Genomic DNA, 54,005 nt, shown 5'->3' with positions numbered 1-54,005 from the left:
CGAAATAGAACCACAGCAGATCAATATCCGGGGCGATGGAACCAATCATCGCAGCGGCAAACGCAGCTTTATCCAATCCGGGCGTCGCAGTGCGAAAGACCAGATACGCACCAGGTAGGTGCCCAATGAACATCAGTGCTGCCCTGTCTCATGGTCCAGGCGCTGCTGCGCAATGGCTTCGTTCCGCAGGGCTTTCTGGTGGTCTTCCATGCAGATGCGAACAAAGCCCAGATGCTCCTGGACTGCAACGCGCGCCGCCTCAGGGTCGCGAGCCTGCAGCGCTGAATTGATTTCCCGGTGCTGATCCAGAATGGCGTCTCGCGTCGTACGCTGCCGGAACATCATCTGCCGATTGTAGAAGACACCCTGTCGTAGCAGGTCAAACATCGACCGCATCATATGCAGCATGACCACGTTGTGACTGGCCTCAATGATGGCCATGTGGAACTGCGCATCCAGATGGGCCTCTTCCTCGGCCGCATTGCGGGCATGGGCGGCCTCCATCTTGTCAAAGATCGCCTGTACGACCTTCAGGTCGCTTTCCGACCCCAGTCTTGCCGCGCGTTCTGCTGCAAGCCCTTCCATGTCCCGGCGGAAGGACAGATAGTCGAAAACCGCCTCGTCATGGCTGCTGAACAACCGGATCAGAGCCGGTGAAAAAGCCGAACCTAAGACTTCGGCAACATAGATTCCTGACCCCGCCTTGGCTGTCAGCAAACCCTGATGCTGAAGATCAGAAATCGCTTCGCGCAGTGAGGGGCGTGAAACGCCCAGACGGTCGGCCAGTTCCCGTTCTGCAGGCAAACGTTCTCCCGGGCGCAGAATCCCGCGCAGAATCAGCAACTCGATTTGTTTGACCACCGCAATGGACAGCTTTTCAGTTTGGATCTTTTGGAAGGGCATGGCGGCGCGTTTTCGAAATTGGTCAATTCATATGACCACGTATCCGGGCCTGGTTCAAGCAGGGGGGTGGAGTTGAATTTAGGTCAGCAATATTGACATTATAAAATTTGCACCTAGGGTGGGTCGCAACAGGGCAGGAGGAGGCCAAGGATGACCCAGAATCTGTTTGCAACGCGGGCGTCCCGGATGAAAGCATCGGAAATCCGCGAGTTGTTGAAACTTCTTGATCAGCCGGGAATCATCTCGTTCGCGGGCGGCATCCCAGACCCAAACCTGTTTCCCACCGAGGCCTTTGCCCAAGCTTGTCAGGCCGCTTTGAGTGCTGGGCCGCAGGCGCTGCAATATTCAGTCAGCGAGGGCTATGTTCCATTGCGCGAATGGCTTGTGCAGCATATGCGCGAGATCGGCATCGATTGTAGTGTCGATAACATCCTGATCACCTCGGGATCGCAACAGGCCTTGGATTATCTGGGCAAGCTCTATTTGTCGCCGGGGGATACTGCGTTGATCGGCTGGCCGACCTATCTGGGGGCGATCAACGCCTTTGATGCCTACGAGCCCCGGTTCGACCGTCTTATGCTTAATGGCAATAGAGGTGCCGCCGAATGTTCCGAAGCTGCTGGCGAGGGCGCGGTCAAATTCGCTTATCTGTCGCCTGATTTCGCAAATCCAACCGGTGAGACCGTTGACCTGCGCGATCGGGAATCCCTGCTGGATCTGGCTGATGATCTGGATATCGCAGTGATTGAGGACGGGGCCTATCAGGCTCTGCGCTATGAAGGAGATGCCATCCCTCCGGTTTTGGCGTTAGAACAGGCGCGAAAAGGGTCGATCGAGTCCTGCCGTACGATCTATTGCGGTAGCTTCTCGAAAACGCTGTCTCCCGGTTTGCGCGTTGGCTGGGTGGTGGCCGCCAAGCCCATTATCTCGCAACTGGTATTGGTCAAGCAGGCGGCGGATTTGCATTCGCCCACGTTGAACCAGATGGCGGTTGAGCAGGTTGCCCGCGCGCATTTTGACACGCACATCCCGCTTTTGCGCCAGACCTATGGTGCCAGGCGCGATGCTATGCTGGATGCGTTGCAACAGAACATGCCCGATGGCGTTCAGTGGACGCATCCCCAGGGTGGCATGTTCATCTGGGTGACTCTGCCTACTGGTATGAACGGGGCAGACCTGCTGGCCCGTGCGCTCGACACAGTGAAACTGGCCTTTGTACCGGGTCGGGCCTTTTTCGCAGATGGCTCGGGCGCCAATACGATCCGGTTGAGTTTCTCGAACTCGGATGAGGATACGATCCGCGAAGGTATTCGCCGCTTGGGAATAGTACTTAGGGCCTGAGCGAAGGAAAGGTTCTGTTAACCAGTTTTGGCAATGATGCGGATATGATCCGGATTTTGTCTTTTCTGATGCTGGCAGCATGTTCGGCCGGGACCCCTCACTTTCGCGATGTTCAGGCGACGCGTATCGCTGTGAATGGCAGCGTATTTGATGTTCGCGTGCGCGGAGATCTGGCCGAAGCCGTTCGGGTTAATTCGCAATACGCTCCGCGTCTTGGCCCGATCCGCGAACGAGCGGCCATGGCGATGGCTCAGGTCTCGGGATGCCCGATACTGGATGTCCTGGGCGACGCGGCCGTGACCGTTGGCGTTTTGGGTTGTGACCGCGCCATGGGCAAGCGGTTGCTGCTGACGGCGGTTTCAGTCCCGAATTACGAATGCATTGATACCGGGCTGTTTCAAGACCTTGGTGACGGCGACGGCTATCAGGTCTTTGAGTGTACAGCCTACTGAATCGCGCTTTTTCTTGCGGATTTAGGCAAGATGTTGTGGATAAGTGGGCCATATATCCCATATCCTGCGCGACTCCGTTGACTCACCCCCAATCCGTTGCGCAGACTTCGAAGGTATAGGAATCACGGGACCCATTGCCTTTGCGCTTTAGCAAACTCAAACTCACCGGCTTCAAAAGCTTTGTTGATCCGACCGATCTGATTATCGCGGATGGGTTGACCGGTGTTGTGGGGCCTAATGGTTGTGGCAAATCCAATCTGCTGGAAGCTCTGCGTTGGGTGATGGGGGAAAACCGACCCAAATCCATGCGCGGTGGCGCGATGGAAGATGTGATTTTCGCCGGGGCCGCCACGCGGCCGGCCCGCAATTTTGCCGAAGTTGTGTTGACCATGGACAACTCCGAGCGGCTCGCGCCCTCGGGTTTCAATGACAGCGACCAGCTTGAGATTGTCCGCCGCATCACCCGAGATGTCGGCAGCGCCTATAAGACCAATGGCAAGGATGTGCGGGCGCGTGATGTGCAGATGTTGTTCGCCGACGCGTCAACGGGTGCACATTCTCCGGCGCTGGTCGGACAGAACCGCATTGCCGAACTGATTAACGCCAAACCCCGCTCTCGCCGCCGCATTCTGGAAGAGGCGGCCGGAATTTCGGGCCTCTATCAGCGCCGACACGAGGCCGAGTTGAAGCTGAAAGGTACTGAGGCCAACCTGACCCGTGTCGATGACGTGTTGGAACAGCTGGGCGGACAGCTCGCGCAGTTGGCCCGTCAGGCGCGTCAGGCCGCCCGCTATCGCGAAATCGGAGAGCAGCTGCGCCAAGCCGAAGGCATGTTGCTCTATCGTCGCTGGAAAGAGGCCGACATGGCCCGTCAGCAGGCCGAGGAAAAGCTGCGCGAACGCCTGACCGAGGCGTCGCGCGCCGAAGCCGAAGCACGCACTGCCGTCGCCAATCGGGCCGAAATCGAAGAAACCCTGCCGCCCCTGCGCGAGGAAGAGGCCATTGCCGCCGCCGTCCTGCAGCGCCAACAGGTGCAGCGCGATCAGCTGTCGGATCAGGAAACCCGCGCCCGTCAGACGATTGAGACATTGACCAATCGCATTCAGCAGCTTGGTAACGATATCGAGCGCGAGGCCGGGCTGAACCGCGATGCGGGGCAGATGATCGAACGGCTGGAATGGGAAGCTCGTGAATTGGCCAAAGCTGCCGATGGCCACGACGAAAAAGTCGCCGAGGCAGCCGAGGTCGCGCGCGAAGCGGCCTCTGTCCTGCAAGACCGCGAAGACCACTTGTCACAAGAGACTGAGGATATGGCGCGTCTGGTTGCGCGCCACCAGTCCGGCCAGCGATTGGTCGACGACAGCCGCAAAACGCTGGCCAGGTCGGAAGGTGAAGAGGAAAAGGCCCGCGCAGCGGTGGATGAGGCGAAAACAGCCCTGACCCGCGCCGCCGAGGCATTTGAGGCCGCGCAAGAGGGTGAAGAAGAGGCTCGCGAGGCCTCTGAAGCCGCCGAAGAGGCACTGGCCGCCGCTGACGAGTTACGCAATGAAACCCAGGGCCGCGAGGCCGAGGCGCGTGCGAAAAGATCCGAAGCTGAAGGTGAGCTGGGTGCGATCCGCGCCGAGACCACAGCTCTGGCCAAGCTGGTTGAACGGGATACCGCAGAAGGCGGGCAGGTGCTCGACATGCTGCGCGTGGAACCGGGCTATGAAAAGGCGTTGGGTGCTGCGCTTGCCGACGATCTGAGGGCGCCGTTGGTCGAGGGCGACGGGCCATCAGGCTGGGTTCCGGTGGCGGGTTACGATGCCGATCAATCGCTGCCCGATGGGGCCGAACCACTGGCCTTGCATGTATCCGGTCCTGATCGCCTCAGCCGCCGGATCGCGCAGATTGGTTTGGTCGATGCGGATCAGGGCGCGCGGTTGCAGGCATCGTTGAAGCCGGGCCAAAGGTTGGTGTCGCGTTCCGGCGATCTGTGGCGGTGGGACGGGTTCCGTGCCTGGGCCGAGGATGCGCCAAGTGCGGCCGCCCTGCGGCTTGAACAGCTCAACAAACTTGAGGCACTGAAACAGGAACTGGCCCGGACCGAGGCGCAGGCCGACGGGGCCCGCGCCGCGCACGAGACGCTGTCGCAACAACTGGCCGACGTGACCGAGGCTGACCGCCGCGCCCGCGAGGCACGCCGCGCCGCCGATCAGCGCATGGCTGAAACCGCGCGTCTGCTCAGCAGGGCCGAGGCCGATCGCAATCTGGCGCAGGGCAGGCTGGAAACGCTGGCGCTTGCCGTTGATCGCCACAAAGAGGATGCGATGTCCGCCCGCGCCCAACTGCGCGAGGCCGAGGGCGCCTTAACCGGTCTGGGCAATCTCGACAATGCCCGCGCGCAGGTCGAAGACATCAAACAGACGGTCGAGGCGGCGCGGATCACGATGCTGACTCACCGCTCGTCCCATGACGAGCTGCGCCGCGAGGGCGAGGCCCGTACCCGCCGTACACAAGAGGTCACCAAAGACCTCAGCGGTTGGCGGCACCGCCTGGACAGCGCCGAAAAGCGGATCTCGGAACTGGCCGAGCGCAAGGAAAGTTCCGAGGAAGAGCTATCCGAAGCGATGGCTGCTCCGGGCGAAATCGCCGAGGCGCGTGAAGAGTTGAACGAATTGATCGAAACTGCCGAAGCCCGCCGGGCCGAGGCCGCCGACAAGTTGGCTGCCGCCGAGGCCCGCCAGCGAGAGATTGTGCTGGCTGAGCGCGAAGCGGAACGTCTGGCTTCGGAGGCGCGCGAAAGCCGCGCCGCCGCTGAGGCGCGCTGTGATGCAGCCAAAGAGGCCGTATCGGCAGCGGCCGAGCGTATCGCTGAGGATCAACAGCTAACCCCGAACCAGTTGCTGAACCAGCTGGATGTGAATCCCGACCAGATGCCGGCTGCCGATGCTCTTGAGGCCGAGGTCAACCGCCACAAACGCCAGCGCGATGCAATGGGCGCGGTGAACCTGCGTGCCGAAGAGGACAGCAAAGATGTTCAGGAAGAATTCGACACGCTGAACGGCGAAAAGGCCGATCTCGAAGAGGCGATCAAAGCGCTGCGCAGCGGCATCTCCAGCCTCAACCGCGAAGGACGCGAACGGCTACTGACCGCGTTTGAACAGGTGAATTCGAACTTCGCCATGTTGTTCAAGCATCTCTTTGGTGGTGGCGAGGCCAATCTGGTCATGGTCGAAAGCGACGACCCGCTGGATGCCGGCCTTGAAATCATGTGCCAGCCGCCGGGCAAGAAATTGTCGACGCTCAGCCTGCTTTCGGGCGGTGAACAGACCCTGACCGCGACGGCCCTGATCTTTGGCGTCTTTCTGGCGAACCCGGCTCCGATCTGTGTTCTGGACGAGGTCGATGCGCCGCTGGATGATGCCAACGTGACCCGGTTCTGCGACCTTCTGGACGAGATGTGCCGCCAGACCGACACACGGTTCCTGATCATTACCCACCACGCGGTGACCATGGCGCGGATGGATCGTCTGTTCGGCGTCACTATGCAAGAACAGGGTGTCAGCCAACTGGTTTCGGTCGACCTGAAGAAAGCCGAACAGATGGTCGCCTGACCTCACACTGCAACGTTATGACCGGTTTCGTAAGAATTGGGTTAGGCTGCTGCCATGACCCGTTTCCTGATCATCGCGCTACTGACTGCTACCCCTTTAGGGGCCGCGGAATGGACGACCAAGCCCGATGACGTCCCTCTGACCCAACAAGAGTTGACGGCGCTGGCGGGTCGGACGCTGACCTTTTATGATGACGGGCAGTCGCGATACTCGGCTGGCGGGGCCTATTCCTATACCTATGCCAGCGGAGAATCCGCGTTCGGAACCTATTCCATCGCGGAGGATGGCAGTATCTGCGTGCAATACAGAAACGGGTTCGGTCGATGTGATCTTTATGTCCTGAGTGCTGGACGCCTGATCCTGATCACGGAAAAGGGAGAGCGTTTCCCGGTACGGCCCGAGTGACATTCAAGAAACCGCGGCAACTATTGAAATTGATCTGAATATGTGGGTTTTTGGTGGTCATTTAATCGTAATATTTCAAAATTAGATGGGGATCAGGGGCGAAATCTCACCCCGCGTTGTTGTAAGTTCCCGTATCAACAACGGATCAAAAGAGGCGGGTCGATGTGCAGATTTCTGGCTTGGGCGGGTGCGAAACGGTTTCTGGACGAACTTGTTATGGACCAGGAACAGTCGCTGGTGCATCAAAGCAGAAACGCCCTGATTGGCAAAACGCCGATCAACGCGGATGGTTTTGGGTTGGCCTGGTATTCCGGGCGCGAAACGCCGTGTTTTTACAAAGACACCAACCCGGCTTGGTCGGATGCCAACCTGAAACAGTTGACCCATCACACGAAATCGCACCTGTTCCTGGCGCATGTACGTGCCTCAACGGGGACTGCCACGTCGCGGAACAACTGCCATCCCTTTGGCTGTGGTAAGTGGAGCTTTATGCATAACGGGCAGGCCGGCGGCCATGACCGTATCCGCCAACAGCTTGACGGGATGATACCTAGCCACCTGTACGATCATCGCCTTGGCGCAACTGAAAGCGAGGCGATTTTTCTGATTGCCCATGGCGAAGGGTTGGACGCCGAACCCATCGCCGCGATGGAGCGTGCGGTGCACCGTGTCGAGGTGCTTGCCCGCGCCAAAGGAAGCCTACCCCATATGCGCTTTGCCGCCTGCTGGTCCGATGGAGATCGCCTGTTTGCTGCGCGCTATGCCTCGGACCGTTTCGCACCCAGCCTGCATTACAGGCCCTGCGATGATGGGATCATTATCGCGTCTGAGCCGCTGGATGCGAAGAATGGCGATTGGGCCGAGATCCCGGCAAATACCGCCATCGAAACACGCGGCGATAGGCTGCAGATGCATGTGTTTGAGCCGAACGGGCGATCTTTGGACGCCGAAGTCGCCTAGATCGCCGTATCGAAGAGCGACTAGAGCCGGTTCAACAACTCAGCCGTTGGCCAGGCATCCGCAGGCAGGCCTAGTCGTGCTTGCTCTGACTGGACAGCCGCGCGGGTCCCTGCGCCCAGAATCCCGTCGATCTTGCCCACATTATGGCCGCGCGCCTGCAGCTTGCTTTGCAGCTGCTTCATCTGTGCACCCGATAAGCCTTGGGCCGCGTTGCCCGCGTCATAGACCTGCGCCCCTTCAAGCCGGGTGCCGAAATAGGCTGCGGTCAGCACATAGACAAAGCTCTGATTCCATTCGAAATACACATCAAAATTTGGATAGGCCAGAAAGGCAGGCCCGTTATGCCCTTGCGGTAGGATCAGCGAGGCGGGCAGGTTGGTGAGGGACCCGTTGCGTGCCTGAACGCCCATCGCCTGCCAGTCAGAAACCGAACGCGGTTTGCCCGGGCCCGATAGCGACCAATCCATCCGTGCGGGTACGGTGACCTCTTGCAGCCAAGGCTGCCCCGGTTGCCAGCCCAGATGCGACAGCATCTTGGCGCCCGACATAAGCGCATCGGGCGCAGAGGTCTTTAGCGAAACCTTGCCGTCACCATCGCCATCGACCCCGTTTTCCAGAATGTCTCGGGGCAGCATCTGCACCATTCCAATCTCGCCAGCCCAGGCACCTGACGTGCGGGCCGGGTCGAAATTTCCCCGGCTGTACAGCTCAATCGCAGCGAACACCTGAGGCCGGAACAATTCTGGACGACGGCAATCATGCGCCAGTGTCACCAGCGCATTGCGGGTGTTGAAATCCCCCTGAAACGACCCGTAATCCGTTTCGAACGCCCAAAATGCCAACAGCACCCCGCGCGAGACACCATATTGTTGCTCGATCCGGTCAAACACCGCGTCGTATTTGCGTGACATGGCCTGACCCCGGTCGATCCGGTTTTGTGAAATCAGGTGTCGCGAAAAATCAATGAACGGTTTCTGGAACACGCCCTGTGCCCGGTCGGCTTTCAATACCGCGTTGTCTTGTTGCACACCTTTGAAGAAGGCATTGACGGTGGATTTGTCAAAGCCTTGCTGAACGGCTTCGGCCTTCAACCCCTTCACGAAGGAATTGAAACCCCCGCCACATTGGGCAAACGCAGGTGAAGCAAACAAGGCGGCGGCAACAAGGCCGGAAAGAAAACGCATGGACAGGTCCGTCAGATTATGAAGCTGACCCCAACCCACACTGACACGAGGCCAAGCGCAAGCCCCCATATCCTCCAAAGCATGTCACATGCGCGGAAAACCTCTGGCGCGCCGATGTCGCGCGGGGCCTCGCCGTTGACCCAGGCCAGATCACGGAGCTTTCCGTCATAACTGCGCGGCCCGGCAAGGGCCACGCTCAGTGCGCGTGCCATTGCCGCCTCGGGCCAGCCAGCATTGGGAGAGATATGGCGGCGCGCATCGCCGACCATCTCGCCCCATCTGGCCCATTGGTTTGACAAGATGACGATTAACAGAAAGGTCAGTCGCGCGGGGATCAGGTTGAGGAGATCGTCCAACCGCGCAGCTGCCCATCCGAAATCACGGTATTTATCCGTGCGATAGCCGACCATGCTGTCGGCGGTATTGATCGCCTTGTAGACCAGAAGCCCTGGCAGGCCACCCACCAGAAACCAGAAGGTCGGCGCGATGACTCCGTCGCTGAGGTTTTCAGCCGCGCTCTCGATCGCGGATCGGGCGACCTGTGCTTCGGTCATGTCCTTGGTGTCGCGTGACACGATCATGGCGACCTTCGCGCGCCCATCGACCAGCGAGGTCTGCAAACCCTCGCCAACAGCGCGGACATGTTCCACCAGCGATTTTTGTGCCAACAGCACAGCGCAGATAATGGTGCCGATGATCGGGCCAAGCAAAGACAGAAGCCCCCCAAGCCCAGCGGCACCTGCGACCAGCAGCGCGGCAACAGCTATGCCCTTGAGGCGACGGTACGAGCCATGGTTCAGGCGGTCGTCAAGCCACCCGATGAGTTTACCGATCATGACGGCGGGGTGCCCGACGCGCGACCACAGCCAATCCGGCTCGCCCAGGGCCGCATCCAGACACATGGCGCAGACCAGGATAAAGGCGGTGCTCACAAGGCCGCCTCAAGCCGCGCCCAGCCATCTGCCGGTGGCAGGCCAAGGCGTAGATAGGTTTGCGAATAGGGGAATACACGACTCCAGATATGAGCGCGGGCCAGACGGTCTTGCCAGGCGCTGGCGTCGTCGACCTGATAGAGCCGGAACAGGCTGGTGCCGCCAATCAGCTGCGCGCCTTTCTGCGTTACCATCCGATCCATCCGGGCGGCATCGGCCGCCAAAAGCAGGCGGGTCTCGTCAGCCCAGGCCGTGTCGTGCAGCGCTTGCTCTCCGATCCGCAAGGCGGGACCTGAGACCGCCCAAGGCCCGGTCAGATCGTTCAAACGTGCGATCAGACCGGAGCGTGCGATGGCAAATCCCAGCCGAACCCCCGCCAGCCCCCAGAACTTGCCAAAGCTTTTTAGCACGATAACACCGGGCCGGTCGGCAAGATGGATCAGCGAGGCATCGGGCGTGACGTCGCAAAAGCTCTCGTCGATAATCGTCAGGGGGGCATCCACATCGTTCACGCTCCAGATGCGCCCATCTGGGTTGTTGGGGTGCACGATCACGCGCGCCTCGACTGTGCCGGAGTTCTGTAGCGTCCAGCCCTGCGCGGCAAAGGCGGCGGCATGTTCGTTATAGGTCGGAGTGGTAATCTGAACCCGGCCGGTTGCAGCCAGCGCAGGAATGCGGGCGATCAGAGCAGATGCGCCGGGTGCAGGCAGGATCTCTGCTCCCTCGGGAACTGACCAGAAACTGCGGGCCGCATCGGCCAGCCGTTCAAATGCGCCATGGTCGGGCAATTCCATCCAATCCGATGGGGTGAGCCCGGCAACCTCGTATGGAACCGGATTGATTCCGGTGGATAGGTCGATCCAATCGGTTCGCTTACCGCCATAGACAGACATGGCCCCATCCAGCCCACCGCCATGGTCCCGGGCGGCCCGCGGATTCAAATCTCTGTTTTCGCGCGCCATCGGGCCCCTCGCCGGAATCACCAAAATTTGCTTGTTTCAAGCGGATTTCTGCCGGTTTTACAAGCAAATCCGCGTGATCAGAGGTGTGCTCAGGCCTGGTTAACACTTTGTTAATGAATTCGCGTGAACACAAACCTTAGGGGTCGGCACCACTCACCAATATAAGTGCCGAGGTTGTTGATGATGAATGTACTGATTGTTGAGAGTAACCCTGATTTAGGTCGGGTCTGGAAAAGGCATCTTGAGCGACAGGGTGCCGAGGTCACGCTTGTGACCGGGCAAGAGGATGCGATCCTTGCCCTTTATGGTGCCGAATTTGAGATCATCGTGATGGATCTGGTGCTGGAAACCGGTAGCGCCTTGGCCGTGGCTGACTTTGCCAGCTATCGCAGGCCCGAGGCCCGGGTGATCTTCGTGACCAACACCACTTTCTTTTCGGATGGCTCGATCTTTGCCCATAGCCCGAATGCCTGCGCCTATGTGCAAAGCGGTACGCCGCCAGAGGATCTGGCGGCGATGGTCGAGCATTACGCGGCGGGACGCTGACCGCGCCCGTGCGGCTCATGATAGTTCAGGATCGGGTTGGTCGGGATGATCCGATGCGGATTAATGCTCTCATGGCTGTAGTGATAGTGGCGCACGATATGGGTTAGGTTCACTGTCTGCGCGACACCCGGCCATTGGTACAGCTCGCGGGTATAGGCCCACAGGTTGGGATAGTCGATCAGACGCCGCCGGTTGCATTTGAAATGCAGATGATAAACCGGGTCGAACCGGATCAGCGTGGTGAACAGCCGCCAGTCGGCCTCGGTCAGGCGATCACCCATCAGATAGCGGTTGGTGGACAGCCGATCCTCGAGCCAGTCCAGCGTGTCAAAGAGCGGGCCAACGGCTGCGTCATATGCCGCCTGGCTGGTGGCAAAGCCGGATTTGTAGACCCCGTTATTAATGTCGGAATAGATGCGGGCATTAACCTGTTCGATTTCGTCACGCATCGCCTCGGGCCAGTAATCATCGGTATTCCCAGTGATCCCGTCAAAGGCCGAGTTAAACATCCGGATGATTTCCGAGCTTTCGTTCGAGACGATGGTTTCCTGTTCCTTGTCCCACAGGATCGGAACGGTTACGCGCCCCGAATAGGTCGGGTCAGCCTTGGTATAGATTTGGTGGGCATAGTCCATTCCGTACAGTACGTCGCCCGCCGCCCCGTGTTCGTCGGTTGCAAATGTCCATCCCTTGTTCAGCATGTCGGGGTGTACGACCGAAACCGGGATCAGATCGGACAGCTCTTTCAGTTCGCGGAATATCAGTGTCCTGTGGGCCCAGGGGCAGGCATGGCTGACATAAAGATGGTACCGGTCAGGTTCAGCTTTGAAGCCGTCCGTGCCCGAGGGTCCGGCGCTGCCATCAGCGGTCAACCAGTTGCGAAATTGCGCCGCGCTTCGCTTGAAGGCGCCGCCTGTGGATTTGGTATCATACCATGTGTCGTGCCATTTGCCGTCGACCAATAGGCCCATGCTTTGATCCTCCGTAATGCGGTTTCCCGGAACATACGCTTTGAAGGGAACCGATCCTATGCGAGCCGCCGCGCATTGTGCCTGCGTTTTCGCACAGGTTGGAATGGGATTTCCGTGCAACAGGTTTGGATTCGACCGCGTTGAGTGATCGGCTTCACTGGATTTTTACAGTCTACGTTCCAAAATAGAGTCCGCTGCGGGGGAGTTTTGATATGAGTACCTATGTTTCCAAAGAAATCAGCGCCGAATTGGATGCTGCGCGAATCGCGAGTCTGAAGAAAACCAGCCGACTTCGTGTCGAATTGGGTGACAATACCTACAAAATTCTCCGATTGTGGAAGGATGGCTTCACCGTAGAGGCCGCGACCACGCCTCGATTGCGCGGTTTGGTCGATATCTACGATGGCGCGAGTCACTTATATCAATGCCTGATCATTGCCGATGAATGTGAGGCAGGCGAAATGCGTTATGAATTCAAGCGCAGCACGGCAGCCTCCGACAAGGCCCCATTGGATTTCTATCGATCTCCGGACGCGCCCATCGCGCTGCTTGGAAACAAGGACTAGGCTTTTGCCCATCGGGTCTGCCGATGGGCATTCCGCTATTGCAGATCGGAAAACGCGTGTTTCAGCCGTTTGCTGGCCTCTTCAACACGCCCGCGTTGCGTCGCTAGATTGAACCGCTCGAATGTCTCTCCGCCCGCACCAAAGCCGGGGCCAGGCGAGGTGGCGATTTTTGCATCCTCGCGCAGACGCCGGGTAAATTCTGCGTGGTCCATTCCGGTGCCCGAGAAATCAATCCAAGCCAGATAGGTTGCCTGTAAGGGCATTGACCACAGGCCAGGGATTTCTGCGATTGCAGCGTCAAAGATTTTTCGGTTGCTATCAAGATGGGCGATCTGTTCATCCACCCAAGCGGCCCCTTCAGGCGAATAGGCAGCGGTGATCATTGCGACTCCCAATGCGCTGGGATCATAATCCAGTGTCTGGATTCGGTGACGCATCGCAGCGCGCAGGTCCGGGTCGGGGATGATCATATTCCCCGTCCGTTGACCGGCGATGTTGAAAGTCTTGGACGCTGCCGTCAGTGTCACGGTCCAGGGCCGCGCATCCGGCGCGGCGACATCCATCGGAACAAAGGTCGTGCCGGGATAGACCAGATCGTGGTGAATCTCGTCCGAAACCAGAATAAGGTCGTTCCGTTCCGCAAATGCCGCGACTGCGCGCAATTCCTCTGGCGTCCAGACCCGGCCCGAGGGGTTCTGAGGCGAGCACCACAAAAGCATCTTCTCGGTTCCATCCAGCCGCGACTGCGCGTCTTCCAGATCAAGGCCATAGCCGTCGCCGTCGCGCATCAAGGGGCATTCCACCACGCGCCGACCCGACTTGTTCACCTTATGTGCAAACTCATGGTAGACGGGTGTAAAGATGACCACTCCGTCGCCCGGACTGGTCCAGACATCGAGGCAGAGCGCAATCGCATTTCCCAGACCCTGCGACGTCAGAATCCAATCAGAATCGATCTCCCACCCGTGGCGGTTCTTCATCCACCATTGGATGGAATTCAGGTAGTCCGGGTGCATCCAGGAATATCCGAAAACACCGTGATCCGCCGCGTTACGCACAGCGTCGATCACACAAGGCGCCGTAGAATAGTCGGAATCGGCCGTCCACATTGCCAGACCGTCATCCGGCGAAAGGCCATACAGCTTTTCAAGCTTGTCCCATTTCGAACTGTTGGTGCCGCGGCGGTCGATCAGGTCGTTGAATGTCATATCTGCTCCATCTGTCCGGATGAAAGCTAGCCGCAAATTCGGCAGGTGCAAGGGGGGCGTTGCGGCTTAGGGCGTGATGGCCTAAATCAACCTCATGAAACGCAATATACTGATCCATCCCGACCCCCGCCTGAAAAAGATCTGCTCTCCCGTAGTGGATCTGACGGACGAATTGCGCCAGCTGGCTGATGACATGCTTGAGACGATGTATGATGCGCCTGGTATCGGGCTGGCAGCGCCTCAGATTGGGATGCTGGACCGGCTGATCGTTATGGACTGTGTCAAGGAAGAGGGCGAGGCTCAACGCCCGCTGATTATGTTCAACCCCGAAGTGGTCGCGTCGTCGGACGAGACGAATGTCTATGAAGAAGGTTGTCTTTCGATCCCTGAACAATTCGCCGAAGTCACACGCCCAAAGGTCGTGGACGTGGCTTGGATCGATCGTGATGGTAACGCGCAGCGGGAAACATTCGATGGCCTTTGGGCAACCTGTGTCCAGCATGAGATTGACCACCTGAACGGGAAGCTGTTCATCGACTATCTCAAGCCTATGAAACGCCAGATGATCACCCGAAAAATGCAAAAGCTGAAACGCGAGCAGGCGCGCGAATGACTATTCGTACCTGCCTGCCATGGCCTGATAAGCGTCTGCGGACCAAAGCCGAAGATATCACCGAAATTACTGACGAGGTTCGTGCCATCTGGGATGACATGATCGACACGATGGAGGCGATGCCCGGCGTCGGCCTTGCCGCACCGCAGTTCGGCGTGATGCTGCGGCTGGCGGTGGTCGATGGCTCGACCGAGAGGGGGCGGGCCGTGCGGCTGGCAAACCCTGAGATCCTGCACAGATCGGTCGAATTGCGCGAGCATGAAGAAGCCAGCCCAAACCTGCCCGGCGTGTCGGCCAAGGTGAAACGTCCCCGGGCTGTGACGGTAAAGTTTCTCAACGAAAAAGGCATCATCGACCGCCGTGACTTTGTCGGGATCGAAGCCACCAGTGTGCAGCACCAGATCGACCATCTAAACGGGCAGATGTATTTCGACAGGCTCAGCAAGGTCAAACGAGACATTCTGCTGCGCAAAGCTAAAAAGCTGGGGTAGGCATGCGGCTGATCTTTATGGGGACACCCGATTTCTCGGTTCCGGTGCTGGACGCGCTGATTGATGCGGGGCATGAGGTTGCCGCCGTCTACTGCCAGCCTCCGCGCCCAGCGGGCAGAGGCAAAAAGGATCGTCCAACCCCAGTTCATGATCGGGCCGAGGCATTGGGACTGACCGTTCGGCATCCGGTCTCATTGAAATCGGCGGAAGAACAGGACGCCTTTGCCGCGTTGAATGCGGATGTGGCTGTCGTCGTGGCCTATGGCCTGTTGTTGCCACAACCGATTCTGGATGCGCCATCGCAGGGATGTCTGAACATTCATGCAAGCCTGTTGCCGCGCTGGCGGGGGGCTGCGCCGATCCATCGGGCGATCATGGCGGGTGATGCGCAAACCGGAACCTGCATCATGCAGATGGAGGCTGGTCTGGATACCGGGCCAATCCTGTTGCGGCGGGCCACCGACATTGGTGCGCAGGAGACCACAGGGCAGTTGCATGACCGGCTGTCCGAAATGGGCGCTTCTCTGATCGTCGAGGCACTGTCCAAACTGCCGAACCTGACGCCCGAGCCTCAACCCGACGACGGCGTGACCTATGCCGCCAAGATCGACAAGGCTGAGGCGCGTGTTGACTGGGCCAGACCCGCGGTCGAAATTGACCGTCAGATCCGTGGCCTGTCCCCTTTTCCCGGCGCCTGGACCGAGATTAATGGCGAGCGGATCAAGCTGCTTGGTTCCAAATTGGCCGAGGGGCAGGGTGTTGCAGGAGAGGTTCTTGACAACCAACTGAAGGTTGCCTGTGACGATGACGCGATTAAGCTGCTGCGCTTGCAACGGGCGGGTAAAGGGGCGCAGGATAGGGAAACTTTTCTGCGGGGGTGGCCGATTGCCGTTGGTACCCGCCTGTCATCGGAGTAGGCCGCCATGTTCATGATCCTGATGGGGACTGTCGTTATTGCTGGGATTGTCGGCTATCTGTCCGAGAAATCCGGCTTTACCCATAATGGCATTCTGCAGTCGATCATCATCTGCGTAGGCGGTGCATTCCTGTTCTATTTCGTGCGCATCATGTTTGGGATCAGCTTTGGCCCGCCCGGTCTGGATGCAGTGCTGTCCTCGATCGGGGCGCTGATCATCGTTCCGACCCATTGGAGGAAGTGACATGCCCGTCATCGCCCTGATCGTCATCGGCGCCGCTGCGGGTTTTCTGGCCACCCGCCTGATGCGGATCGAGGCAGATATCCCAACCACCATGCTGATCGGTATCATTGGTGCCTTGGTTGGTGGGTTTCTTCTGCGGGCATTGGTCACGATGATGGGCTGGCTGTCCGGGTTTGTCGGCGCTGTGCTGGGGGCGCTTCTGGTGATCTGGATCTGGCAGACCTATAAGCGCCGCTAAGCCTTGATCAAGGGCGACTGCGTGGCGGGCGGCTTTTGTAGACGGGCAGTTTCCAGCCGAACAGCAGCGATCCTGCCCGCAATGCCCAGCAGATCAGGGCGCATGCGGCAAGCACGGTCAGCTCCTCGAACCCCATCCGGTTGGCAATAACGGCCGCTACCGAGCCTGCAAGGGCGCAAGACACATAAAGTTCACCCTGTTTCAGCACCAGCGGAACCTCGTTGCAGACCACGTCCCGCATCAGGCCGCCAAAGCATCCGGTGGTGACACCCATCAACACCACGATCGTGCCGGATTGGTCCAAGGATAATGCGACGCCCGTGCCGGCAGCTACTGCAATGGACAGGGCGAAACTGTCCAACCAAACCAGCCAGTTATATCGGCTTTCGACCAGATGGGCTGTAAAGAACACAAGCACCGCCGCACTGCAGGCCATCAGGACATAGCTGGGCTGGCCAACCCAGAACACCGGATTCCGATCCAACAGCAGGTCACGCACCGTGCCGCCGCCAACGGCGGTCAGGCAGGCGATAAAGGCAAACCCTACAAGATCAAGCTGCGCGCGACTGGCGACCAATGCGCCGGTCAGCGCAAAAACCAGAACCGAGGCATAATCGAGCAGGTCCAAACCGTTCATGGCTGCGTCTTCTTGGGCTTGAACGGGGCCATGCCTGCACGGGCCAGTTCGTCGGCTTTTTCGTTTTCCGGGTGACCCGCGTGGCCCTTGACCCATTCCCAGGTCACATCATGACGCACCTGCGCCTCATCCAGCCGTTGCCACAGGTCGACATTCTTGACCGGTTTCTTGTTCGAGGTTTTCCAGCCGTTCTTTTTCCAACCGAATATCCAGCCGGTGACGCCGTTTTTCACATAGGCGCTGTCAGTGATTACGGTGATTTTCGAGGCACGTTCGAGCGTTTCAAGCGCGCTGATTGCGGCCAGCAGTTCCATTCGGTTGTTGGTGGTTTCAGCTTCGCCGCCGCTCAGTTCACGCTGTTTCAGGACGGTGTCGCCGTCCATTGCACGCAGCAACACACCCCAGCCGCCCGGGCCTGGATTACCGGAACAAGCACCGTCAGTATAGGCAAACAGTTCAGGCATGGGCCAGCACCAGAATGAAGCCATCGTAAGAACCCGCCAGACCTTTGCCGATCCCGGTCCTAATCCCGTCGATGGTAAAGCCGGCATCTGCCAGGGCCTCCTCGATCTCGTTCTGCGAGAAGTAGCTATAATAGCGATCCAGATGATCGCGATGTTCGCCCGTGCCCAGTTTGAGGCCCAGGAAAAAAACGCCCTGCGGTTTCAGCGCCCGGTGGATGGCCGCCAAATGGCGTGGGAAATCCTTGCGGGGCGCGTGCAGCAGCGAGAAGCTGGCGTAGATGCCGTCATATGCGGCCACTTCGGTCACGTCGTCGAAAGTACCCAGGTGCGCGTCCACGCCATTGGCGCGCGCATAGTCAACAAAAGCGGGCGTCGCATCCAGCGCATGCACGCTCAGGCCCTGGCGTAGAAAGAACGCGCTGTCTGACCCGGGGCCCGAGCCCAGATCCAACACATGCCCCTTACCGACGGCATCGACAAATTCCTGACGCGATGTCAGCTGCTCCGGTGGTAGAGGAACCTTGAGGTATTCGGCCACGTTGTTGGTATAGGCGTTGATGGTTTTGGGATCGCTCACAGATAGACTCCGACGGTAAGGCAGGCCAATACGACTGCGGTCAGCAAAATGCGCAACCGCATCCACCAGACCGGTGTTAGCCGCCAATACGAAAAGATGGCATCTAACACCAGTAGCCCGCCAAACCCCCACATCAGATTTGTGCCAGTGCTGACAGGCCCGCTGCCGGTTTTCAGAAAGGCCCACAGGGCGGGTAATGTGGACAGCGCATAACAGGTCGCGGCCTTGCTGCCAGAGGTTTTACTGGAAAACCCCCACAGCACGCCGGACATAAAGCTGAGGATGATCGCCCCATAATACAACTGGATATACGGACCGACAAAACGTGCGCCCAGTGCCTGTCGGCCCCAGTCGTTCAGATCGCCGTTCAGATAGGTCAGCGCGCCCCAGATGAAGGGGATCAGCCCGGCCAACCCAAGAAACAGCGGCGCCCTTGGTATGCCGCTCATGCGGGTTGGCGCAGGACGCGCGGGACTTTGAATTCGACATTCTCGGTCGCTGTTTCAACCATTTCGACCGTCACATCGTAATGCTGTCTGAACGCATCGATAACTTCGTTGATCAGAACCTCGGGTGCAGAAGCGCCTGCTGTCAGAGCGATCGAAGAGATACCTTCGAGTGCGCGCCAGTCGATGTCGGTCGCGCGCTGCACCAGTTGGGCATAGCTGCATCCCGCGCGTGCCGCGACCTCGACCAAACGGCGAGAGTTAGATGAATTCGGCGCCCCCACAACCAACAGGGCATCGGACTTCCGGGCCACGACCTTGACTGCTTCTTGCCGGTTGGTTGTGGCGTAACAGATGTCTTCTTTGTGAGGGCCGACGATAGATGGAAACCGAGTCTGAAGCGCTGCAATGATATCCTTTGTATCGTCAACCGACAGGGTCGTCTGAGTGACAAAGGCCAGTTTGTCAGGGTCGCGGACCTGGACGTCTGCGACGTCCGTAACCGTTTCGACCAGCAAAACCTCTCCTTCGGGTAACTGTCCCATCGTTCCGATAGTTTCGGGATGGCCCTTATGTCCGATCATGATCATCTGCAGCCCGGCTTCGGCGTGGCGCTGTGCTTCGACATGGACTTTGGAGACCAGCGGGCAGGTGGCGTCGACATAGACCATCTGGCGCTGCGCCGCCGTCGCGGGTACCGATTTGGGAACCCCGTGCGCCGAGAATATCACCGGGCGATCGTCGGGGCAGTCTTCCAGTTCATCGACAAAGACCGCACCTTTGGCGCGCAATCCATCGACCACGAATTTGTTATGGACAATCTCGTGCCGAACATAGACCGGGGCGCCCCATTTCTGCAGCGCCATCTCGACAATCTTTATGGCCCTGTCGACACCAGCACAGAACCCGCGCGGGGCGGCGAGATAGAGGGTCAGGGGGGGCTTGGTCATGTCGCGTTCTCCTTACCGACACAGGTAAGTCTTTTCACGGCCATGGTCCAGTCAGGACAATGTCATTGATCCGACATGGTTCAATGCTAGCCAATAGGTGTTTTCAGCACCTGATCTTTGTTTAAAAAGCGCGGCCAGGGTTTCCCCTGACCGCGCTAATTTTCAACCGAGTTTGCTTTGGGGCCAGTTACTACCCGCCTGCGGCAACGGTGCGCGGTTCCATCGGCATTTCGCGCGGCGGACGACCGATCACGTCGCGGAGATCTTCCAGCTCAATGAAGTTGTCGGCCTGGCGGCGCAATTCGTCCGAGATCATGGGGGGCTGGCTGCGGATGGTCGACACCACAGAAACGCGTACCCCCTGACGTTGCAGGCTTGCGATCAGCGGGCGGAAATCTCCGTCGCCGGAAAACAGCACGATATGGTCTACACGTGGTGCAAGCTCCATGGCATCGACGGTCAGTTCGATATCCATGTTACCTTTGACTTTCCGACGCCCCATGCTGTCGGTGTATTCTTTTGCCGGTTTCGTAACCATGGTGAAGCCATTGTAATGCAGCCAATCAACCAGTGGACGGATGGGCGAATACTCGTCATTTTCAAGTAGCGCTGTGTAATAGAAAGCTCTGAGCATCTTACCGCGGCGCATGAACTCCTGGCGCAGCAGTTTATAGTCAATGTCAAACCCCAGTGCTTTTGCGGCTGCATAAAGATTCGAGCCGTCGATGAACAGCGCTAGCCGTTCGTCTTTATAAAACATAAATAGGTCCTTCCGGTACAAATCAGCGCGCTGCGTGTTACGTGAGTGAGTCTTGGGAAAATACAGCGCATTGATATCTCCATAATTAGGGGTTTTATGGTGTATCGCAAGTATGCAATTCGCCGAATATAGGGAGTAGGATGCGCAAAACCACCTCAAAAGCAGTGCTTGCCCTCGGTGCAAATCTCAAAGTGAGAGGTTTTGAGCCCCATCTGACGCTACGGAATGCCATTGACGCGATTTTGCGCCAGGGGCTGTTGATTCGGGCTGAAAGCCGCTTTTATGCGACCCCTTGTTTTCCTGCGGGCGCGGGCCCGGACTATGTGAATGCGGCCGTGTTGATCGAGACTGAAAGGTCACCCATTGAGTTGCTGCAGATATTGCATGGAATTGAACATGATTACGGGCGCGAGAGGATTCAGCGCTGGGGAATGCGGACGTTGGATCTGGACCTGGTCTGTTACGATGATCTGGTTCTGCCCGACCGCGAGGTTTTTCAAAGCTGGTTATCGCTGCCGCCCGAAGATCAGAAACAGCAGGCGCCGGATCAGTTGATCCTGCCGCACCCAAGGGTACAGGATCGTGCGTTTGTGCTTGTTCCCATGGCGGATGTTGCCCCGAATTGGCGGCATCCGATACTGGACCTGACCGTCAGGGAAATGCTTGCGGGGCTTCCTTCGGACGATATTGCGGCAGTTACCCCGTTATGATTGGTGCATTTGCAGCATTTCCTGCTTGTCAAGGCAGGGATTCGCCCTTAGATAAACCTCTTCCTGACATGGATTCAGTAACGGAGAGCGCCCCATGGCCCGCGTGACGGTTGAAGATTGCGTAGACAAGGTTCCGAACCGGTTTGAATTGGTGATGCTTGCCGCCCATCGTGCGCGCGAGATTTCCGCCGGTGGTCCGATCACCGTTGACCGTGACAACGACAAAAACCCAGTTGTTTCTCTGCGTGAGATCGCTGACGAGACCCAGAGCGCTGATGAGCTGCGCGAGCGGCTGATTGAGGCCAACCAGACCCAAATCGAGGTCGACGAGCCCGAAGAAGACCAGATGGCGCTGCTGATGGGTGCGGAAACAGACAAGCCTGCGGATGACGACATGTCCGAAGAAAAGCTGCTGCGCGCTCTGATGGAGGCTCAAGGCCAGGGGTAATCCCCACAAATGAAGGTGCGGACCGGATGATTTCTGCTGAAGACCTGATTGCGCTGGTCCGCAACTACAATCCCAAGACGAATGCAGACCGCATTGCCAAAGCTTATGAGTTCGGCAAGCAGATGCATGATGGGCAATTCCGCCATTCTGGCGAGCCCTATTTCACCCACCCTGTTGCCGTTGCCGCCATCCTGACCGAACAGCGTCTGGATGATGCGACTATTATCACGGCGCTGCTGCACGATACGATCGAAGACACCAAGGCCAATTACGGCAAAGTGTCTGAGCTGTTTGGCGAAGAAGTCGCCAAGCTGGTTGATGGGGTCACCAAACTGACAAACCTTCAGCTGTCCAGCCGCGAAACCAAACAGGCCGAGAACTTCCGCAAGCTGTTCATGGCGATGTCCAAGGATTTGCGGGTCATTCTGGTCAAGCTGGCAGACCGTCTGCACAATATGCGCACGATCAAGGCGATGCGGCCCGAAAAGCAGATCGTCAAAGCGCGCGAGACGATGGATATCTACGCGCCGCTTGCAGGCCGTATGGGTATGCAATGGATGCGGGAAGAGCTGGAAGACCTCGCCTTCCGCGTTCTCAACTCTGAAGGCCGCCAGTCCATCATCCGCCGCTTCATCACGCTGCAGCGCGAAACGGGTGACGTGATCCACCGGATCACCGGCGACATGCGGCACGAACTTGAAAAGGCCGGGATTGAAGCCGAGGTTTTTGGCCGTGCCAAGAAACCCTATTCGATTTGGCGTAAGATGCAGGAAAAGGACCAGGGGTTCTCGCGTCTGTCCGACATCTACGGGTTCCGCATCATTACGCAAAGCGAAGAAGACTGCTATCGAACCCTTGGCGCGATCCACCAGCGTTGGCGCGCCGTGCCGGGGCGGTTTAAGGATTATATCAGTCAGCCGAAATCGAACGGTTACCGGTCGATCCACACCACCGTTTCAGGCCGTGACGGCAAGCGGGTCGAGGTTCAGATCCGCACCCGTCAGATGCATGATGTCGCCGAAACTGGCGTGGCCGCGCACTGGTCCTATCGGGATGGCGTGCGTTCGGAAAACCCCTTTGCAGTCGACCCGGCTAAGTGGATCGCCAACCTGACCGAACAATTCGACAGCGAAGAGGATCACGAGGATTTCCTCGAGGCGGTCAAGCTCGAGATGTATTCGGACCAGGTCTTTTGTTTCACGCCTAAGGGGGACGTGGTGAAACTGCCGCGTGGTGCGACGCCGATCGACTTTGCCTATGCCATCCACACGCGCATCGGGCACGCCTGTGTGGGGGCCAAGGTTGATGGTATTCGCGTGCCACTTTGGACCCGGATCAAGAACGGGCAGTCGGTGGATATCATAACAGCTGACGGTCAGACTCCCCAAGTCACGTGGTTGGAAATTGCCGTCACCGGCAAAGCCCGTACAGCCATTCGTCGCGCCCTGCGCGAGGTTGACCGAGAGCGGTTCATCAAGCTGGGCAAAGAACTCGCGCGATCGGGATTTGAACATGTCGGGCGCAAAGCGACCGACAAGGCGCTGGACACTGCTGCCAAGCATCTGCGCCTGAAAGACCGGCATGAGCTGCTGGCGCGCCTGGGCAGTGCAGAACTAACTGCCCATGATGTGGTAAGCGCCGTCTACCCAGAACTGACGCAGGATGATGGTGATGCCATTCCGATGCGCCGGGCCGTGATCGGTCTTGAGCCGGGGCAGAAGTTTGACCGCGCCCCTTGCTGCCAGCCATTGCCGGGTGAACGGATCGTCGGGATCACTTATCGCGGCAAAGGTGTTGTCGTGCATGCAATCGACTGTGATCGCCTGAGCGAATACGAGAGTGAGCCCAAACGCTGGGTCGATCTGCACTGGCACTCGGGTACTCACCCTGCTGTCTACGGGGCGACGATTGATGTTACGATTGGCAATGACGCAGGTGTGCTGGGTCGCATTTGTACATTGATCGGCGAGAAAAAGGCCAATATCTCGAACCTAGAATTTGTGGATCGCAAACCGGATTTTTACCGCCTGCTGGTCAACGTTGAACTGCGCGACCTAGAGCAGTTGCATTCGTTGATGTTGATGCTTGAGGCCGAAAGCGATGTTGCAGCGGTTGAACGTTTCAGAGACAGAGCTAAATCCGCAGTTGCGGCTGGCTGAGAAGGGGTGATCAGGAGTGGTATTCAAGCGCCGAGATCGACGCTCGCCTGTCCAGATCGCATCGGAATTCGTCTATCCTCGTGGTGGCTGGACCCGGGCCTTCCACTATGTGAAACACCGCGTCCGGCGATTGCCGGATTCACCTGAACGCATCGCCCGCGGGGTAGGGTTTGGAGTGTTTGCGGCCTTTACACCTTTTTACGGGCTGCATTTTGGCATTGCCGCCCTGGCTGCGCGATTGTTCAACGGCAATATGCTGGCTGCACTCAGCGGTACGTTTTTCGGAAACCCTTTGACCTATGTGCCCATCGGGGTGGTTTGCCTTCAGACCGGGCATTTCCTGTTGGGCACCGAGTTTGAAGAGGGCGACACCCATGGGCTTATGGGGAAGTTCGCCAATGCTATCGGTGATCTCAAAGACAACCTGATTGCAGTATTCACCGACCGGGTGGCTGACTGGCACGGGCTGGGAATTTTCTACGACGAGGTTTTCTTTCCGTACCTGATTGGCGGCATTCTTCCCGGATTGCTGGCTGGGGTGGTTTGCTACTATCTCAGCCTGCCGCTGGTCCACACCTATCAGCAACGGCGTCGCGACAGGATCAAAAAGAAGTTTGAAGAAATCAAACGTCTGGCTGAATCCGAGGCTGCCGTTCCAGAGTCAAACCAACTAGGCTCGAGCCAGGATTTGGGAAAGGAATCAAAGGATGTCTGAGAACCGTTTGCGTCTCGGTGTGAATATCGACCATGTGGCCACAGTGCGGAATGCACGTGGTGGGGTCTATCCCGACCCTTTGCGCGCGGCCACGCTGGCCGAGCAAGCCGGTGCAGATGGCATTACTGCTCACCTGCGCGAAGATCGCAGGCATATTTCGGACGCAGATATTGACGGGTTGATGGAGGTTCTTTCGGTACCTCTGAATTTTGAAATGGCAGCCACGCCCGAGATGCAACAAATCGCTTTGCGCCATAAGCCGCACGCGGTCTGCATCGTCCCCGAAAAGCGCGAGGAACGGACCACCGAAGGCGGGCTGGAAGTCGCGCGCGAAGAAAACAAACTGGCCCATTTCATTGCACCTTTGCGTGATGCGGGCTGTCGCGTGTCGATCTTTATCGCCGCCGACCGTCGCCAGATCGAGGCCGCGCATCGCATCGGCGCCGAAGTGATCGAACTGCACACAGGCGCCTATTGTGACGCCCATGCCGAAGGCAAACTGGATGAGGCAGCGCAAGAGCTGGAAGGCCTGCGCGACATGTCCACCTTTGCCCATTCGCTTGGCCTCGAAGTGCATGCCGGACATGGTCTGACATACGACACGGTCAAACCTGTCGCCGCTTTCCCCGAGGTGCGCGAGTTGAACATTGGTCACTTTCTGATTGGCGAATCGATCTTTTTGGGCATGACCCCCGCCATTCAGGAAATGCGCCGCCTGATGGATGAGGCGCGGGGATGATAACCTCGGGTTTCATAGCAATCTGGATCGCCTGGCTGATGGCCGGAGGCTCACCCGGTCCGGCAACCATGGGCATCGCCGGAACTGCAATGAACGAAGGCCGCCGCGCCGGTCTGGTCTTTGCACTGGGCATCTGTGCGGGGTCCGCTGCCTGGGGCATCGCCGCCGCGCTGGGCCTGTCGGCGATCATGCTGGCCAATGTCTGGGTGTTCGAAGTAATCCGCTATGTTGGTGTAGCCTATCTGGGCTGGCTGGCGCTCAAGGCCCTGAAACGGGCGCTGTCATCGGATGAGATGGCGTTGGGCAACCCGGTCACCGGCTCGCTACGCACCATCTTTGCCAAAGGCGCGGCGATTCACCTGACCAACCCCAAGGCGATCCTCAGCTGGGGCTCGATCTACGCTATCGTTGCCCCGAATGACGCCAGCTTGTCGATGCTGCTTGGCTATTTCGGCCTGCTTTACGCGGGCTCGCTGCTCATTTTCATCAGCTATGCATTCCTTTTCTCTTCCGAACGCACAGTCCGCGCCTACCGCCGCGCCCGCCGCTGGTTCGATTTTGCCTTTGCCGGGTTCTTTGGGGTGGCAAGTTACAAGATTTTGACGGTTCGGTTGTCATGATCCTAGGCATCGGCACAGACCTCGCAAACATAGACCGCATTCAGGGCACGCTCGACCGGTTTGGTGACCGGTTTCGCAACCGTGTTTTTACCGACATCGAACAGCGCAAGGCCGAACGCCGCCACGACACCGCGGGCACCTATGCCAAGCGCTGGGCCGCGAAAGAGGCGTGCTCCAAGGCGCTGGGCACCGGGCTTCGTATGGGGATTTCCTGGAAGGACATGGCTGTCACCAACCTTAAAACCGGCCAGCCAGTGATGCATGTGACCGGTTGGGCGGCGGAACGGCTCAACGATATGACCCCCGAGGGTCACGCGGCGATCATCCACGTCACCCTAACCGATGACCACCCCTGGGCGCAGGCCTTCGTGGTGATCGAGGCGCGCCCAATTCGCGAACGCAGCGCTCTGTCTTGACTAACCCCGCCGCGCCGCGCATGTAGCACCCCAACAAACCAAGGACCGGAGAGCAGTATGGCCGAGGACGTCAAAACCGGAAATCCCGTGTGGGAGACGATCAAAACCATCGTCTATGCGCTGTTGATCGCGGGCGTTTTCCGTACCCTGTTCTTTCAACCGTTCTGGATTCCGTCAGGGTCGATGAAACAGACCTTGTTGATCGGGGATTTCCTGTTCGTCAACAAAATGGCCTATGGATATTCCTATGCCTCTTGCCCCAGTCTGATTATTCCAAGCGTCGGCCTCAATATCGACGCCGAGGATGTTTGTGGCTGGATGCAAAGTGATGACAACACCCGTATCTGGGCCGGCGATCCCGAGCGCGGCGATGTGATCGTTTTCCGTCATCCGGTGACGGGTCGCGATTACATCAAACGCCTGATTGGCCTGCCCGGCGATCGTATCCAGATCATTGAGGGCCAGATCATCCTGAACGGTACTCCGGTTCCGCAGGAACCCGATGGAGTGTTTACGGAAACCTATGAACGCCAGGGACCACAAGGCCAGTTCCCCCGCTGTGAAAACGGCGCTGTCGGGCGGGGCGGCGCCTGCGAGAAATCCCGGATGATCGAATCCCTGCCCAACGGGGTGTCCTATGATGTGATAAATATCGGCAATCAGGGGTCGGACAATACCGGCGTCTATACCGTGCCCGTAGGCGAATACTTCTTTATGGGCGATAACCGCGACAATTCCAGCGACAGCCGCCTGCCGCAATCGGCCGGGGGTGTCGGATATGTACCCTATGAAAACCTGATTGGTCGTGCAGATCGTATCATGTTCTCATCCGCTGGCCGGTCGATGCTGTTCTTCTGGACCTGGCGCGGAGACCGCTTCTTTAAGGCTGTGAATTGAAGCTTTCCGCCGAAATAAAGGCGTTTCAAAAACGTCTGGGGTATGAATTTGCCAACCCCGAGCTGTTGGTGCGCGCGTTGACCCATGGATCGGTATCCTCGGCTACGCGCCCGGACAACCAGCGGCTCGAATTTCTGGGTGATCGGGTGCTGGGTCTGGTGATGGCGACGGCCTTGCTGGAGGCGGACAAAAAAGCGAGCGAAGGTCAGCTTGCACCCCGGTTCAATGCGCTTGTGCGCAAAGAGGCCTGTGCAGATGTGGCGCTGCAGATTGATTTGGGTGCTGTACTGAAACTGGGCCGATCTGAAATGCTGTCCGGAGGGCGGCGCAAACAAGCTTTGCTTGGCGACGCGATGGAGGCAGTCATTGCTGCGGTTTATCGCGACGCCGGGTTCGAGGTCGCCAGCGCCGTTATCCTAAAGCTCTGGGGTGATCGCATCCACGATGTCGAGGCCGACGCCCGTGACGCCAAAACGGCGCTTCAGGAATGGGCGCAGGCACGGGGCCAGAAACCGCCCAGCTATGTCGAAGTCAGACGCTCTGGCCCGGACCATGCGCCGGTCTTCACCATCGCTGCGCGTCTTCAGGACGGGGCGGAAGAGCAGGCAACAGCAGGGTCAAAGCGTCAGGCCGAACAGGCGGCCGCCAAGTCGTTGCTGGACCGTTTGCAGAATTAGTCTACCGGGTAAAAACAGTCTGTCTCCTGAGGGCTGGCCGGAAATGCCTATCGGTCGAACACGGATCCTATCCGGTGATGGGTCGCCCACCATACCCCACCCAATGCCATCCTGAACGCATGTGCCAAAGCTGCAAATCGCTCTGGTCCGCTGCCTCTTTCTGCGATAGGGAGGCCCATCTGCAAACAGGATCAAACCCCAGATGACGACACGCGCCGGATTTATCGCACTGATCGGAGAGCCCAACGCAGGCAAATCCACCCTTCTGAATCGCATGGTCGGGGCCAAGGTCTCGATCGTGACACATAAGGTTCAGACGACCCGCGCCCGCATCCGGGGCGTGGCGATGGAAGGTGATGCACAGCTGGTCTTTGTGGACACGCCGGGCCTTTTCAAACCGCGTCGCCGTCTGGATCGGGCAATGGTGGCCGCCGCATGGGGCGGGGCCGCGGATGCCGATGTGGTTGTCCTGATGGTCGAAGCGCATCGTGGCATCACCGAGGGCGTAGAGCGCATCCTTGAAGGTCTGAACGAGATCGGGCAGGGCCGCACCGTCGCGCTGGCCATCAACAAGATCGACAGGGTGCAGTCCGAAGTTCTGCTGGCCCTGACCAGCGATCTCAACTCCCGCTATTCTTTCGCCGAGACATTCATGATCTCGGCCGAGAAGGGCCATGGCGTTGACGATCTGCGAAAATGGTTGGCGGGCGAATTGCCCGAGAGCCCGTGGCTATATCCGGAAGACCAGATCGCTGATCTGCCGTTGCGTATGATCGCGGCTGAAATGACACGCGAAAAGCTGACCCTGCGGCTGCATCAGGAACTGCCCTATCAGCTGACCGTCGAGACCGAGAACTGGGAAGAGCGCAAGGACGGGTCGGCAAAGATCGACCAGATAATCTATGTCATGCGCGACGGACATAAAGGTATCGTTCTGGGCAAAAAGGGCGAGACCATCAAGGCCGTCAGCCAAGCGGCCCGGGCCGAGCTGGAAGAATTCCTTGATCGCAAGATCCACCTGTTCCTGCAGGTCAAAGTCCGGCCAAACTGGCTGGAGGAATCCGAGCGCTATTCGGAAATGGGTCTGGAATTCAAAGACGGAAACGCATGACGCGACTGACGGCAGACTTCTGGGTTCACGCCTATCTGGCACGGTTACGATTTCAGGAAATACCGGCCTTTGTTGTGGCCCATGGTGACGACACAGCCGGCGCGGTTTTGATCAAGCTCAACACGTTGGACGGTCAGGCCACAGCCTTCCAGCGCAGCTTTGATCTGATGAGCGGTGAGCGCAAGTGGGTTGAACTCTCCTCTGGTCCCGAGGTCGATGTGGACGAGGCTATCCAACGCCAGCGCAGCTTTGACCCTGACCTCTGGGTGATTGAGGTCGAAGACCGGCAGGGGCGCCATTTGCTGGGTGAGGACGGTCTGGATTAGCGGTAGTAGCACAGACGCGGTGCAGGCCTCTGCCAAAGTTATGTCATAGGTCTTGGTAAGATGGTCCATTTTCGCTATTCGTATGCGTATTTATCGGATGGTGCTGAAACGGGTTGTTGCGGCCTATGGCAAGGATAGAGGTCTTACGTTGGCTGAAACATTTGGTCAGAAGTTCATAAAGTCAAACCTTGGTCTTGTGATGAAGCACTTCGAGGGTTTCATGGTATTTGTCGGCATTTTAGGCCCGTTTGCCACCCTTCCACAGCTTGTGAAGCTCTTCTTTACCCACTCTCAACATGCGTCGGGCCAATCGCTGTTAACATGGTCGCTCTATGCGGCGTTGTCTTTGCTTTGGTTCATCTACGGTCTGATCGTCAAGAAGTTGCCCATCTATGTTGGCAACGGCATTTCTATGGTGCTGAACCTTCTTATGGTCCTGGGCATCCTGATCCACGCGGGGGTCACGTTCTGACCCAATAGGTCGTCGATTTCCCAGTCTCTCTTGCAGTGGTCCCGGCTTTGCGTTCTTTTGCTCGGGCAGGACTGACCCCACAAGATTGGACACGCTTTGGACTGGCGCGACCACGGCATACTTCTGACCTCACGCCGCCATGGCGAAACGGCGGCAATTATCGAGGTCTTTACCGAAGGCCACGGTCGTCATGCCGGCGTCGTACGTGGTGGAACCAGCCGCAAGATCGCGCCGATCCTGCAGCCCGGGGCGCAATTAGATGTGCTTTGGCGCGCACGGCTCGAGGAGCATATCGGCACTTTTCAGGTCGAGCCCCTGCGGTCGCGGGCGGTGGCGGCGTTTTCGGGTAGGCTTGCGCTGGCTGGATTGAATGCGGTGGTGGCCCTGCTCTCGTTCTGTTTGCCTGAGCGCGAAGCGCATCCGCGCATCTATAAACAAACCGAACAGTTGATGGATCTGCTGGGTCAGGACGAAATTTGGGTGCTTGCCTATCTGCGGTGGGAATTGTCGCTGCTGGAAGAGCTGGGGTTTGGCCTTGACCTGACACGCTGTGCCGTGACGGGTGTAACAGAAGGTTTGGATTATGTTTCTCCGAAAACAGGTCGTGCGGTCAGCGTTGATGGGGCAGGGGACTGGGTGGATAGGTTGCTTCCCTTGCCACCTTGCCTGCGTGGCGTGGGCGACGCTCCGGATACCGAATTGGTGCAAGGATTGTTGACCACCGGACATTTTCTAGAGAACCATGTCGCTCCTTCGTTGGGGAACAACCCTCTGCCCGGCGCACGGGCGCGGTTTATTGATCAGATCAATCGGCAGCTTTGAACACCATTTCCTGCCCGTCCTCATTGCGCAATATCAGCAGGTTCCCTGATACTTCGGATTGGGTCATGGCAAGCAGGGCGGCGAAATAGATCCCTTCTGCCTCAAGCCCGGCACAGGCGGCACGGGTTGCTGTCAGGCCGGTCAGCTCAAACCATGGATAGGGCGCGTTAAGCCTGCCCGTGTAGCTGTTGCAGGGGGCGTTGCCCGCTACTTTTCCTTCTTCCAGAAATCGCAATAAGGCACTGGCATTGTAGGGTTGACCGTTGATCTCTTGCAGGGCCCATTCCCGTTCGGCAGCACCATAGGCCGCAACGGTTTCATCCTTCTGACATTGGAGTAATCCGGAAAGGGAAAGCAGCATTATGTAACGCAACATGGCAGAATTCCTGAAATCAGCGAAGAACAGTTTCCTGGGCTTGGACGCATTGTTTTGAACCGACTAGGTAAAGGATCGGATACAATGGTGACCGTTGACTTGCAAAACATCTTGGACATATTGAAAGCGAATAACGGGCCTTTCCTAAGATTTGGGCAGTTAGGTGGAATTTTTACACCGGTATATACGCCAGGTTTATTTGATTTTGACCTGATAGAATTGGAGCTTCGTAGTGAGCGGAAATGATGATGTTGGCATGGGGCGGATGCGACCTGTAACCAAGTTTTTTATGATTTTGATCTATGCCCTCTTTCTCTTCCTGCTGGTTGAACTGCTTTCGTATTTCACCGTGGTTTATGTGTATGACAACACGCTGGGCAATACGGCAGAGCGACATCTATACTCTTCGATCCGTGGTCACAAACTGAACCCAGACTATCAGCGAGGATTTGATACTGGCGGACAGCGTATCCATTCCGATCAAGGGTTCCGCCACGATACGCTGATTGAACAGCCAAAACCCGACGACACGTTCCGCATTTTTCTGATGGGTGGCTCAACTGCTTATGCCATCGGATCGCAGGGCAGTATTTATCCTGACCACCCAACGCTCACCAATCAGGAAACGGTTGCGTATTTCCTGCAACAGGACCTGCGCGAGCGGTTGGGCGATCAGATGCCCGGTGTGACGATTGAGGTGATCAACGCCGGAGTTGTTGCGTATCACAGTTTTCAACATGTGTTGTACCTGTACGAGACGCTATATGAGTACAGCCCGGACATGATTGTGTTTCTGGATGGCCACAATGATTTTTACAATGTTGGGGTCGATAATCCGGTCCAAAGTTATGCTTACTCGTCCGCACGCATGATTGACGCCTTGAATGATCGCAAACCCTTCTTTTCAGCCTATGCGTTCCTGCGGTACCCGGCGCAGTATTCCTATACCTTCAAACTGGCTTCGAAATTTACGCAAGGCTTGTTCGACCGCTATGAAATCCCCAAAAATATCACGTATGGGGATGTTACCGCCTTGCAAAGAGACTTTTCAGCAGAGCTTGCGCAGACTGCAAAGGTCGGATTTTTGCGCAATTACAAGCTGATCGAAACATTCGGCGACTACCACGGGTTTTGCTATCACGTCTTTTTGCAGCCTGAGGTCGTCTATGAGGACACCAATGTCCTAAGCGAGACCGACCGCGAAATCGCCCAGCTCACGCGGGATTGGTACAAGCCGGGACGCGAAGATCTGATGCATCGCGCGCGGGTCGATTTCCCTGCTTTGTTTGAAGAGGCCAATGTGCCTTTCACCGATATTGCCGAGATCGGCGGCCCCCTCCACAAAGACAAGGTGCTGTATGTCGATTACACGCATCTGACGCCCGAAGGGTCAAAGCTGGTGGCTGCGCGGATGCTGCCCGTGGTGGCGGAACGGATCAGCCAGTGTAAGACCCCGTCCTAAACTCAGTAGGGTTGCTCTCCGTTTAGCAAAGCGGTGCGCACCTCCATGCGGGTACGCCAGTTGTATCGCGTATCTTCGCGCGTTGGCGCCCATGTCAGCGCGCCACTGTTGCGCCATGGGTCAAGGACGATGCCCTCGAACATCGTGTCGCCCTTTGCGCTGATCACTGCGGAATGGTGGATGATCCTCAGCGGCGTTGGCGGTGATGTAGCCCAGTGCATTTCCAGGGTGCGGAAGTTTTCGGCCCTTAAACGGCTGGTCATCGCTTCGGCCCAGTCGTTGCACAGGCCGCGCTCACGAAATCCGTTGATGACCTTGGCGTTGTGGATGATGGCCGGGTCGGTGACCTGCCATTCTCGGGCCAGACGCTGCGAATAGGTATAGGCAATGGTGGCCGCCTTCTGTGCCTCGGCTGGATCAACCTTAGGGCCCATAGAACGGATGGCGAGCGCCAGCTCGTCTATGTCGTTCTGCGTTGCGGTCGGTTGAGGGGTGGCACAGCCGGCAAGGGCCAGTGCCGCAAGCGTGGCCAGAAGGACAAGAATGGATCGGGTCATGTGTTCGCCGCTGGTTCGTGATCAATCGCTGATCTACCGGGATAATCGACGCAGTGATAGGGGGAAGTTTGTGCTGCGGCTGGTCATGGTCGAGCGTGGACATGAGGGCAGGTATCAATAATAATACTGGGAACAGAAGATTGTAGTATTGCGGGCAAAAAAAACCCGGCGCGTGCGCCGGGTCGAGTTGGGGAAACAGGATTGCCGTAACAGGTCAGCCCAGCAGACGCCGCGCGATCACCTGTGCCTGAATTTCGGCAGCCCCTTCAAAAATATTGAGAATACGTGCGTCACACAGCACGCGACTGATCTTGTATTCCAGTGCAAAGCCGTTGCCGCCGTGGATCTGCAGGCCGTTATCGGCAGCAGCCCAGGCCACGCGGGCGCCCAGCAGCTTGGCCATCCCGGCCTCAAGATCGCAGCGATGACCGTTGTCTTTTTCCCAAGCCGAGAAATAGGTCAGCTGTCGTGCGATCATGATCTCGACGGCCATCATCGCCAGCTTGCCGGACACGCGGGGGAAGTTGATCAGCGACTTGCCGAACTGTTTGCGGTCCTGCGCATATTGCATGGCGATGTCCAGCGCGCTTTGGGCCACACCGATGGCGCGGGCTGCGGTCTGGATGCGGGCGGATTCGAAGGTTTCCATGAGCTGTTTAAATCCCTTGCCTTCTTCGCCACCCAAAAGGTTCTCACCCTTGACCTTGAAGCCATCAAAGCCCAGCTCGTATTCCTTCATGCCGCGGTAACCCAGCACTTCAATCTCACCGCCAGTCATGCCGGGGGTGGGGAAGGGGTTGTCGTCCGTGCCGGGCGTCTTTTCCGCCAGGAACATCGACAGGCCGCGATGATCGGAGGTGTCAGAGTTGGTGCGTGCCAGCAAAGTCATCACATGGGTTCGCGCCGCATGGGTGATCCAGGTCTTGTTGCCGGTGATCTCGTAATCACCATCCGCATTCTTGACCGCACGGGTGCGCAGGCTGCCCAGGTCCGAGCCCGTGTTGGGTTCGGTGAAAACAGCCGTCGGCAGAATCTCGGCGCTGGCGATCTTGGGCAACCACTGGGCTTTCTGCTCATCCGTTCCGCCGGCAATGATCAACTCGGCCGCAATCTCGGACCGGGTGCCCAGCGAACCGACGCCGATATAGCCGCGCGACAATTCTTCGGACACCACGCACATCGAGGCTTTGGACAGGCCAAACCCGCCGAATTCCTCGGGGATGGTCAGGCCAAAGACACCCATCTCGGCAAGTTCCTCGATGATCTCCATCGGGATCAGCTCATCCTTGAGGTGCCAATCATGGGCGTTTGGTTCGACTTTTTCCTGGGCATAGCGGCGGAACTGGTCGCGGATCATTTCCAGTTCTTCGTCCAAGCCCGACGTTCCGAACATCGTGGCACCGGCCTGTTCTTCCATCAGTTCAACCAAGCGACCGCGTGCGGCCTGTGAATTGGCCTGTGCCATCAGTGTCTGAACTTCGGCGCATTGGAAACCGGACAGCGCGTCCCAGCCCAGACCCATGTCCTGAAGACGCAAAATCTCACCCTGGTTCATTGGGATGCCGCCCGCGACCTGATGCAAGTATTCACCAAAGGCGATTTGGTGCAGCAGCTGTTCGATCTCGCCGAATTTGCCTTCTGCCTCCAAAGCATCGGCCCAGCGTTGCATTTGCTGCAGCGACTGGTTGTATGTCGCCAGCCATGCCAACCCATGAGCGGCGGTCTGATTGGCCTCGATCAGAGCGCCGGACACGCGACCATCTTCTGTCACCATCGCGCGAACCGACTCGCGGGCGCGTTCGAATACGGTCTCCACGGCGGGCAGAGCCGCACGTGTCAGCGTTAGAAGCTCGGGCAAAATCGCGGATGTAATCATCTGGGTCATATCCTGTCCGTCATGGGCCATGAATCAGCTTTCTCCTAAAGTCGTCTGGTCATATCATGCTGCACATGCAGCGCAACAAAAATACGAATTATGCGACTAAAAAGTTCTAAAGTTGCTTGATCATTTTTGCAGTGCAGCACCCGTCAGGAGTGATATCAGGGGGACATGACGTTGTTTTCTATGCTCTCTGCCCAAGAACTGCTGCTGGCCTGTGGGGTTGCCTTCATTGCCGGTTGGGTCAAAGGCATGGTCGGGTTTGCCATGCCAATGGTTCTGATCTCGGGGCTGAGCATGTTCCTTTCGCCGGATATGGCGATCGCGGGGCTTATTCTGCCAACCCTGGTGACAAATGGGGTGCAGGCATTGCGCGGGGGTGTTCCGGCCGCCGTGTCCTCGATCCGTCAGTTCCGTGTATTTCTGGTTGTCGGGTTGGTGTTTCTGCTGATTGGTGCTCAGTTGGTCAGCGCAGTGCCAGCATCAACTTTTTTGTTGATGATTGGCATCCCGGTTACAGTCTTTGCATTGATCCAAGTATTGGGGCTGCGTCTGAAATTGGCCAGCCCATCTGCCCGAATAGAGGCCATGATCGCCGCGGTTGCAGGCTTTGTCGGGGGGATGTCTGGAATTTGGGGACCACCAACCGTTGCCTATCTGACCGCCTTAAACACCCCGAAAGCGGTGCAGATGCGTGTGCAGGGGGTCATCTATGGTTTGGGGGCGTTGGCGTTGCTGTTCGCGCATATGGGCTCCGGGATTTTCCGCGCCGAAACCGCTCCGTTCTCGGCTGCTCTGGTGCTGCCGGGGCTGGCGGGCATGTGGGTGGGGTTGCAACTGCAGTCGCGCATAGATCAGGCGCTGTTTCGCAAGATCACCCTGTTCGTGCTGCTTATCGCAGGGCTGAACCTGTTGCGACGCGGGCTGATGGGCTAGGCACGCCGATCTATCGTGCGCAGCGTGAAATAAAGCCCCAGCATCAGAAAGAACAGGCCCGAGATATCGCCGATCAGGAAGGCGATATATTCCAGCCCACCGCTGCCAAAAGCCAGATTGGTCAGTACGGACACCAATATTGACGTGACGATCCCGACCCCCATGACGCAGGACCAGCATGGTTTGCGGTCCGGGTGGGGAAACAGATCGAAGCCGACCCATTTGCATAGGTAAAATACAGCAGGAACGGTTGTGACGGCGATTGCTATGGCGGCCAGACGGTTGGGCAGGAAGACGTCGCTTCCGCCGAGAAAGGCAAAGACAAGAAAGACACCGGGCAAGAGCGCAAAAATCGCCCGCCACCCCAACAACCAAGCAGAGAGCACACGCACACCATGCGGGAGAAACAGCAAGCTGGCCTTGCTGGGATATTCGGGGAAGAATACGTTCTGCAGTGGCATCAGAACCTCGAACGTAAGGAACGAGGCAATCACGTAGGCCAGTGAGGCAAAGAACGTTTCAGAGGCCCATCTGCGCACGGCGGTCAGCCAGCAATGCGCAGATCAAACGCTTTATTACTTAGGCGCATGCACAACATACCGTCCACGGTTCGCGCTACCGCTTTGTGACAAATACCCCTTCTGCACCAGCGACTTCAGCGCACGAAAAAAGGTCGGGCGCGAGACGCTTTGCACAAGCGTGTGTTCAATCAACCCAAATGTCCGAACTTCCTGGTCAGCTTTGGACAGTTCTTCGGCGGCGTAATAGATATCGCGCTCTACCGGTGAGAGTTGTTCCAGCCCCAGCGTGCGCTCCATGCTTTGCATCAGTTTGCGCAGTTCGGTCAGTTTCAAGATTTCAGTCATTTCGTTACCTGTCGTTTCCCATGTCACGCGCTGCGACAAAGCAGCGGTATGAGACGAACTGAAATCTGAATGTTCAGAAAGTCTCATATTGACACTCATCCCCATTGGCATACACTTGCTATCTGATTAGGTTTCTCAATTCGCGAATGTGAGTGCGCGGCTGAGTTACCCAAGGTATTTTTAAACAACGCCCGGCGCGATTGCGTCGGGCGAATTTATCTTAATGACATCATTGGATAGCTTAAACCGGCAAATCGGGCAACGAATTTGTAAGGACACCTTACGTTAGACGTATAAGGACGATTGCCAACAGATGTGCTGTCCGAAAAAAGGGGAAAGGTTTGCCCCCCTTTTGCAACATTAACCGATTGCTACGGCTTTGATGTCTTCGTCGATGAAAGGCAGATACTGCTCAAAGTTTTCAGCAAACATCTGAACCAGCTTTTCAGCCTGTTTATCGAAGGCGGCTTGGTCGTCCCAGGTGCGACGCGGATCCAGCAGAACTTCGGCGACACCGGGGACGGAAACCGGCACATCAAAGCCAAAATTCGCATCCTTGCGGAATTCCGCATCCCGAAGCGATCCATCCAGAGCGGCAGTCAGCAAACCGCGGGTCGCACGGATCGGCATCCGGCTGCCAACGCCATAGGCCCCGCCAGTCCAGCCAGTATTCACCAGCCAGCAGGTTGCGCCGTGCTGGGCGATCTTGTCGCGCAGCAGGTTGCCATAGACTTCTGGGCGACGCGGCATGAACGGCGCGCCAAAGCATGTCGAGAATGTGGGTTGGGGCTCGGTCACGCCGCGCTCTGTGCCAGCAACCTTCGAGGTGAAGCCCGACAGGAAGTGGTACATCGCCTGAGCCGGGGTCAGCCGCGCAATCGGGGGCAGAACACCAAACGCGTCACAAGTCAGCATGATGATGTTCTTCGGATGCCCGCCCAACGCGCTTTTCGAGGCATTGGAGATATACTCGAGCGGATAGGCGCAACGCATGTTTGCGGTCAGCGAGTCATCTTCGAAATCCAGCTCCTTGGTCTCGGGATCGAAAACCATATTCTCGATCACGGTGCCGAATTTGCTAGTGGTTGCATAGATCTCGGGTTCGGCCTCGGCGTTCAGGTTGATCGTCTTGGCATAGCATCCGCCTTCGAAGTTGAAAGTGCCACGATCTGACCATCCATGTTCGTCATCGCCAATCAAGGTGCGGGCCGGATCAGCGGACAGGGTGGTCTTGCCAGTTCCCGAGAGGCCAAAGAAGACTGCGGTATCAACGGGATTGCCGACCGCGTGGTTCGCCGAGCAATGCATCGGCATCACGCCTTTTTCAGGCAGCATGTAATTCAGCAGGGTGAAGACGGATTTCTTGTTTTCACCGGCATATTCTGTGCCGCCGATCAGAATCAATTTGCGGTCGAAGTTCAGTGCGATCACTGTCTCGCTACGGCAGTTGTGCTTGGCCGGATCAGCCTGGAAGCTGGGGCAGTTGATGATTGTGAAATCCGCGATGAACTCATCCAGGTCTTCACGATCCGGGCGGCGCAGCAAGTGACGGATGAACAGATTATGCCATGCCAGTTCGGTGACCATGCGCACGTTGATCGAAAAAGCGGGGTCGGCGCCACCGACCAGATCCTGCACAAAATAGTCACGACCCTTCATGTGCTCGATCATATCGGCATAAAGCGTTTCGAAACCCTCGGGACTCATCTCGGCGTTGTTTTCCCACCAGATCGAATCGGCGACACTGTCGGTGCGGACAACATGTTTGTCCTTGGGAGAACGGCCAGTGAACTTGCCGGTACTGACAAGAAAAGCTCCGCCATTGCCAAGTGTACCTTCACCCCGCTTGAGGGCTTCTTCAATCAGTGCCGGTTCCATGAAGTTGTAATAGACATTGCCCAGACCCTCGATGCCCTGATCTTCGAGGCGGAATTGCGGGTTCACCCGTCCAGATGTCATGTGTGTCTTCTCCTGTGGCGGCGCGGCGGCAGATTGGCCAAGGTGCGCTCTTGGGGCAGTGTACCGGGAAAACCGGCGATTGGGCGGGTCTTATCATGGTCGTTTAGGGCGTGAACAGGACGGTTTGGCGCAGTTAGCGCAACCAAGTTCAGGTTTAGCGCCACCATGTTTTTTCTGCCGGAAATACAGACACTTTTCGAAGACCATTAACGGCTTTTTTGCCGCATGTGTGTGACAACAATCGCACGATTCGTAGATGGCGATTGATTCGCGGCCATAAAAACGACAAAAATGCCCTACAAATAAGCGAATTGTTTCGTATGAGAGCAGGAATAGGGGTTAACCCGATGTCAAAGATTGCACTGGTGGATGACGACAGGAACATTCTGACGTCCGTATCCATGACGCTCGAAGCCGAGGGTTTCGAGGTAGAAACGTATAACGACGGGCAGGCTGCTCTGGATGCGTTTAACAAGAAGCTGCCCGATATGGCAGTGCTGGATATCAAGATGCCGCGTATGGATGGCATGGATTTGTTGCAGCGACTGCGGCAGAAGACTCAGATGCCGGTGATCTTTCTTACTTCGAAAGATGACGAGATCGACGAAGTTCTGGGTTTGCGCATGGGTGCTGATGATTATGTCAAAAAGCCCTTTTCGCAACGGTTGCTGGTAGAACGGATACGGGCCTTGCTGCGCCGTCAGGAAGCGACCTCGGGTGATCCCGTGGCTGCCAACACAGGCGACGCCAAGGTGATGGAACGGGGCGAATTGCGGATGGACCCCTTGCGCCACGCGGTGAGCTGGAAGGGATCGGATGTCTCTTTGACAGTGACCGAGTTCCTGCTGCTGCAGGCCTTGGCGCAGCGTCCGGGATTTGTCAAAAGCCGCGATCAGCTGATGGATGTTGCCTATGACGATCAGGTCTATGTAGATGACCGCACGATCGACAGCCACATCAAGCGTCTGCGCAAAAAGATGCGCGCTGCTGATCCGGAGTTTTCGGCCATCGAAACGTTGTATGGTATTGGGTATCGGTACAACGAAGAATAAGCGTGGCCTAAGTTAAGGGGTTACTGGGTCTCGTGCGCGATACTGAGCAAGAAAACGAGTTACGCGACGGTGACGTCGTTCTTGGGGATGACTGGGTCATCCCCCAGAGCGACGATTCCGCCGAACTCAGGGCCACACGCGGCCGCCGCAATCTGTTTTCCCTGCGGGGCTCGCCTCTGGCGCGCAAGATCATCACATTCAACATGATTGCATTGGTGATTCTGGTCACCGGATTGCTATATCTGGATAATTCGCGAGAAGAACAGGTGCAGCAGACCGCCCGGAACTTGGTTGGTGATGCGCAGTTGGTCAGCAACGTATTTGAAACCCAGCTGCGACAGAATGTGACTGGCATTACCCGCGACGCGGCCATCCTGGATGTCAAAGATACGTTGGCTGGTCTCAGCCTGCCGGTCGGCGGTGAAGTCTTTGTTTACGATGCCCGAGGGACGCTGATTGGTTGGACGCGCGGCGCGCCTGCGGTCTCAGAGATGCCGGTCATGCTGCGCTCAGAAGCTGATGCGCAGACTGGAAGCACACTGATCAGTGACGCCTTGAACGCGGTCTGGACCGGGCTGTCCAAAGTGTTCAAGCAAGATGAAACCAGCGAAGCGCCAACCTTGGCCCAACGCGTTCAGGCCAACATTCCACAGGCGCTGACCGGGCATATTCAGGTTCAGGCGGTTCAGGATGACGCAGGCGAAACGGTTATCGTTGCTGCGGCCCCGATCCAACTGGATGGAAAGCCCGTTGGCGCGGTTGCCATGGCCGGTCCCGCCGGAGAAATCGACGCATTGGCCCGCCGTGATCAAGAGCGGATCCTGCGCATGTTCGTCGTGGCGCTTTTGGTTTCCGTTGGCTTGAGCCTTGTCCTTGCATCGACCATCGCCAACCCGTTGGCCGACCTGGCATCCGCCGCCGAGATGGGTAAAGACCGCGGTGCGGGGGTCAACCCGGGCCGCATCCGCATCCCCGATCTGAGCGCGCGACCGGACGAAATCGGACGACTCAGCCGAGCTTTGCGCGGCATGGTTACAGCGCTGTACAACCGGATTGATGCAAACGAACAATTCGCGGCAGATGTGGCGCATGAGATCAAAAACCCCCTAGCCAGCCTTCAATCCGCTGTGGGCACGTTGCGCATGGTTAAAAGAGACGACCAGCGCGACAAGCTGATGGGGGTGATCGAACATGATGTCCGTCGGCTGGATCGTCTGGTCAGCGACATTTCGAACGCCTCGCGCCTGGATGCCGAACTGGTCAAGGAGGAAGAGCAGCCATTTGATTTGTTGAACCTGATCGGAAACCTCGGTCAGTATCTGGGCGAGGATGCGCGCGCCAAGGGAATCGATTACATCACTGATCTGCCGCCCGAACCAATCACCGTGACCGGGCTTGAGGCGCGATTGGCGCAGGTGTTCGTAAACCTGATCACCAATGCGATTTCCTTCTGCGAAGAAAGCGATGCCATACGTGTGTGGGTACGCCGGCGCGAGGATCGGGTTCTGGTTGTTGTTGAAGACACCGGCCCAGGCATCCCCGAGCAAGCCCTGACCAAAGTGTTCAAAAGGTTCTATTCCCAGCGACCAGCCGAGCATTTCGGCAATAATTCGGGGTTGGGTCTGGCAATTTCCAAGCAGATCGTCGAGGCGCATGGCGGGGTGATTTGGGCCGAAAATATCCGCCCGACCGAAGCGGACATAACATCAGACCCTCAAGGCGCGCGATTTGTCGTGGGCCTGCCGGTTTGACGCGGTGAGCACGTCCGCACTCTCCTCTGTTGAACACAAAGATACTGCCATCGTTCACGCCTCTTGCGTCGCGGTAGCAGACCGTGCTGTTTTGATCGTGGGACCTTCGGGCACCGGGAAGTCAGCGCTGTCTTTGCAGATGATGGCGTTGGGGGCCGATCTGGTCGCGGACGATCGGGTTCGGTTGTATATGGATGGTAATCTCGCCCTGGCAGAGGCGGCTCCAAATATCGGTGGACTGATCGAGGCAAGAGGTCTTGGCCTGTTACGGGCAGTCTCGGTTGGGCCGGTGCCGGTTGGCTTTGTGGTGGACATGGCGCAAGAAGAACCCGAGCGCCTGCCAGAACCCCGTTCAATTCTTATCTTGAGGCAAACTGTTCCCTTGCTTCGGGGCGCTGGCGTCTCCAATTTACCAGCAGCGCTCTTGCTACTGATGAAAAACGGGTGCGCAGACCCGGAATGGCCCAATCAATGACGACCCAAAGACGCATCGTACTTGTCACCGGCCCATCCGGCGCAGGCCGGTCCACCGCAATCCGTGTGTTAGAGGATCTGGGGTTCGAGGCCATCGACAACCTTCCCATGGGTCTTTTGCTGCGTCTATTAGACGGGCCAAGAACCGACCGTCCCATGGCGCTGGGTATTGATGCACGCAACCGCGATTTTTCCACGATTGGCGTCATCGAATTGCTGGCCAAGCTTCGGTGGATGGAGCAGGTTGACCTGACCACGCTTTATCTCGATTGCAGCGATGAAATCCTGCTGCGCCGGTATTCGGAAACCCGCAGACGTCACCCGGTGTCTGCGGATGCCAGCCCTGAAACCGGAGTGCGCCAGGAAAAAGAGTCGCTGGCCCCAATTCGTGAACTCGCAGATACGTTGATCGACACCACGCCACTGAATGTTCACCAACTGCGCGAAGAGGTAGAGCGTTGGTTTGCACCTCAGGGTGGGCGGCATCTGGCGGTAACCATCGAATCATTTTCCTATAAGCGTGGTTTGCCTCGCGGATTGGATATGGTCTTTGACTGCCGTTTTCTCACCAACCCGTACTGGCGTCCCGAGCTTCGGGCCGATGATGGTCGCAATTCGGATGTGGCGAGCTATATTCAAACCGACGCGAACTATGCGCCTTTCTTCGAAAGGGTGGTTGACCTGCTGACTTTGTTGTTGCCCGCCTACCGGGCCGAGGGCAAAGCCTACCTGTCCGTGGCCTTTGGCTGTACCGGAGGGCAACACAGATCGGTTGCAATGGCCGAAGCGGTTGCAAAGGCCCTTGCAGAGGGGGGGCAGCAAGTGGCAATTAGGCATCGCGAAATGGAAAGACGATCGTTGAATGTGAGGCCGGATTGATCGGGATCGTACTCGTAGCACATGGTGGGCTGGCCAAAGAATATTTGGCCGCGATGCAGCATGTGGTCGGCAATCAGCCCGGCCTGGCCGCGATCTCGATCGAGGCCGATCATGATCGCGAAGCGAAGCAATCGGAAATCTGTGCGGCCGCCGACAGTGTTGATGTTGGTGACGGTGTTGTCGTCGTGACCGATCTGTTTGGCGGAAGCCCGTCGAATCTCAGCCTGCGTGCCTGCGCGCCGCAGGATCGCCGTATCCTTTACGGCGCAAATCTTCCCATGTTGATAAAACTGGCCAAATCCCGCCACCTGCCGATTGGCGAAGCCGTGCGACAGGCAATGGAAGCTGGACGTAAGTATATCAATGCGCAAAATGTGACGTTTGACGAGAACCGGACAGATAAAGAATGACCACCCGAAGCTTGAAAATTATCAATGAAAAGGGCCTGCATGCCCGCGCCTCGGCCAAGCTGGTTGAGTTGGTAGAAGGGTTCGACGCTCAGGCCGAGGTGTCGAAAGACGGGCTTTCCGCATCCGGCGACAGCATTATGGGTCTTTTGATGTTGGCAGCGTCTCGCGGAACGACTATTGACGTCGAGACGTCCGGACCGGATGCTGAGGCGTTGGCTGATGCGTTGGAGACTCTGGTGAACGACAAGTTCGGAGAAGGTTTCTGACCGCACCCGCCGTGATACGAAGAACGGGATAACCAGGAATTGGCGGAAACAACGCACGAGACCAAGACAGGCCCGGTGGTGGATGGGACCAAGGACCAGGGCGAGATCTATGATCGTAAGACCCTGACCTACGCAAACTCGTTCGACGACCCTTGGACTGCAACAGCGATCCGCACCATTGAATGGTGTACGGGTAAATTGACCATTTTGGGTATGGTTAACAAGTTCGAGAAGCAGAATGAACAATTCCGCGGCCAACGGTTCTGGGCAGGTGCGCTTAATATAATGGGCATCGACCTGACCACGCCAGAGGAACAGATCGCGCGTATTCCGAAAACGGGGCCCGTGGTCGTCGTAGCCAACCATCCCCATGGCATGGTCGACGGCATGATTTTGGCAGAGCTGATCGGCAGGGTCCGCAGCGACTATCGGATCTTGACCCGTTCGGTTCTGACAGGTTTGGACGAGGCGGCGACGTCGTTCATGATTCCGGTGCCCTTCCCGCACGATCCCGAGGCACAGGCCAAGATGCTTGAGATGCGCGGCAATGCGATGGAGCATCTGAAAAACGGGGGCGTTGTGGCCTTGTTCCCTTCGGGCGTCGTGATGTCTTCGGATGACTGGTTCGGGCCGGTGATCGAGCGTGAGTGGAACGTGTTCACTGCCAAAATGATCCGTCGATCCGGCGCGCAGGTCCTGCCGATCTTTTTCCCTGGCAGGAATTCGCGTGCCTACCAGATCGCCAACAAGCTTTCTGCGATTCTGCGCCAGGGTTTGTTGCTGCACGAGATCGTTCGATCCTGCAACAAACCGCAATCCCCGGTGATCGGAGAACCGATCTCGGATGAGGATATGCAGCTGCTGGAACGAGATCCGCGCGGCTTTATGGCTTGGCTCAGAAAGCACACGCTGGGTCTGGGGCAGGCAACCAAGCTCTGACCTGCAATTTCATCTGATCAGGACAATCTCGGTGGCTGCGCCCGGATGAATTCCGGGCGGTGGCCTTTACCGGGTCGGCACCGGGGCCTCGCCGCGATAGTCATAAAAACCACGCTGCGTTTTACGTCCCAGCCAGCCCGCTTCGACATATTTCGTTAACAGCGGGCAAGGGCGATATTTGGTATCGGCCAATCCATCATGCAGCACGTTCATAATGGCCAAACAGGTGTCTAGGCCGATAAAGTCAGCGAGTTCTAGCGGTCCCATCGGGTGGTTTGCGCCCAATTTCATCGATTGGTCAATCGACTGAACATTCCCCACGCCTTCATACAGGGTGTATACGGCCTCGTTGATCATCGGCATCAGGATGCGGTTGACAATGAAAGCCGGGAAATCTTCGGCGCTGGCGGCGGTTTTGCCCAGGCGGTCTACAACGGCCTTACAGGCAGCAAATGTTGGTTGATCCGTAGCAATGCCCCGGATCAGTTCAACCAGTTGCATCACCGGAACTGGGTTCATGAAGTGAAAACCCATAAAGCGTTCGGGCCGGTCTGTTCGGCTCGCCAGACGTGTGATCGAAATAGATGACGTATTTGACGTCAGGATTGTATGCGGTTGCAGATGTGGCAGCAAACTTTCGAAAATGGCTTGTTTGACGGTCTCACGCTCGGTTGCGGCCTCGATCACCAGGTCAGTCTGGCCCAGCTTTGGCAGCTCCATTGTAGTCGTGATGCGTTTCAGCGCGGATTGCATCTCCTCATCCGAAATTTTTCCGCGCGATGCCTGGCGCGCCATATTTCCTTCAATCGTCGCCATGGCGCTGTTCAGCGCGTCCTGGCTAACGTCGTTCAGCAGAACGTCATATTCCGCCAAAGCCAGTACGTGGGCGATACCATTGCCCATTTGGCCTGCGCCAATCACTCCGACTGATTTTACATCCATTTTTTGATGCCTCTGTGCCACGGGGTAGGATGACACTATCGGCAGATCGGGGCGGGCGGCAAGGGGATCAGACCGTTCGACTTTGCTTCAAATGCGCACATTAGGAGATTCTCAAGACTTGCGGCTGCAAGATGGCATCCGGGTGAAAATTGGGTGAGTGATATGAGCTATCATCAAGCTGGCTCGGGGCGACTCGAGCATGACGTGTGCCAATACGGTGAGTCACGATTGTGGTTTCGTGGGCCAATGCGTTCGCTGGAGACGTCATTTGTGGCCTGCGCAGGTGGGACCGAAACATTCGGGCGATTCGTCGAGCAGCCATTCGCGGCAGTTCTCGAAGAGAGGTTGGACAGACGATGCCTGAATTTCGGAAGTCTTTTTTGCGGTGTAGATGCGCTGTGCGATGACACGGAGTTGAGGGGTTTACTGAACCAAGCAGAGCTCTGCTTGGTTCAGCTTAGCGACATATTGGGGCAGTCCAATCGATTCTACCGGGTTCATCCCCGACGCAACGACCGTTTTTTGGCTCCGACAGAGGATCTGAAATCTCTCTATCCCGAGATCGACTTTGCCGATGTCCATTTCGTACATCACCTGATGATTTTGTTGCAGGGCCGCAATGATGCGCGGTTCGAGGTAATCACAGAAGAGCTGCGACGGAATTGGATCGACCGCATTGGGGGGCTTGTTGAGGCGCTTGAAGCGCCTGTTGTCTTGTTGAATTTGCAGGTCCTGCGTGAGGCAGAAAGTGATCAGCCCAAGCACGGTGCTGATATTCGGATCACGCCACAGATGATCGAGGCCCTGCGCCCTCTCAGCGCCGAGATCGTTGAGGTGACGGTCAGCGTGTCGGGGCAGTCCGATGAGCTTGAAGATATGCTGTTTGGAACACTGCAACAGCCCATGGCGGAATATATGATAGGTCCTGCGGCACACAGGTCGATTGCTGACGCCTTGGTCGGTCCGATCAGAAACCTGCAATGAAAAGGGCCCGCCGATGGCGGGCCCAATGCAAGATTCTTCGTGGAAAAGTCTAGCCCGTTGATCAGCCGAGTTTCTCGGTCAGTTCCGGAACGGCCTGGAACAGGTCGGCGACCAGACCGTAATCGGCAACCTGGAAGATCGGCGCTTCTTCGTCTTTGTTGATTGCCACGATGATTTTCGAGTCTTTCATACCTGCCAGATGCTGAATCGCACCCGAGATGCCGACAGCGACATACAGATCCGGGGCAACAACCTTGCCGGTCTGACCCACCTGCCAATCGTTCGGAGCATAGCCCGAGTCGACTGCGGCGCGCGATGCGCCTACTGCGGCCCCCAGCTTGTCAGCGAGACCTTCGATCAGCTTGAAGTCCTCTTCAGAACCGACACCACGGCCACCCGACACAACAACGCCAGCCGAAGTCAGCTCGGGGCGGTCGCTTGTGGCTACCTTGTCTTCGACCCAGGACGATAGACCGGGGTTCTCGCCGACCGAGATGGTCTCAACGGCTGCCGAGCCATCTTCGCCCGCAGCATCAAAACTTGCGGTTCGGAAAGTGACGACTTTTTTGGCGTCCACAGATTTGACGGTCTGGATCGCGTTGCCCGCATAGATTGGGCGTTCGAAGGTCGAGCCGTCGACGACACCGGACGCGTCCGAGATGACCATGACGTCCAGCAGCGCGGCAACGCGCGGCATAACGTTCTTGGCATCGGTGGTGGCGGGGGCAACGATGTGCTCATAACCATCAGCCAGACCTACGATCAGCGCAGCAGTGGATTCCGCCAGGCGATGGCCCAGCGATTCGTCCTCGGCGACCAGAACCTTTGAGACGCCGGTGATCTTGGCGGCAGCTTCACCGGCAGCAGCAGCGGAACCGCCTGCGGCCAGAACGGTTACATCACCCAGTGCCTTTGCTGCGTTTACAGCTTTGGCGGTTGCGTCCAGCGCCAGTTCACCATTGTTGACTTCGGCGAGAAGAAGAACAGCCATTACACAGCCCCCGCTTCTTTGAGTTTCGCGACAAGCTCGTCTACCGAGCCGACGATGATGCCAGCGGCACGTGCCTGTGGTTCTTCGGTTTTGACGACTTCCAGGCGCGGCGAGACGTCGACGCCGTAATCGGCGGCGGTTTTCTCGTCCAGCGGCTTTTTCTTCGCCTTCATGATGTTGGGCAGCGACGCGTAACGGGGCTCGTTCAGGCGCAGGTCCACGGTCACGATTGTCGGCATTTTGACGCTGATGGTTTGCATGCCACCATCGACTTCGCGAGTGATCTTTGCGCTGTCGCCGTCGATGTCGATGTCGGACGCAAAGGTGCCTTGTGACCAGCCCAAAAGAGCTGACAACATCTGACCAGTTGCATTCATGTCGTTGTCGATAGACTGCTTGCCGCACAGAACGATACCGGGCTGCTCTTCCTCGACCACTTTGGCCAGGATCTTGGCAACGGCCAGGGGTTCGATGTCCTGATGGACATCATCTGCAGCAATGACCAGGATGGCACGGTCCGCGCCCATGGCCAGCGCAGTGCGCAGTGTTTCCTGGGCTTGTTTTACGCCGATAGAAACAACGACGACTTCGTCTGCCTTGCCGGCTTCTTTCAGACGGATTGCCTCTTCGACAGAAATTTCGTCGAACGGGTTCATCGACATTTTGACATTGGCGAGATCGACACCGCTGCCATCCGCTTTGACGCGAACTTTAACGTTATAGTCAATCACGCGTTTGACAGGCACGAGTACCTTCATTTTGCGCTAGCTCCTCACAAAAAACGGCAAGCCGCGTCGCGACTCCACCAATGTTCATGAGGGCTTGAATAGCGATTCAATTCAGGCGGCAACAGGGCAAAATCGTCACGTCATCTGCAACGGACGTCGCGTTTTGCTATTTTTGACGTGACCAAGCACCACACACCCACCCAAAAAGGCAGGAAGCTATCGGTTTGCGCCCGCCCGTCGGGCCGGGGCTTCGCCCTTCCGGTCGCCGCCGCGTCCACTGGACGCAACGCCGCTTTCAGCGGTTCGCGCCCGGAACCCACAGAACATCTTCGGTTCCGTTTTCATTGGCACAACGGGCTGCGACGAAGAACCAGTCGCTCAGACGGTTCAGGTACTTGACTGCGGTTTCGTTGACCGGCTCCATGTTGGTCAGCTCAACCGCAAGCCGTTCGGCTCGGCGAGATACGGTTCGACATACATGCAGATGCGCCGCAAGACGCGAGCCACCGGGCAGGATGAAACTGCGCAGCGGTTCCAAGGCTTCGTTCATCGCGTCGATTTCAACCTCGAGCCGGTCAATCTGCGAGGGCACGATGCGCAGAGGCGGATAGTCTGCTTCGGCATCCTTTTCCATATCGGGACGACAGAAATCTGCGCCCAGATCAAATAAGTCATTCTGAATGCGGGCGAGTGCAGCTTCGACATCCCCATCTGCCTCGGTCCGGGCGACGCCGACAAAGGCGTTCAACTCGTCCACGGTGCCATAAGCGGTCACGCGGCCCGAGTATTTGGCAACGCGTTCGCCATTGCCGAGAGCGGTTTTGCCATCATCACCGGTGCGGGTGTAAATCTTGTTCAATACGACCATTTACTGACCTCCCTGACCGCGCAGCCAGACGTAAAGCACGATCAGAATCACGGCGATGAACTGAAACAGGATACGCAGGCGCATATACTTGTTGCTTTTCAGTGCCGCGTCCCTGCCGCTTTTGCCAAAATTCGAGATGCCAAGCGCCAATACGACGACAACCGCCGCCATGGCCAAAAGCAAAATGACCATCATTAGGTCCATGAGTACACCGTCCGCGTTTCTGTTTGCCTAGGGCTATCATCTAGCCCCGTGCGTGCCAAAAGCGAACGGGTTATTTCGCCTCAGACCCCTGCAAGGATGCGGTCAATCGCACGTGTCGACAGGATGCGGCGCAAACAACCGGCGATAAATGTAGGTGTTGTCACATAGTATCGGGGGCGCGGGCGCTTGGATTCTACGGCGTGGGCCAGCTTGGTCGTAACTGCTGATGCGGGCAGTTCAAACCGATCCGGCCCCGACGATTCATACAGTCTTTTCAACAAAGAGGACTCATAACGCTCGCGCAGGGCCGAGTTTTGCCAGTTGATGAACCGCTCGAAGAACGGGATCGAGTTTTCGCGGATTTTAGATGTGATCGGGCCGGGTTCGATCAAAATGACCTTGATCCCCGTATCAGCCAGTTCTAGGCGCAGTGTATCCGTCAGCCCTTCGATTGCATATTTCGTGGCCACATAGGCGCCGCGCCACGGATAGGCCACCAGACCCAGCACCGAAGAGTTCTGAACGATTCGCCCGTGTCCTTGATTGCGCATTATCGGGATGACCTGTCTGGTCAGTTCGTGCCAGCCAAAGAAGTTCGCCTCGAAAATCTGACGCAGGCCTTCGGTCGGCAGGTCCTCGACCGCGCCGGGCAGGCCATGTGCGCCATTGTTGAACAGCGCGTCCAGGGTGCCTCCGGTGGCCTCCAACACTTCGTTCAAACCCGACGATATGCTGGCCGTGTCGGTATAATCAATGCGCGGGCTTTCAAACCCCTGCGCCCGCAACCGGTCGCAATCGCGCTGTTGTTTGCACGAGGCAAACACGCGCCAACCCCGCGCGCGCATCCCATGCGCCGCATCCAGTCCGATGCCCGATGAGCAGCCAGTAATTAGAATGGTTTTCTGCATGATTTTCCCGATTCTGAACCAGCCCCAAGCTAGGGTGCACAGAGTATGGGAACAATCATTGCTCCACGTCAGTCTGGTGTTTTTCTGACCAAAGAGGTCGAAATCCACCCCACCTGTTGCTGCGGCAACACGCGCAGTCGCAACCATCCGGTGCCCGAGTCACTTAGCACCTCGACCTTCTGGCCGATGCGCGCTTTGCCAACAATCGGGTAGATCGTTCCAGGGCCGTCACGCATGTTCACGCGGGTCCCGGAGATTTCCCGGATATCTTTCCTGGGTTCAGGCTGGGCGGCGGGTTCAGGCTGCACGTCCTTGGTGATTTGCTTCAGGCCAGTTACACCGTCTTCCAGAGACGCAAGCGTGATGCTGGCAGTCTGATCGTCAAACACCGAAAGCGCGTTGAAAGTGTCCAGACTGGCAGGTTCTGCGACAATCGCTGCGACTGCTGGCTGGGGATCAATCGGGCGCTCGCGCACGACCGGCGAGCGCATAGCGACATTTGTCACAAGCTCTTTTGCCGGAGACGGTGCTACGCTTTTGGGGGCCGCTTTCGAGGCGACTCGCACAGGCTGTTCCGACCGCACACCGCGCGGCTCGAAATTAGGCCCGCCACTCATGACGTAAAAGCACCAGCCAAGTGCAGCGAAACTCATTACAATCAGGCGCGTCATGGCGCATCCCCCGGTCGATCAATCAAAACAAAAAAAGGCAGCAGACTAATGTCAGACATCCTAGCATAATTCGCGACCCAAGTCGAAAAACGGGGGAAATCGGGGGGTTGCCTCCCCCTGTTGCAAAAAGCGCCACTTGTCCCCAGTAAAATACGTCTTGCTTGCTTTACCCGCGCGCCCTTGCGTCGTATCACATCATCTATGAATGATACGATCGACGACCCCAATATGGTGGCCCCCGAAAACGGGGGCGAAGTAGCCGAACCGCTGCGCCGCGCGATTGGTGAACGTTATCTGACCTATGCGCTGTCCACCATCATGCACCGGGCCTTGCCCGATGCACGGGATGGTTTGAAGCCGGTGCATCGGCGAATCCTCTATGCGATGCGCGAGTTGCGACTCAGTGCAACGGGCGGGTTCCGTAAGTCGGCGAAAATCTCGGGCGATGTGATGGGTAACTATCACCCGCACGGCGATGCCGCGATTTATGACGCGATGGCGCGTTTGGCGCAGGATTTCAACGTGCGTTATCCGCTGGTCGACGGGCAGGGGAATTTCGGCAATATCGACGGCGATAACCCGGCGGCCTCTCGTTATACCGAGGCTCGCATGACGATCGTGGCCGAGGCTCTGCTTGAGGGTCTGAACGAGGATGCTGTCGATTTCCGTGACAACTATGACGGCACGCTGACCGAACCGGTGGTTCTGCCCGCGCAATTTCCGAATCTGCTGGCCAATGGCTCCAGCGGTATTGCGGTGGGCATGGCGACGAATATCCCGCCACATAACATCTCGGAACTGTGTGACGCCTGTTTGCATCTGATCAAGACGCCGGATGCGCGCGACGATACGCTTCTGAACTACGTGCCCGGACCGGATTTCCCAACCGGCGGCGTAATCGTTGAACCGCCTGCGAATATCGCGCAGGCCTATCGCACCGGGCGCGGGTCATTCCGCCTGCGCTGTAAGTTCGAGGTCGAGGATCTGGGCCGCGGTCAGTGGCAGATCGTCGTCACCGAGATTCCCTATCAGGTTCAGAAATCGAAGCTGATCGAAAAGATCGCCGAGCTGATTCAGACCAAGAAAATCCCGATCCTTGGCGACGTTCGTGACGAATCCGCCGATGACATCCGCCTGATCCTTGAGCCGCGTTCCAAGAATGTGGACCCCGAGGTTCTGATGGGCATGCTCTATCGCAACTCGGACCTTGAGGTGCGGTTCAGCCTGAACATGAACGTGCTGATCGACGGGGTGACACCCAAAGTCTGCTCGATGAAAGAAGTGCTTCGCGCCTTCCTTGATCACCGGCAAGAGGTTCTGCTGCGCCGGTCGCGCCACCGGATGGCCAAGATCGACCATCGGCTGGAGGTGTTGGAGGGCTTTATCGTTGCCTTCCTGAATCTTGACCGCGTGATCGACATTATCCGCTATGACGATGACCCCAAGGCTGCGCTGATGCGCGAAGACTGGGGCATCGACCATGTCCGCGCCACCAATGAGGCCGACTATGTCTCGCCCAAACCGGGCGAGGGCGAGCTGTCCGAGGTCCAGGTCGACGCAATTCTTAACATGCGTCTGCGCAGCTTGCGTCGTCTGGAAGAGATGGAGCTGGTTCGCGAACGCGATGAGCTGATGTTGGAACGTGCCAATCTCGAAGATCTGCTAGCCGACGAAAGCCTGCAATGGGCCAGCATCGCCGAGCAGTTGAAAGAGACCAAGAAAACCTTCGGCAAGGACTATGAGGGCGGAGCGCGGCGCACCCAGTTTGCCGAAGCAGGTCAGGTCGAAGAGGTCCCGCTTGAGGCGATGATCGACCGCGAACCGATCACAGTTGTCTGCTCTCAGATGGGCTGGATTCGCGCCATGACCGGCCATATCGACCTGAACCGTGAGTTGAAGTTCAAGGATGGCGATGGGCCACGGTTTATCTTCCATGCGGAAACCACCGATCGGCTGCTGGTCTTTGCCTCGAACGGTCGATTCTATACGATCAGTGCCGCGAATCTGCCCGGCGGTCGGGGTATGGGCGAACCGCTGCGCCTGATGGTCGACCTGCCGAATGAGGCGCAGATAATCGACATCCTGATCCACAAGCCGGGGCGCAAGCTGCTGGTGGCTTCGGATGCGGGTAATGGCTTCACCGTGCCCGAGGATGACGTGCTGGCACAGACCCGAAACGGCAAACAGGTGCTGAACGTCAAAGGCGACGAAACAGCGATTATCTGTAAGCCGATCGAAGGTGACCACGTTGCAGTGGTTTCTCAGAACGGCAAGTTTCTGGTCTTCCCGACCGAGGAACTGCCTGAAATGACCCGCGGCAAGGGCGTTCGCCTGCAAAAATACAATATGGCGCGCGGGCGGCAGGGGACGCTGGAATTGGACGGCGGGCTGTCAGATATCACCACCTTCAACTGGGAAGAGGGCCTGAAATGGTCCATGGGTGGCGACAAGACCCGGCACGAGGCAGATCTTTCGCAATGGCTGGCCAAGCGTGCCAGCGTCGGGAAAAAGCCGCCATACGGCTTCCCGCGTGATTTTAAATTCTCCTGATCAGGCCCGGTCACAGAGGATTTATGCCGATACGGCTTGGCACAAGCCGTATCGGTGCGTTAGATCAAAGAAAAACAGGCCTATCGAGACGAGATATGTTGCGCATTTTGACACTGATCACCGGATTGGCCCTGATGGGCGCCTGCACCCAAACGCAGGTTTACGAAGAGCCTGAGTCGCTGGGCGAATTCAAGTTGCGGGTAAACTATGCCTTTGCCGATAAGGCGGTGCAGGGGCCGGTAAGCCGGGATGCGACGCCCGACGAATGGACTGCTGCCATTCAAAACGCGTTGGACATCCGCCTTGGGCGCTATACGGGCGCTCAGGAATACGACATCGGCATCAGCCTCGAGGGCTACATGCTGGCCCCTCCCGGAATTCCGGTGATCTACAACCCCAAGAGCACTGCGATTGTTCTGGTCAACGTTTATGACGTGAACAAGAAAGAGTTTCTTGCCAAAGGTAAGCAATTCCAGGTGCTGGAAGACACAACCGGCGGTAGTGCCCTGAAAGGGTCGGGTCATGAACGGACGAAACAAGAGCAAATGAGCGGGCTGGCACTGAAAGTTGCGGACCGAGTCGAAGAATGGTTGGCCGAGGAACATTTGGAAAACGGTTGGTTCGACCGGCGTCCCGAACTGATCCAGCCACTCGATTCAGGTGAAGCAACGCAAAATCCGGCTTAAAGAACGGCATTTCCCGCAGGATGTGCTTGATTTTCTCCTTTGAACCCAATATCTCGCGCGCGCAGATGTAACCACGGGACCAAGGGTCCCCCAAAGCACAAAAGGGCGCCTGAGGAATGGCAAAGGAAAAGTTTGAGCGTAATAAGCCGCACGTCAACATTGGCACGATTGGGCACGTTGACCACGGCAAGAC

General features: G+C 57.5%; 63 protein-coding genes (1 of these 63 running past the window's edge). 37 read left to right on the top strand and 26 right to left on the bottom strand.

Features of this window, described 5'->3' with window-relative positions; genetic code table 11:
- A protein-coding gene (locus AC2FIC_RS14470) for a metal-dependent hydrolase (protein ID WP_496692182.1) crosses the window boundary here: on the bottom strand, nucleotides 1-133 show its 5' end (the start). The gene continues 362 nt to the left of window position 1, outside the view; the window shows 133 of its 495 coding nt (coding positions 1-133); its start codon is at nucleotides 131-133; its stop codon lies beyond the left edge, outside the window.
- Nucleotides 133-903 (bottom strand): FCD domain-containing protein, encoded by a 771-nt coding sequence (locus AC2FIC_RS14465; RefSeq protein WP_142639185.1) that lies wholly within the window; start codon nucleotides 901-903, stop codon nucleotides 133-135. The genes AC2FIC_RS14470 and AC2FIC_RS14465 overlap by 1 nt, the downstream gene beginning before the upstream one ends.
- Before the next feature lie 150 nt (nucleotides 904-1,053).
- On the opposite strand from AC2FIC_RS14465, the gene AC2FIC_RS14460 reads away from it, so the two are divergent.
- The 5 genes from AC2FIC_RS14460 to AC2FIC_RS14440 all read left to right on the top strand — a co-directional run bounded on the left by AC2FIC_RS14460 (nucleotide 1,054) and on the right by AC2FIC_RS14440 (nucleotide 7,657).
- Entirely contained in the window at nucleotides 1,054-2,244 is a 1,191-nt protein-coding gene (locus AC2FIC_RS14460; RefSeq protein ID WP_496692183.1) for an aminotransferase-like domain-containing protein, read from the top strand.
- A 44-nt stretch (nucleotides 2,245-2,288) separates the two neighbouring features.
- On the top strand, nucleotides 2,289-2,696 hold the full coding sequence (locus AC2FIC_RS14455; protein WP_281973516.1) for a hypothetical protein: 408 nt from the start codon (nucleotides 2,289-2,291) through the stop codon (nucleotides 2,694-2,696).
- Nucleotides 2,697-2,836: 140 nt separating this feature from the next.
- A complete protein-coding gene (locus tag AC2FIC_RS14450; protein ID WP_496692184.1) occupies nucleotides 2,837-6,292 on the top strand; it encodes a chromosome segregation SMC family protein in 3,456 nt (1,151 codons plus the stop codon).
- Between the two features lie 54 nt (nucleotides 6,293-6,346).
- Nucleotides 6,347-6,697 carry a hypothetical protein gene (locus AC2FIC_RS14445; protein ID WP_281973514.1) on the top strand — a complete coding sequence of 117 codons (351 nt, stop codon included), beginning with the start codon at nucleotides 6,347-6,349 and terminating at the stop codon, nucleotides 6,695-6,697.
- Nucleotides 6,698-6,859: 162 nt separating this feature from the next.
- Nucleotides 6,860-7,657, top strand: coding sequence for a class II glutamine amidotransferase (locus tag AC2FIC_RS14440; protein WP_271951405.1), 798 nt, complete (start codon nucleotides 6,860-6,862; stop codon nucleotides 7,655-7,657).
- A 20-nt stretch (nucleotides 7,658-7,677) separates the two neighbouring features.
- On the opposite strand, the gene AC2FIC_RS14435 is transcribed toward AC2FIC_RS14440, so the two are convergent.
- From AC2FIC_RS14435 to AC2FIC_RS14425, 3 genes are read right to left on the bottom strand one after another with little or no spacing between them, the layout of a single operon-like run.
- Complete coding sequence (locus tag AC2FIC_RS14435) at nucleotides 7,678-8,841, bottom strand: lytic murein transglycosylase (RefSeq protein WP_496692185.1); 1,164 nt, start codon at nucleotides 8,839-8,841, stop codon at nucleotides 7,678-7,680.
- 11 nt (nucleotides 8,842-8,852) lie between these two features.
- Nucleotides 8,853-9,773, bottom strand: coding sequence for an adenosylcobinamide-phosphate synthase CbiB (gene cbiB, locus AC2FIC_RS14430; RefSeq protein ID WP_496692186.1), 921 nt, complete (start codon nucleotides 9,771-9,773; stop codon nucleotides 8,853-8,855).
- Nucleotides 9,770-10,735 (bottom strand): threonine-phosphate decarboxylase, encoded by a 966-nt coding sequence (locus AC2FIC_RS14425; protein WP_496692187.1) that lies wholly within the window; start codon nucleotides 10,733-10,735, stop codon nucleotides 9,770-9,772. Before AC2FIC_RS14425 ends, cbiB begins: the two co-directional genes overlap by 4 nt.
- A gap of 183 nt (nucleotides 10,736-10,918) precedes the next feature.
- Here AC2FIC_RS14425 and AC2FIC_RS14420 point away from each other — a divergent pair, with 183 nt between their 5' ends.
- Entirely contained in the window at nucleotides 10,919-11,281 is a 363-nt protein-coding gene (locus AC2FIC_RS14420) for a response regulator transcription factor (protein ID WP_142639202.1), read from the top strand.
- Here AC2FIC_RS14420 and AC2FIC_RS14415 read toward each other — a convergent pair.
- Nucleotides 11,263-12,252: a glutathione S-transferase family protein gene (locus AC2FIC_RS14415; protein WP_496692188.1), complete on the bottom strand. Its 990-nt coding sequence runs from the start codon at nucleotides 12,250-12,252 to the stop codon at nucleotides 11,263-11,265. The genes AC2FIC_RS14420 and AC2FIC_RS14415 overlap by 19 nt on opposite strands.
- Before the next feature lie 212 nt (nucleotides 12,253-12,464).
- Between AC2FIC_RS14415 and AC2FIC_RS14410 the strand changes: the two genes are divergently transcribed.
- Nucleotides 12,465-12,818 (top strand): hypothetical protein, encoded by a 354-nt coding sequence (locus AC2FIC_RS14410; protein ID WP_496692189.1) that lies wholly within the window; start codon nucleotides 12,465-12,467, stop codon nucleotides 12,816-12,818.
- Nucleotides 12,819-12,853: 35 nt separating this feature from the next.
- On the opposite strand, the gene AC2FIC_RS14405 is transcribed toward AC2FIC_RS14410, so the two are convergent.
- Nucleotides 12,854-14,026, bottom strand: coding sequence for a MalY/PatB family protein (locus AC2FIC_RS14405; protein ID WP_496692190.1), 1,173 nt, complete (start codon nucleotides 14,024-14,026; stop codon nucleotides 12,854-12,856).
- A 94-nt stretch (nucleotides 14,027-14,120) separates the two neighbouring features.
- Here AC2FIC_RS14405 and def (AC2FIC_RS14400) point away from each other — a divergent pair, with 94 nt between their 5' ends.
- From def (AC2FIC_RS14400) to AC2FIC_RS14380, 5 genes are read left to right on the top strand one after another with little or no spacing between them, the layout of a single operon-like run.
- On the top strand, nucleotides 14,121-14,639 hold the full coding sequence (def, locus tag AC2FIC_RS14400; protein WP_496692191.1) for a peptide deformylase: 519 nt from the start codon (nucleotides 14,121-14,123) through the stop codon (nucleotides 14,637-14,639).
- Complete coding sequence (gene def / locus AC2FIC_RS14395; protein ID WP_496692192.1) at nucleotides 14,636-15,130, top strand: peptide deformylase; 495 nt, start codon at nucleotides 14,636-14,638, stop codon at nucleotides 15,128-15,130. Before def (AC2FIC_RS14400) ends, def (AC2FIC_RS14395) begins: the two co-directional genes overlap by 4 nt.
- Before the next feature lie 2 nt (nucleotides 15,131-15,132).
- Complete coding sequence (gene fmt / locus AC2FIC_RS14390; RefSeq protein ID WP_496692193.1) at nucleotides 15,133-16,047, top strand: methionyl-tRNA formyltransferase; 915 nt, start codon at nucleotides 15,133-15,135, stop codon at nucleotides 16,045-16,047.
- A 6-nt stretch (nucleotides 16,048-16,053) separates the two neighbouring features.
- Nucleotides 16,054-16,290: a hypothetical protein gene (locus tag AC2FIC_RS14385; RefSeq protein ID WP_282022238.1), complete on the top strand. Its 237-nt coding sequence runs from the start codon at nucleotides 16,054-16,056 to the stop codon at nucleotides 16,288-16,290.
- A 1-nt stretch (nucleotide 16,291) separates the two neighbouring features.
- Nucleotides 16,292-16,528, top strand: coding sequence for a GlsB/YeaQ/YmgE family stress response membrane protein (locus AC2FIC_RS14380; RefSeq protein WP_282022239.1), 237 nt, complete (start codon nucleotides 16,292-16,294; stop codon nucleotides 16,526-16,528).
- Between the two features lie 7 nt (nucleotides 16,529-16,535).
- Here AC2FIC_RS14380 and AC2FIC_RS14375 read toward each other — a convergent pair whose 3' ends face one another.
- The 6 genes from AC2FIC_RS14375 to AC2FIC_RS14350 form a co-directional block, all read right to left on the bottom strand.
- The gene (locus tag AC2FIC_RS14375) at nucleotides 16,536-17,165 is read right to left on the bottom strand and encodes a trimeric intracellular cation channel family protein (RefSeq protein WP_496692194.1); all 630 of its coding nucleotides are present in this window, start codon (nucleotides 17,163-17,165) and stop codon (nucleotides 16,536-16,538) included.
- Entirely contained in the window at nucleotides 17,162-17,629 is a 468-nt protein-coding gene (gene rnhA, locus AC2FIC_RS14370) for a ribonuclease HI (protein ID WP_496692195.1), read from the bottom strand. Before rnhA ends, AC2FIC_RS14375 begins: the two co-directional genes overlap by 4 nt.
- Nucleotides 17,622-18,206: a class I SAM-dependent DNA methyltransferase gene (locus AC2FIC_RS14365; protein ID WP_281973504.1), complete on the bottom strand. Its 585-nt coding sequence runs from the start codon at nucleotides 18,204-18,206 to the stop codon at nucleotides 17,622-17,624. Before AC2FIC_RS14365 ends, rnhA begins: the two co-directional genes overlap by 8 nt.
- Complete coding sequence (locus tag AC2FIC_RS14360; RefSeq protein WP_496692196.1) at nucleotides 18,203-18,655, bottom strand: DUF3429 domain-containing protein; 453 nt, start codon at nucleotides 18,653-18,655, stop codon at nucleotides 18,203-18,205. Before AC2FIC_RS14360 ends, AC2FIC_RS14365 begins: the two co-directional genes overlap by 4 nt.
- A complete protein-coding gene (gene ispH, locus AC2FIC_RS14355; RefSeq protein ID WP_496692197.1) occupies nucleotides 18,652-19,602 on the bottom strand; it encodes a 4-hydroxy-3-methylbut-2-enyl diphosphate reductase in 951 nt (316 codons plus the stop codon). Before ispH ends, AC2FIC_RS14360 begins: the two co-directional genes overlap by 4 nt.
- Before the next feature lie 190 nt (nucleotides 19,603-19,792).
- Nucleotides 19,793-20,362: a LabA-like NYN domain-containing protein gene (locus tag AC2FIC_RS14350; protein WP_142639223.1), complete on the bottom strand. Its 570-nt coding sequence runs from the start codon at nucleotides 20,360-20,362 to the stop codon at nucleotides 19,793-19,795.
- 140 nt (nucleotides 20,363-20,502) lie between these two features.
- Between AC2FIC_RS14350 and folK the strand changes: the two genes are divergently transcribed.
- The 13 genes from folK to recO all read left to right on the top strand — a co-directional run bounded on the left by folK (nucleotide 20,503) and on the right by recO (nucleotide 30,474).
- A complete protein-coding gene (gene folK, locus AC2FIC_RS14345; protein WP_496692198.1) occupies nucleotides 20,503-21,072 on the top strand; it encodes a 2-amino-4-hydroxy-6-hydroxymethyldihydropteridine diphosphokinase in 570 nt (189 codons plus the stop codon).
- Between the two features lie 94 nt (nucleotides 21,073-21,166).
- Nucleotides 21,167-21,520 (top strand): DNA-directed RNA polymerase subunit omega, encoded by a 354-nt coding sequence (rpoZ, locus tag AC2FIC_RS14340; protein ID WP_142639234.1) that lies wholly within the window; start codon nucleotides 21,167-21,169, stop codon nucleotides 21,518-21,520.
- A gap of 26 nt (nucleotides 21,521-21,546) precedes the next feature.
- The gene (locus tag AC2FIC_RS14335; protein ID WP_142639236.1) at nucleotides 21,547-23,679 is read left to right on the top strand and encodes a RelA/SpoT family protein; all 2,133 of its coding nucleotides are present in this window, start codon (nucleotides 21,547-21,549) and stop codon (nucleotides 23,677-23,679) included.
- Nucleotides 23,680-23,695: 16 nt separating this feature from the next.
- Complete coding sequence (locus AC2FIC_RS14330; RefSeq protein ID WP_142639238.1) at nucleotides 23,696-24,394, top strand: DUF2062 domain-containing protein; 699 nt, start codon at nucleotides 23,696-23,698, stop codon at nucleotides 24,392-24,394.
- Entirely contained in the window at nucleotides 24,387-25,133 is a 747-nt protein-coding gene (locus tag AC2FIC_RS14325) for a pyridoxine 5'-phosphate synthase (RefSeq protein ID WP_281995877.1), read from the top strand. Before AC2FIC_RS14330 ends, AC2FIC_RS14325 begins: the two co-directional genes overlap by 8 nt.
- The gene (locus AC2FIC_RS14320; protein ID WP_271951355.1) at nucleotides 25,130-25,753 is read left to right on the top strand and encodes a LysE family translocator; all 624 of its coding nucleotides are present in this window, start codon (nucleotides 25,130-25,132) and stop codon (nucleotides 25,751-25,753) included. Before AC2FIC_RS14325 ends, AC2FIC_RS14320 begins: the two co-directional genes overlap by 4 nt.
- The gene (gene acpS, locus AC2FIC_RS14315; protein WP_271951349.1) at nucleotides 25,750-26,169 is read left to right on the top strand and encodes a holo-ACP synthase; all 420 of its coding nucleotides are present in this window, start codon (nucleotides 25,750-25,752) and stop codon (nucleotides 26,167-26,169) included. Before AC2FIC_RS14320 ends, acpS begins: the two co-directional genes overlap by 4 nt.
- A 57-nt stretch (nucleotides 26,170-26,226) precedes the next feature.
- Nucleotides 26,227-27,066, top strand: a complete 840-nt coding sequence (gene lepB, locus AC2FIC_RS14310; protein ID WP_496692199.1) for a signal peptidase I — start codon at nucleotides 26,227-26,229, stop codon at nucleotides 27,064-27,066.
- Nucleotides 27,063-27,743 (top strand): ribonuclease III, encoded by a 681-nt coding sequence (gene rnc, locus AC2FIC_RS14305; protein ID WP_496678783.1) that lies wholly within the window; start codon nucleotides 27,063-27,065, stop codon nucleotides 27,741-27,743. The genes lepB and rnc overlap by 4 nt, the downstream gene beginning before the upstream one ends.
- Before the next feature lie 202 nt (nucleotides 27,744-27,945).
- Nucleotides 27,946-28,854, top strand: a complete 909-nt coding sequence (gene era / locus AC2FIC_RS14300; RefSeq protein ID WP_496690318.1) for a GTPase Era — start codon at nucleotides 27,946-27,948, stop codon at nucleotides 28,852-28,854.
- On the top strand, nucleotides 28,851-29,180 hold the full coding sequence (locus AC2FIC_RS14295) for a DUF1491 family protein (RefSeq protein ID WP_142639253.1): 330 nt from the start codon (nucleotides 28,851-28,853) through the stop codon (nucleotides 29,178-29,180). The genes era and AC2FIC_RS14295 overlap by 4 nt, the downstream gene beginning before the upstream one ends.
- Before the next feature lie 82 nt (nucleotides 29,181-29,262).
- On the top strand, nucleotides 29,263-29,652 hold the full coding sequence (locus tag AC2FIC_RS14290) for a SemiSWEET transporter (protein ID WP_246097298.1): 390 nt from the start codon (nucleotides 29,263-29,265) through the stop codon (nucleotides 29,650-29,652).
- A gap of 96 nt (nucleotides 29,653-29,748) precedes the next feature.
- Nucleotides 29,749-30,474, top strand: a complete 726-nt coding sequence (recO, locus tag AC2FIC_RS14285; protein WP_496692200.1) for a DNA repair protein RecO — start codon at nucleotides 29,749-29,751, stop codon at nucleotides 30,472-30,474.
- On the opposite strand, the gene AC2FIC_RS14280 is transcribed toward recO, so the two are convergent.
- The gene (locus AC2FIC_RS14280; RefSeq protein ID WP_142639257.1) at nucleotides 30,458-30,850 is read right to left on the bottom strand and encodes an META domain-containing protein; all 393 of its coding nucleotides are present in this window, start codon (nucleotides 30,848-30,850) and stop codon (nucleotides 30,458-30,460) included. The genes recO and AC2FIC_RS14280 overlap by 17 nt on opposite strands.
- 232 nt (nucleotides 30,851-31,082) lie before the next feature.
- On the opposite strand from AC2FIC_RS14280, the gene AC2FIC_RS14275 reads away from it, so the two are divergent.
- Nucleotides 31,083-32,312: an SGNH/GDSL hydrolase family protein gene (locus AC2FIC_RS14275; protein WP_142639259.1), complete on the top strand. Its 1,230-nt coding sequence runs from the start codon at nucleotides 31,083-31,085 to the stop codon at nucleotides 32,310-32,312.
- A gap of 2 nt (nucleotides 32,313-32,314) precedes the next feature.
- On the opposite strand, the gene AC2FIC_RS14270 is transcribed toward AC2FIC_RS14275, so the two are convergent.
- Together AC2FIC_RS14270 and AC2FIC_RS14265 are read right to left on the bottom strand one after the other, a co-directional pair.
- Nucleotides 32,315-32,869, bottom strand: coding sequence for a hypothetical protein (locus tag AC2FIC_RS14270; protein WP_496692201.1), 555 nt, complete (start codon nucleotides 32,867-32,869; stop codon nucleotides 32,315-32,317).
- 214 nt (nucleotides 32,870-33,083) lie between these two features.
- Nucleotides 33,084-34,775, bottom strand: a complete 1,692-nt coding sequence (locus tag AC2FIC_RS14265; RefSeq protein ID WP_496692202.1) for an acyl-CoA dehydrogenase family protein — start codon at nucleotides 34,773-34,775, stop codon at nucleotides 33,084-33,086.
- A gap of 144 nt (nucleotides 34,776-34,919) precedes the next feature.
- On the opposite strand from AC2FIC_RS14265, the gene AC2FIC_RS14260 reads away from it, so the two are divergent.
- Nucleotides 34,920-35,684, top strand: a complete 765-nt coding sequence (locus tag AC2FIC_RS14260; RefSeq protein ID WP_496692203.1) for a sulfite exporter TauE/SafE family protein — start codon at nucleotides 34,920-34,922, stop codon at nucleotides 35,682-35,684.
- Here AC2FIC_RS14260 and AC2FIC_RS14255 read toward each other — a convergent pair.
- The 3 genes from AC2FIC_RS14255 to AC2FIC_RS14245 form a co-directional block, all read right to left on the bottom strand.
- Entirely contained in the window at nucleotides 35,681-36,223 is a 543-nt protein-coding gene (locus AC2FIC_RS14255) for a hypothetical protein (protein WP_496692204.1), read from the bottom strand. The genes AC2FIC_RS14260 and AC2FIC_RS14255 overlap by 4 nt on opposite strands.
- A gap of 36 nt (nucleotides 36,224-36,259) precedes the next feature.
- Entirely contained in the window at nucleotides 36,260-36,637 is a 378-nt protein-coding gene (locus tag AC2FIC_RS14250) for a hypothetical protein (RefSeq protein WP_246097302.1), read from the bottom strand.
- Nucleotides 36,638-36,910: 273 nt separating this feature from the next.
- Nucleotides 36,911-38,509, bottom strand: coding sequence for a phosphoenolpyruvate carboxykinase (locus AC2FIC_RS14245; RefSeq protein ID WP_496692205.1), 1,599 nt, complete (start codon nucleotides 38,507-38,509; stop codon nucleotides 36,911-36,913).
- A gap of 347 nt (nucleotides 38,510-38,856) precedes the next feature.
- Here AC2FIC_RS14245 and AC2FIC_RS14240 point away from each other — a divergent pair, with 347 nt between their 5' ends.
- From AC2FIC_RS14240 to AC2FIC_RS14210, 7 genes are read left to right on the top strand one after another with little or no spacing between them, the layout of a single operon-like run.
- A complete protein-coding gene (locus AC2FIC_RS14240) occupies nucleotides 38,857-39,561 on the top strand; it encodes a response regulator transcription factor (RefSeq protein ID WP_142639269.1) in 705 nt (234 codons plus the stop codon).
- 32 nt (nucleotides 39,562-39,593) lie between these two features.
- Nucleotides 39,594-41,312: a sensor histidine kinase gene (locus AC2FIC_RS14235; protein ID WP_496692206.1), complete on the top strand. Its 1,719-nt coding sequence runs from the start codon at nucleotides 39,594-39,596 to the stop codon at nucleotides 41,310-41,312.
- Nucleotides 41,313-41,316: 4 nt separating this feature from the next.
- The gene (locus AC2FIC_RS14230; RefSeq protein ID WP_496690309.1) at nucleotides 41,317-41,787 is read left to right on the top strand and encodes an HPr kinase/phosphorylase; all 471 of its coding nucleotides are present in this window, start codon (nucleotides 41,317-41,319) and stop codon (nucleotides 41,785-41,787) included.
- Nucleotides 41,772-42,665: an RNase adapter RapZ gene (gene rapZ, locus AC2FIC_RS14225; RefSeq protein WP_496692207.1), complete on the top strand. Its 894-nt coding sequence runs from the start codon at nucleotides 41,772-41,774 to the stop codon at nucleotides 42,663-42,665. Before AC2FIC_RS14230 ends, rapZ begins: the two co-directional genes overlap by 16 nt.
- Nucleotides 42,662-43,075 (top strand): PTS sugar transporter subunit IIA, encoded by a 414-nt coding sequence (locus AC2FIC_RS14220; protein ID WP_142639275.1) that lies wholly within the window; start codon nucleotides 42,662-42,664, stop codon nucleotides 43,073-43,075. The genes rapZ and AC2FIC_RS14220 overlap by 4 nt, the downstream gene beginning before the upstream one ends.
- A complete protein-coding gene (locus AC2FIC_RS14215) occupies nucleotides 43,072-43,341 on the top strand; it encodes an HPr family phosphocarrier protein (RefSeq protein WP_142639277.1) in 270 nt (89 codons plus the stop codon). Before AC2FIC_RS14220 ends, AC2FIC_RS14215 begins: the two co-directional genes overlap by 4 nt.
- Nucleotides 43,342-43,380: 39 nt before the next feature.
- Entirely contained in the window at nucleotides 43,381-44,280 is a 900-nt protein-coding gene (locus AC2FIC_RS14210; RefSeq protein ID WP_271951305.1) for a lysophospholipid acyltransferase family protein, read from the top strand.
- 66 nt (nucleotides 44,281-44,346) lie between these two features.
- On the opposite strand, the gene AC2FIC_RS14205 is transcribed toward AC2FIC_RS14210, so the two are convergent.
- Nucleotides 44,347-45,222 carry a 3-hydroxybutyryl-CoA dehydrogenase gene (locus tag AC2FIC_RS14205; RefSeq protein ID WP_496692208.1) on the bottom strand — a complete coding sequence of 292 codons (876 nt, stop codon included), beginning with the start codon at nucleotides 45,220-45,222 and terminating at the stop codon, nucleotides 44,347-44,349.
- A gap of 162 nt (nucleotides 45,223-45,384) precedes the next feature.
- Between AC2FIC_RS14205 and AC2FIC_RS14200 the strand changes: the two genes are divergently transcribed.
- Nucleotides 45,385-46,206: a DUF6473 family protein gene (locus AC2FIC_RS14200; RefSeq protein ID WP_496692209.1), complete on the top strand. Its 822-nt coding sequence runs from the start codon at nucleotides 45,385-45,387 to the stop codon at nucleotides 46,204-46,206.
- Nucleotides 46,207-46,267: 61 nt separating this feature from the next.
- On the opposite strand, the gene AC2FIC_RS14195 is transcribed toward AC2FIC_RS14200, so the two are convergent.
- The 6 genes from AC2FIC_RS14195 to AC2FIC_RS14170 form a co-directional block, all read right to left on the bottom strand.
- Entirely contained in the window at nucleotides 46,268-47,197 is a 930-nt protein-coding gene (locus tag AC2FIC_RS14195) for an electron transfer flavoprotein subunit alpha/FixB family protein (protein ID WP_142639283.1), read from the bottom strand.
- The gene (locus tag AC2FIC_RS14190) at nucleotides 47,197-47,955 is read right to left on the bottom strand and encodes an electron transfer flavoprotein subunit beta/FixA family protein (RefSeq protein ID WP_271951297.1); all 759 of its coding nucleotides are present in this window, start codon (nucleotides 47,953-47,955) and stop codon (nucleotides 47,197-47,199) included. The genes AC2FIC_RS14195 and AC2FIC_RS14190 overlap by 1 nt, the downstream gene beginning before the upstream one ends.
- Nucleotides 47,956-48,220: 265 nt before the next feature.
- On the bottom strand, nucleotides 48,221-48,793 hold the full coding sequence (locus AC2FIC_RS14185; RefSeq protein ID WP_281973486.1) for a cob(I)yrinic acid a,c-diamide adenosyltransferase: 573 nt from the start codon (nucleotides 48,791-48,793) through the stop codon (nucleotides 48,221-48,223).
- Complete coding sequence (locus AC2FIC_RS14180; protein ID WP_142639289.1) at nucleotides 48,794-48,997, bottom strand: twin transmembrane helix small protein; 204 nt, start codon at nucleotides 48,995-48,997, stop codon at nucleotides 48,794-48,796.
- Between the two features lie 80 nt (nucleotides 48,998-49,077).
- The gene (locus AC2FIC_RS14175; protein ID WP_496692210.1) at nucleotides 49,078-49,905 is read right to left on the bottom strand and encodes an SDR family NAD(P)-dependent oxidoreductase; all 828 of its coding nucleotides are present in this window, start codon (nucleotides 49,903-49,905) and stop codon (nucleotides 49,078-49,080) included.
- A gap of 68 nt (nucleotides 49,906-49,973) precedes the next feature.
- Nucleotides 49,974-50,576, bottom strand: coding sequence for an SH3 domain-containing protein (locus AC2FIC_RS14170; protein ID WP_496692211.1), 603 nt, complete (start codon nucleotides 50,574-50,576; stop codon nucleotides 49,974-49,976).
- A 201-nt stretch (nucleotides 50,577-50,777) separates the two neighbouring features.
- Between AC2FIC_RS14170 and AC2FIC_RS14165 the strand changes: the two genes are divergently transcribed.
- Together AC2FIC_RS14165 and AC2FIC_RS14160 are read left to right on the top strand one after the other, a co-directional pair.
- Nucleotides 50,778-53,126, top strand: a complete 2,349-nt coding sequence (locus tag AC2FIC_RS14165; protein ID WP_281995885.1) for a DNA topoisomerase IV subunit A — start codon at nucleotides 50,778-50,780, stop codon at nucleotides 53,124-53,126.
- 95 nt (nucleotides 53,127-53,221) lie between these two features.
- Nucleotides 53,222-53,812, top strand: a complete 591-nt coding sequence (locus tag AC2FIC_RS14160) for a hypothetical protein (RefSeq protein ID WP_281973483.1) — start codon at nucleotides 53,222-53,224, stop codon at nucleotides 53,810-53,812.
- The last annotated feature ends 193 nt before the right edge of the window (nucleotides 53,813-54,005 follow it).

This window comes from Ruegeria sp. CDSC079, from assembly GCF_059610505.1.
Note: the sequence above shows the minus strand (reverse complement) of the source record. Positions and strands in the feature narration are given on the sequence as shown.

What these genes read in the sequence shown, in the direction of transcription:
- AC2FIC_RS14295 (WP_142639253.1), top strand. Translation starts at nt 28,851, where the DNA reads ATGACGCGACTGACGGCAGACTTCTGGGTTCACGCCTATCTGGCACGG.
- AC2FIC_RS14320 (WP_271951355.1), top strand. Translation starts at nt 25,130, where the DNA reads ATGATAACCTCGGGTTTCATAGCAATCTGGATCGCCTGGCTGATGGCC.
- AC2FIC_RS14455 (WP_281973516.1), top strand. Translation starts at nt 2,289, where the DNA reads ATGATCCGGATTTTGTCTTTTCTGATGCTGGCAGCATGTTCGGCCGGG.
- AC2FIC_RS14170 (WP_496692211.1), bottom strand. Translation starts at nt 50,576, where the DNA reads ATGACGCGCCTGATTGTAATGAGTTTCGCTGCACTTGGCTGGTGCTTT.
- def (WP_496692191.1), top strand. Translation starts at nt 14,121, where the DNA reads ATGAAACGCAATATACTGATCCATCCCGACCCCCGCCTGAAAAAGATC.
- era (WP_496690318.1), top strand. Translation starts at nt 27,946, where the DNA reads ATGACGACACGCGCCGGATTTATCGCACTGATCGGAGAGCCCAACGCA.
- AC2FIC_RS14190 (WP_271951297.1), bottom strand. Translation starts at nt 47,955, where the DNA reads ATGAAGGTACTCGTGCCTGTCAAACGCGTGATTGACTATAACGTTAAA.
- AC2FIC_RS14425 (WP_496692187.1), bottom strand. Translation starts at nt 10,735, where the DNA reads ATGGCGCGCGAAAACAGAGATTTGAATCCGCGGGCCGCCCGGGACCAT.
- def (WP_496692192.1), top strand. Translation starts at nt 14,636, where the DNA reads ATGACTATTCGTACCTGCCTGCCATGGCCTGATAAGCGTCTGCGGACC.
- lepB (WP_496692199.1), top strand. Translation starts at nt 26,227, where the DNA reads ATGGCCGAGGACGTCAAAACCGGAAATCCCGTGTGGGAGACGATCAAA.
- AC2FIC_RS14420 (WP_142639202.1), top strand. Translation starts at nt 10,919, where the DNA reads ATGAATGTACTGATTGTTGAGAGTAACCCTGATTTAGGTCGGGTCTGG.
- AC2FIC_RS14460 (WP_496692183.1), top strand. Translation starts at nt 1,054, where the DNA reads ATGACCCAGAATCTGTTTGCAACGCGGGCGTCCCGGATGAAAGCATCG.
- AC2FIC_RS14185 (WP_281973486.1), bottom strand. Translation starts at nt 48,793, where the DNA reads ATGGTCGTATTGAACAAGATTTACACCCGCACCGGTGATGATGGCAAA.
- acpS (WP_271951349.1), top strand. Translation starts at nt 25,750, where the DNA reads ATGATCCTAGGCATCGGCACAGACCTCGCAAACATAGACCGCATTCAG.
- AC2FIC_RS14405 (WP_496692190.1), bottom strand. Translation starts at nt 14,026, where the DNA reads ATGACATTCAACGACCTGATCGACCGCCGCGGCACCAACAGTTCGAAA.
- AC2FIC_RS14215 (WP_142639277.1), top strand. Translation starts at nt 43,072, where the DNA reads ATGACCACCCGAAGCTTGAAAATTATCAATGAAAAGGGCCTGCATGCC.
- AC2FIC_RS14325 (WP_281995877.1), top strand. Translation starts at nt 24,387, where the DNA reads ATGTCTGAGAACCGTTTGCGTCTCGGTGTGAATATCGACCATGTGGCC.
- AC2FIC_RS14205 (WP_496692208.1), bottom strand. Translation starts at nt 45,222, where the DNA reads ATGGATGTAAAATCAGTCGGAGTGATTGGCGCAGGCCAAATGGGCAAT.
- AC2FIC_RS14380 (WP_282022239.1), top strand. Translation starts at nt 16,292, where the DNA reads ATGCCCGTCATCGCCCTGATCGTCATCGGCGCCGCTGCGGGTTTTCTG.
- AC2FIC_RS14360 (WP_496692196.1), bottom strand. Translation starts at nt 18,655, where the DNA reads ATGAGCGGCATACCAAGGGCGCCGCTGTTTCTTGGGTTGGCCGGGCTG.
- rnhA (WP_496692195.1), bottom strand. Translation starts at nt 17,629, where the DNA reads ATGCCTGAACTGTTTGCCTATACTGACGGTGCTTGTTCCGGTAATCCA.
- AC2FIC_RS14265 (WP_496692202.1), bottom strand. Translation starts at nt 34,775, where the DNA reads ATGGCCCATGACGGACAGGATATGACCCAGATGATTACATCCGCGATT.
- AC2FIC_RS14270 (WP_496692201.1), bottom strand. Translation starts at nt 32,869, where the DNA reads ATGACCCGATCCATTCTTGTCCTTCTGGCCACGCTTGCGGCACTGGCC.
- AC2FIC_RS14350 (WP_142639223.1), bottom strand. Translation starts at nt 20,362, where the DNA reads ATGTTTTATAAAGACGAACGGCTAGCGCTGTTCATCGACGGCTCGAAT.
- AC2FIC_RS14200 (WP_496692209.1), top strand. Translation starts at nt 45,385, where the DNA reads ATGAGCTATCATCAAGCTGGCTCGGGGCGACTCGAGCATGACGTGTGC.
- AC2FIC_RS14415 (WP_496692188.1), bottom strand. Translation starts at nt 12,252, where the DNA reads ATGGGCCTATTGGTCGACGGCAAATGGCACGACACATGGTATGATACC.
- AC2FIC_RS14290 (WP_246097298.1), top strand. Translation starts at nt 29,263, where the DNA reads ATGCGTATTTATCGGATGGTGCTGAAACGGGTTGTTGCGGCCTATGGC.
- AC2FIC_RS14385 (WP_282022238.1), top strand. Translation starts at nt 16,054, where the DNA reads ATGTTCATGATCCTGATGGGGACTGTCGTTATTGCTGGGATTGTCGGC.
- AC2FIC_RS14260 (WP_496692203.1), top strand. Translation starts at nt 34,920, where the DNA reads ATGACGTTGTTTTCTATGCTCTCTGCCCAAGAACTGCTGCTGGCCTGT.
- rpoZ (WP_142639234.1), top strand. Translation starts at nt 21,167, where the DNA reads ATGGCCCGCGTGACGGTTGAAGATTGCGTAGACAAGGTTCCGAACCGG.
- AC2FIC_RS14160 (WP_281973483.1), top strand. Translation starts at nt 53,222, where the DNA reads ATGTTGCGCATTTTGACACTGATCACCGGATTGGCCCTGATGGGCGCC.
- AC2FIC_RS14250 (WP_246097302.1), bottom strand. Translation starts at nt 36,637, where the DNA reads ATGAGACTTTCTGAACATTCAGATTTCAGTTCGTCTCATACCGCTGCT.
- AC2FIC_RS14175 (WP_496692210.1), bottom strand. Translation starts at nt 49,905, where the DNA reads ATGCAGAAAACCATTCTAATTACTGGCTGCTCATCGGGCATCGGACTG.
- AC2FIC_RS14240 (WP_142639269.1), top strand. Translation starts at nt 38,857, where the DNA reads ATGTCAAAGATTGCACTGGTGGATGACGACAGGAACATTCTGACGTCC.
- AC2FIC_RS14245 (WP_496692205.1), bottom strand. Translation starts at nt 38,509, where the DNA reads ATGACATCTGGACGGGTGAACCCGCAATTCCGCCTCGAAGATCAGGGC.
- AC2FIC_RS14375 (WP_496692194.1), bottom strand. Translation starts at nt 17,165, where the DNA reads ATGAACGGTTTGGACCTGCTCGATTATGCCTCGGTTCTGGTTTTTGCG.
- AC2FIC_RS14465 (WP_142639185.1), bottom strand. Translation starts at nt 903, where the DNA reads ATGCCCTTCCAAAAGATCCAAACTGAAAAGCTGTCCATTGCGGTGGTC.
- AC2FIC_RS14440 (WP_271951405.1), top strand. Translation starts at nt 6,860, where the DNA reads ATGTGCAGATTTCTGGCTTGGGCGGGTGCGAAACGGTTTCTGGACGAA.
- AC2FIC_RS14195 (WP_142639283.1), bottom strand. Translation starts at nt 47,197, where the DNA reads ATGGCTGTTCTTCTTCTCGCCGAAGTCAACAATGGTGAACTGGCGCTG.
- AC2FIC_RS14435 (WP_496692185.1), bottom strand. Translation starts at nt 8,841, where the DNA reads ATGCGTTTTCTTTCCGGCCTTGTTGCCGCCGCCTTGTTTGCTTCACCT.
- rapZ (WP_496692207.1), top strand. Translation starts at nt 41,772, where the DNA reads ATGGCCCAATCAATGACGACCCAAAGACGCATCGTACTTGTCACCGGC.
- AC2FIC_RS14280 (WP_142639257.1), bottom strand. Translation starts at nt 30,850, where the DNA reads ATGTTGCGTTACATAATGCTGCTTTCCCTTTCCGGATTACTCCAATGT.
- AC2FIC_RS14445 (WP_281973514.1), top strand. Translation starts at nt 6,347, where the DNA reads ATGACCCGTTTCCTGATCATCGCGCTACTGACTGCTACCCCTTTAGGG.
- fmt (WP_496692193.1), top strand. Translation starts at nt 15,133, where the DNA reads ATGCGGCTGATCTTTATGGGGACACCCGATTTCTCGGTTCCGGTGCTG.
- folK (WP_496692198.1), top strand. Translation starts at nt 20,503, where the DNA reads ATGCGCAAAACCACCTCAAAAGCAGTGCTTGCCCTCGGTGCAAATCTC.
- AC2FIC_RS14165 (WP_281995885.1), top strand. Translation starts at nt 50,778, where the DNA reads ATGAATGATACGATCGACGACCCCAATATGGTGGCCCCCGAAAACGGG.
- AC2FIC_RS14180 (WP_142639289.1), bottom strand. Translation starts at nt 48,997, where the DNA reads ATGGACCTAATGATGGTCATTTTGCTTTTGGCCATGGCGGCGGTTGTC.
- AC2FIC_RS14410 (WP_496692189.1), top strand. Translation starts at nt 12,465, where the DNA reads ATGAGTACCTATGTTTCCAAAGAAATCAGCGCCGAATTGGATGCTGCG.
- AC2FIC_RS14335 (WP_142639236.1), top strand. Translation starts at nt 21,547, where the DNA reads ATGATTTCTGCTGAAGACCTGATTGCGCTGGTCCGCAACTACAATCCC.
- ispH (WP_496692197.1), bottom strand. Translation starts at nt 19,602, where the DNA reads ATGACCAAGCCCCCCCTGACCCTCTATCTCGCCGCCCCGCGCGGGTTC.